Origin of the sequence: Bacillus sp. LBG-1-113 (assembly GCF_020708615.1) — a bacterium.
GTDB lineage: Bacteria > Bacillota > Bacilli > Bacillales > Bacillaceae > Bacillus > Bacillus mojavensis.
The window spans coordinates 1-57,671 of record NZ_JAJFDG010000003.1 but is presented as its reverse complement, the minus strand read 5'-3'; the positions used below and the strand labels follow the sequence as shown (position 1 = coordinate 57,671).

General features: G+C 38.3%; 59 protein-coding genes and 6 pseudogenes (1 of these 65 running past the window's edge). 36 read left to right on the top strand and 29 right to left on the bottom strand.

Annotation, left to right across the window (positions count from 1 at the left end; translation table 11 throughout):
- Positions 1-801, top strand: partial view of an ArnT family glycosyltransferase gene (locus LJF29_RS09930; protein WP_229148243.1) — the final stretch only. The gene continues 1,299 nt to the left of window position 1, outside the view; only the last 801 of its 2,100 coding nucleotides appear in the window; the start codon falls outside the window, past its left edge; it ends in the stop codon at positions 799-801.
- 37 nt (positions 802-838) lie between these two features.
- Here LJF29_RS09930 and rplI read toward each other — a convergent pair whose 3' ends face one another.
- The 4 genes from rplI to LJF29_RS09910 form a co-directional block, all read right to left on the bottom strand.
- Positions 839-1,288 carry a 50S ribosomal protein L9 gene (gene rplI, locus LJF29_RS09925; protein ID WP_010332608.1) on the bottom strand — a complete coding sequence of 150 codons (450 nt, stop codon included), beginning with the start codon at positions 1,286-1,288 and terminating at the stop codon, positions 839-841.
- Entirely contained in the window at positions 1,285-3,264 is a 1,980-nt protein-coding gene (gene gdpP / locus LJF29_RS09920; RefSeq protein WP_010332609.1) for a cyclic-di-AMP phosphodiesterase GdpP, read from the bottom strand. Before gdpP ends, rplI begins: the two co-directional genes overlap by 4 nt.
- A gap of 36 nt (positions 3,265-3,300) precedes the next feature.
- Entirely contained in the window at positions 3,301-4,230 is a 930-nt protein-coding gene (locus LJF29_RS09915) for a YybS family protein (RefSeq protein WP_010332610.1), read from the bottom strand.
- A 224-nt stretch (positions 4,231-4,454) separates the two neighbouring features.
- Positions 4,455-4,604: a hypothetical protein gene (locus LJF29_RS09910; RefSeq protein ID WP_010332611.1), complete on the bottom strand. Its 150-nt coding sequence runs from the start codon at positions 4,602-4,604 to the stop codon at positions 4,455-4,457.
- A 144-nt stretch (positions 4,605-4,748) separates the two neighbouring features.
- On the opposite strand from LJF29_RS09910, the gene LJF29_RS09905 reads away from it, so the two are divergent.
- Positions 4,749-5,234 (top strand): spore coat protein, encoded by a 486-nt coding sequence (locus LJF29_RS09905; protein WP_010332612.1) that lies wholly within the window; start codon positions 4,749-4,751, stop codon positions 5,232-5,234.
- A gap of 29 nt (positions 5,235-5,263) precedes the next feature.
- Here the strand turns inward: LJF29_RS09905 and LJF29_RS09900 are convergent, their stop codons facing one another.
- Positions 5,264-5,641 (bottom strand): winged helix-turn-helix transcriptional regulator, encoded by a 378-nt coding sequence (locus LJF29_RS09900; protein ID WP_010332613.1) that lies wholly within the window; start codon positions 5,639-5,641, stop codon positions 5,264-5,266.
- Positions 5,642-5,850: 209 nt separating this feature from the next.
- On the opposite strand from LJF29_RS09900, the gene LJF29_RS09895 reads away from it, so the two are divergent.
- The gene (locus LJF29_RS09895) at positions 5,851-6,780 is read left to right on the top strand and encodes a manganese-dependent inorganic pyrophosphatase (RefSeq protein ID WP_010332614.1); all 930 of its coding nucleotides are present in this window, start codon (positions 5,851-5,853) and stop codon (positions 6,778-6,780) included.
- Between the two features lie 33 nt (positions 6,781-6,813).
- Here the strand turns inward: LJF29_RS09895 and LJF29_RS09890 are convergent, their stop codons facing one another.
- Positions 6,814-7,263, bottom strand: coding sequence for a DUF6376 family protein (locus tag LJF29_RS09890; RefSeq protein WP_229148241.1), 450 nt, complete (start codon positions 7,261-7,263; stop codon positions 6,814-6,816).
- 436 nt (positions 7,264-7,699) lie between these two features.
- Between LJF29_RS09890 and LJF29_RS09885 the strand changes: the two genes are divergently transcribed.
- Both LJF29_RS09885 and LJF29_RS09880 read left to right on the top strand, forming a co-directional pair.
- A complete protein-coding gene (locus tag LJF29_RS09885; RefSeq protein ID WP_168749532.1) occupies positions 7,700-9,010 on the top strand; it encodes an MFS transporter in 1,311 nt (436 codons plus the stop codon).
- Positions 9,011-9,169: 159 nt separating this feature from the next.
- The gene (locus tag LJF29_RS09880) at positions 9,170-9,904 is read left to right on the top strand and encodes a MerR family transcriptional regulator (protein WP_229148240.1); all 735 of its coding nucleotides are present in this window, start codon (positions 9,170-9,172) and stop codon (positions 9,902-9,904) included.
- A gap of 33 nt (positions 9,905-9,937) precedes the next feature.
- Here the strand turns inward: LJF29_RS09880 and LJF29_RS09875 are convergent, their stop codons facing one another.
- Positions 9,938-10,711 carry a hypothetical protein gene (locus tag LJF29_RS09875; protein WP_420709698.1) on the bottom strand — a complete coding sequence of 258 codons (774 nt, stop codon included), beginning with the start codon at positions 10,709-10,711 and terminating at the stop codon, positions 9,938-9,940.
- A gap of 129 nt (positions 10,712-10,840) precedes the next feature.
- Entirely contained in the window at positions 10,841-11,224 is a 384-nt protein-coding gene (locus LJF29_RS09870; RefSeq protein ID WP_229148237.1) for a YybH family protein, read from the bottom strand.
- Between the two features lie 201 nt (positions 11,225-11,425).
- Between LJF29_RS09870 and LJF29_RS09865 the strand changes: the two are divergent.
- The 3 genes and pseudogenes from LJF29_RS09865 to LJF29_RS09855 all read left to right on the top strand — a co-directional run bounded on the left by LJF29_RS09865 (position 11,426) and on the right by LJF29_RS09855 (position 13,650).
- Positions 11,426-12,183, top strand: a pseudogene (locus LJF29_RS09865) (pentapeptide repeat-containing protein).
- Positions 12,184-12,297: 114 nt separating this feature from the next.
- Complete coding sequence (locus LJF29_RS09860) at positions 12,298-13,194, top strand: DMT family transporter (RefSeq protein ID WP_229148235.1); 897 nt, start codon at positions 12,298-12,300, stop codon at positions 13,192-13,194.
- Positions 13,195-13,254: 60 nt separating this feature from the next.
- Entirely contained in the window at positions 13,255-13,650 is a 396-nt protein-coding gene (locus tag LJF29_RS09855; RefSeq protein WP_229148234.1) for a MerR family transcriptional regulator, read from the top strand.
- On the opposite strand, the gene LJF29_RS09850 is transcribed toward LJF29_RS09855, so the two are convergent.
- Positions 13,645-14,844 carry an MFS transporter gene (locus tag LJF29_RS09850; RefSeq protein ID WP_229148232.1) on the bottom strand — a complete coding sequence of 400 codons (1,200 nt, stop codon included), beginning with the start codon at positions 14,842-14,844 and terminating at the stop codon, positions 13,645-13,647. The genes LJF29_RS09855 and LJF29_RS09850 overlap by 6 nt on opposite strands.
- Before the next feature lie 188 nt (positions 14,845-15,032).
- Between LJF29_RS09850 and LJF29_RS09845 the strand changes: the two genes are divergently transcribed.
- From LJF29_RS09845 to LJF29_RS09835, 3 genes are all read left to right on the top strand, one after another.
- The gene (locus LJF29_RS09845; protein ID WP_229148231.1) at positions 15,033-15,929 is read left to right on the top strand and encodes a LysR family transcriptional regulator; all 897 of its coding nucleotides are present in this window, start codon (positions 15,033-15,035) and stop codon (positions 15,927-15,929) included.
- Positions 15,926-16,369: a GNAT family N-acetyltransferase gene (locus tag LJF29_RS09840; RefSeq protein WP_229148230.1), complete on the top strand. Its 444-nt coding sequence runs from the start codon at positions 15,926-15,928 to the stop codon at positions 16,367-16,369. The genes LJF29_RS09845 and LJF29_RS09840 overlap by 4 nt, the downstream gene beginning before the upstream one ends.
- A gap of 82 nt (positions 16,370-16,451) precedes the next feature.
- On the top strand, positions 16,452-16,931 hold the full coding sequence (locus LJF29_RS09835; protein WP_229148228.1) for a DUF2798 domain-containing protein: 480 nt from the start codon (positions 16,452-16,454) through the stop codon (positions 16,929-16,931).
- Between the two features lie 202 nt (positions 16,932-17,133).
- Here the strand turns inward: LJF29_RS09835 and LJF29_RS09830 are convergent, their stop codons facing one another.
- The gene (locus LJF29_RS09830; RefSeq protein ID WP_229148224.1) at positions 17,134-17,814 is read right to left on the bottom strand and encodes an ArsR/SmtB family transcription factor; all 681 of its coding nucleotides are present in this window, start codon (positions 17,812-17,814) and stop codon (positions 17,134-17,136) included.
- Between the two features lie 89 nt (positions 17,815-17,903).
- Here LJF29_RS09830 and LJF29_RS09825 point away from each other — a divergent pair, with 89 nt between their 5' ends.
- A complete protein-coding gene (locus tag LJF29_RS09825) occupies positions 17,904-18,527 on the top strand; it encodes a flavin reductase family protein (RefSeq protein WP_044160235.1) in 624 nt (207 codons plus the stop codon).
- 132 nt (positions 18,528-18,659) lie between these two features.
- A complete protein-coding gene (locus LJF29_RS09820) occupies positions 18,660-19,007 on the top strand; it encodes a hypothetical protein (RefSeq protein ID WP_229148687.1) in 348 nt (115 codons plus the stop codon).
- Positions 19,008-19,543: 536 nt separating this feature from the next.
- Here LJF29_RS09820 and LJF29_RS09815 read toward each other — a convergent pair.
- Positions 19,544-20,098, bottom strand: a complete 555-nt coding sequence (locus tag LJF29_RS09815) for a hypothetical protein (RefSeq protein ID WP_010332631.1) — start codon at positions 20,096-20,098, stop codon at positions 19,544-19,546.
- Positions 20,099-20,463: 365 nt separating this feature from the next.
- Here LJF29_RS09815 and LJF29_RS09810 point away from each other — a divergent pair.
- Positions 20,464-20,598: pseudogene (locus LJF29_RS09810) on the top strand (DUF255 domain-containing protein); the annotation flags it as partial.
- Positions 20,599-20,817: 219 nt separating this feature from the next.
- Here the strand turns inward: LJF29_RS09810 and LJF29_RS09805 are convergent.
- The 3 genes from LJF29_RS09805 to LJF29_RS09795 form a co-directional block, all read right to left on the bottom strand.
- Complete coding sequence (locus LJF29_RS09805; protein WP_229148220.1) at positions 20,818-22,992, bottom strand: MMPL family transporter; 2,175 nt, start codon at positions 22,990-22,992, stop codon at positions 20,818-20,820.
- Between the two features lie 117 nt (positions 22,993-23,109).
- Entirely contained in the window at positions 23,110-23,751 is a 642-nt protein-coding gene (locus tag LJF29_RS09800) for a response regulator (RefSeq protein ID WP_229148218.1), read from the bottom strand.
- A complete protein-coding gene (locus tag LJF29_RS09795) occupies positions 23,744-24,964 on the bottom strand; it encodes a sensor histidine kinase (RefSeq protein WP_229148217.1) in 1,221 nt (406 codons plus the stop codon). The genes LJF29_RS09800 and LJF29_RS09795 overlap by 8 nt, the downstream gene beginning before the upstream one ends.
- Positions 24,965-25,432: 468 nt before the next feature.
- Here LJF29_RS09795 and LJF29_RS09790 point away from each other — a divergent pair, with 468 nt between their 5' ends.
- The 6 genes and pseudogenes from LJF29_RS09790 to LJF29_RS21300 form a co-directional block, all read left to right on the top strand.
- Positions 25,433-25,618, top strand: a complete 186-nt coding sequence (locus LJF29_RS09790) for a hypothetical protein (protein ID WP_229148216.1) — start codon at positions 25,433-25,435, stop codon at positions 25,616-25,618.
- Between the two features lie 189 nt (positions 25,619-25,807).
- Entirely contained in the window at positions 25,808-25,927 is a 120-nt protein-coding gene (locus LJF29_RS09785; protein ID WP_267496017.1) for a DUF255 domain-containing protein, read from the top strand.
- Positions 25,928-26,107: 180 nt separating this feature from the next.
- Entirely contained in the window at positions 26,108-26,920 is an 813-nt protein-coding gene (locus LJF29_RS09780) for a MerR family transcriptional regulator (protein WP_106019903.1), read from the top strand.
- Positions 26,921-27,010: 90 nt separating this feature from the next.
- On the top strand, positions 27,011-27,700 hold the full coding sequence (locus tag LJF29_RS09775; protein WP_229148214.1) for a DUF554 domain-containing protein: 690 nt from the start codon (positions 27,011-27,013) through the stop codon (positions 27,698-27,700).
- 95 nt (positions 27,701-27,795) lie between these two features.
- A pseudogene (locus LJF29_RS09770) lies at positions 27,796-28,296 on the top strand (AraC family transcriptional regulator); the annotation flags it as partial.
- A gap of 577 nt (positions 28,297-28,873) precedes the next feature.
- Positions 28,874-28,960 (top strand): annotated as a pseudogene (locus LJF29_RS21300) (thymidylate kinase); the annotation flags it as partial.
- 81 nt (positions 28,961-29,041) lie between these two features.
- Here LJF29_RS21300 and LJF29_RS09765 read toward each other — a convergent pair.
- Both LJF29_RS09765 and LJF29_RS09760 read right to left on the bottom strand, forming a co-directional pair.
- The gene (locus LJF29_RS09765; protein ID WP_229148213.1) at positions 29,042-29,842 is read right to left on the bottom strand and encodes a dihydrodipicolinate synthase family protein; all 801 of its coding nucleotides are present in this window, start codon (positions 29,840-29,842) and stop codon (positions 29,042-29,044) included.
- A gap of 27 nt (positions 29,843-29,869) precedes the next feature.
- Positions 29,870-30,484: an FMN-binding negative transcriptional regulator gene (locus tag LJF29_RS09760; protein ID WP_229148211.1), complete on the bottom strand. Its 615-nt coding sequence runs from the start codon at positions 30,482-30,484 to the stop codon at positions 29,870-29,872.
- Between the two features lie 116 nt (positions 30,485-30,600).
- On the opposite strand from LJF29_RS09760, the gene LJF29_RS09755 reads away from it, so the two are divergent.
- From LJF29_RS09755 to LJF29_RS09745, 3 genes and pseudogenes are all read left to right on the top strand, one after another.
- Entirely contained in the window at positions 30,601-31,983 is a 1,383-nt protein-coding gene (locus LJF29_RS09755; protein ID WP_229148210.1) for a PLP-dependent aminotransferase family protein, read from the top strand.
- Between the two features lie 133 nt (positions 31,984-32,116).
- Positions 32,117-32,297: pseudogene (locus LJF29_RS09750) on the top strand (DUF255 domain-containing protein); the annotation flags it as partial.
- Positions 32,298-32,415: 118 nt separating this feature from the next.
- Positions 32,416-32,778, top strand: coding sequence for an MmcQ/YjbR family DNA-binding protein (locus tag LJF29_RS09745; RefSeq protein WP_229148208.1), 363 nt, complete (start codon positions 32,416-32,418; stop codon positions 32,776-32,778).
- A gap of 436 nt (positions 32,779-33,214) precedes the next feature.
- Here LJF29_RS09745 and LJF29_RS09740 read toward each other — a convergent pair whose 3' ends face one another.
- A complete protein-coding gene (locus LJF29_RS09740) occupies positions 33,215-34,051 on the bottom strand; it encodes a helix-turn-helix transcriptional regulator (protein WP_106019906.1) in 837 nt (278 codons plus the stop codon).
- 103 nt (positions 34,052-34,154) lie between these two features.
- Here LJF29_RS09740 and fabF point away from each other — a divergent pair, with 103 nt between their 5' ends.
- On the top strand, positions 34,155-35,387 hold the full coding sequence (gene fabF / locus LJF29_RS09735; RefSeq protein WP_229148206.1) for a beta-ketoacyl-ACP synthase II: 1,233 nt from the start codon (positions 34,155-34,157) through the stop codon (positions 35,385-35,387).
- A 1,164-nt stretch (positions 35,388-36,551) separates the two neighbouring features.
- Here the strand turns inward: fabF and LJF29_RS09730 are convergent.
- The gene (locus LJF29_RS09730; protein WP_229148205.1) at positions 36,552-36,833 is read right to left on the bottom strand and encodes an LCI fold-containing protein; all 282 of its coding nucleotides are present in this window, start codon (positions 36,831-36,833) and stop codon (positions 36,552-36,554) included.
- A gap of 330 nt (positions 36,834-37,163) precedes the next feature.
- On the opposite strand from LJF29_RS09730, the gene LJF29_RS09725 reads away from it, so the two are divergent.
- Complete coding sequence (locus LJF29_RS09725) at positions 37,164-37,433, top strand: hypothetical protein (protein WP_229148204.1); 270 nt, start codon at positions 37,164-37,166, stop codon at positions 37,431-37,433.
- 281 nt (positions 37,434-37,714) lie between these two features.
- A complete protein-coding gene (locus LJF29_RS09720; protein WP_229148202.1) occupies positions 37,715-37,984 on the top strand; it encodes a DUF255 domain-containing protein in 270 nt (89 codons plus the stop codon).
- Here LJF29_RS09720 and LJF29_RS09715 read toward each other — a convergent pair.
- Complete coding sequence (locus LJF29_RS09715) at positions 37,950-38,903, bottom strand: DMT family transporter (RefSeq protein WP_229148200.1); 954 nt, start codon at positions 38,901-38,903, stop codon at positions 37,950-37,952. The genes LJF29_RS09720 and LJF29_RS09715 overlap by 35 nt on opposite strands.
- 126 nt (positions 38,904-39,029) lie before the next feature.
- Here LJF29_RS09715 and LJF29_RS09710 point away from each other — a divergent pair, with 126 nt between their 5' ends.
- Positions 39,030-39,899: an AraC family transcriptional regulator gene (locus LJF29_RS09710; RefSeq protein WP_229148686.1), complete on the top strand. Its 870-nt coding sequence runs from the start codon at positions 39,030-39,032 to the stop codon at positions 39,897-39,899.
- Between the two features lie 146 nt (positions 39,900-40,045).
- Here LJF29_RS09710 and LJF29_RS09705 read toward each other — a convergent pair whose 3' ends face one another.
- Positions 40,046-40,498: a MarR family winged helix-turn-helix transcriptional regulator gene (locus tag LJF29_RS09705; protein ID WP_229148199.1), complete on the bottom strand. Its 453-nt coding sequence runs from the start codon at positions 40,496-40,498 to the stop codon at positions 40,046-40,048.
- Positions 40,499-40,638: 140 nt separating this feature from the next.
- On the opposite strand from LJF29_RS09705, the gene LJF29_RS09700 reads away from it, so the two are divergent.
- The 3 genes and pseudogenes from LJF29_RS09700 to LJF29_RS09690 form a co-directional block, all read left to right on the top strand.
- Complete coding sequence (locus LJF29_RS09700) at positions 40,639-41,073, top strand: GNAT family N-acetyltransferase (protein WP_229148197.1); 435 nt, start codon at positions 40,639-40,641, stop codon at positions 41,071-41,073.
- 10 nt (positions 41,074-41,083) lie between these two features.
- The gene (locus LJF29_RS09695) at positions 41,084-41,686 is read left to right on the top strand and encodes a YczE/YyaS/YitT family protein (protein ID WP_229148195.1); all 603 of its coding nucleotides are present in this window, start codon (positions 41,084-41,086) and stop codon (positions 41,684-41,686) included.
- Between the two features lie 135 nt (positions 41,687-41,821).
- Positions 41,822-42,001, top strand: a pseudogene (locus tag LJF29_RS09690) (DUF255 domain-containing protein); the annotation flags it as partial.
- Between the two features lie 222 nt (positions 42,002-42,223).
- On the opposite strand, the gene LJF29_RS09685 reads toward LJF29_RS09690, so the two are convergent.
- Positions 42,224-42,382, bottom strand: coding sequence for a hypothetical protein (locus tag LJF29_RS09685; protein WP_229148191.1), 159 nt, complete (start codon positions 42,380-42,382; stop codon positions 42,224-42,226).
- Positions 42,383-42,914: 532 nt separating this feature from the next.
- On the bottom strand, positions 42,915-43,370 hold the full coding sequence (locus LJF29_RS09680; protein ID WP_229148190.1) for an ester cyclase: 456 nt from the start codon (positions 43,368-43,370) through the stop codon (positions 42,915-42,917).
- A 159-nt stretch (positions 43,371-43,529) separates the two neighbouring features.
- Here LJF29_RS09680 and LJF29_RS09675 point away from each other — a divergent pair, with 159 nt between their 5' ends.
- The 4 genes from LJF29_RS09675 (at position 43,530) to LJF29_RS09660 (ending at position 47,364) form a co-directional block, all read left to right on the top strand.
- On the top strand, positions 43,530-43,865 hold the full coding sequence (locus LJF29_RS09675; RefSeq protein WP_229148189.1) for a winged helix-turn-helix transcriptional regulator: 336 nt from the start codon (positions 43,530-43,532) through the stop codon (positions 43,863-43,865).
- 105 nt (positions 43,866-43,970) lie between these two features.
- Positions 43,971-44,909: an alpha/beta hydrolase gene (locus LJF29_RS09670; RefSeq protein ID WP_229148188.1), complete on the top strand. Its 939-nt coding sequence runs from the start codon at positions 43,971-43,973 to the stop codon at positions 44,907-44,909.
- A 329-nt stretch (positions 44,910-45,238) separates the two neighbouring features.
- Positions 45,239-45,811, top strand: coding sequence for a TetR/AcrR family transcriptional regulator (locus LJF29_RS09665; RefSeq protein ID WP_161476532.1), 573 nt, complete (start codon positions 45,239-45,241; stop codon positions 45,809-45,811).
- 419 nt (positions 45,812-46,230) lie between these two features.
- A complete protein-coding gene (locus LJF29_RS09660; protein WP_229148187.1) occupies positions 46,231-47,364 on the top strand; it encodes an NADH-dependent flavin oxidoreductase in 1,134 nt (377 codons plus the stop codon).
- Between the two features lie 312 nt (positions 47,365-47,676).
- Here the strand turns inward: LJF29_RS09660 and LJF29_RS09655 are convergent, their stop codons facing one another.
- The gene (locus LJF29_RS09655) at positions 47,677-48,408 is read right to left on the bottom strand and encodes a hypothetical protein (protein ID WP_229148186.1); all 732 of its coding nucleotides are present in this window, start codon (positions 48,406-48,408) and stop codon (positions 47,677-47,679) included.
- A 108-nt stretch (positions 48,409-48,516) separates the two neighbouring features.
- On the opposite strand from LJF29_RS09655, the gene LJF29_RS09650 reads away from it, so the two are divergent.
- Both LJF29_RS09650 and LJF29_RS09645 read left to right on the top strand, forming a co-directional pair.
- A complete protein-coding gene (locus LJF29_RS09650) occupies positions 48,517-50,025 on the top strand; it encodes a recombinase family protein (RefSeq protein ID WP_229148185.1) in 1,509 nt (502 codons plus the stop codon).
- A 213-nt stretch (positions 50,026-50,238) separates the two neighbouring features.
- Entirely contained in the window at positions 50,239-50,907 is a 669-nt protein-coding gene (locus LJF29_RS09645) for a hypothetical protein (RefSeq protein WP_229148184.1), read from the top strand.
- 304 nt (positions 50,908-51,211) lie between these two features.
- Here the strand turns inward: LJF29_RS09645 and LJF29_RS09640 are convergent, their stop codons facing one another.
- The 6 genes from LJF29_RS09640 to conE all read right to left on the bottom strand — a co-directional run.
- Positions 51,212-51,598 (bottom strand): cystatin-like fold lipoprotein, encoded by a 387-nt coding sequence (locus LJF29_RS09640; RefSeq protein WP_369888457.1) that lies wholly within the window; start codon positions 51,596-51,598, stop codon positions 51,212-51,214.
- A gap of 62 nt (positions 51,599-51,660) precedes the next feature.
- Complete coding sequence (locus tag LJF29_RS09635; RefSeq protein WP_229148183.1) at positions 51,661-52,167, bottom strand: hypothetical protein; 507 nt, start codon at positions 52,165-52,167, stop codon at positions 51,661-51,663.
- Positions 52,168-52,181: 14 nt separating this feature from the next.
- A complete protein-coding gene (locus tag LJF29_RS09630) occupies positions 52,182-53,171 on the bottom strand; it encodes a bifunctional lytic transglycosylase/C40 family peptidase (protein ID WP_229148182.1) in 990 nt (329 codons plus the stop codon).
- Entirely contained in the window at positions 53,168-55,612 is a 2,445-nt protein-coding gene (locus LJF29_RS09625) for a CD3337/EF1877 family mobilome membrane protein (protein WP_229148181.1), read from the bottom strand. Before LJF29_RS09625 ends, LJF29_RS09630 begins: the two co-directional genes overlap by 4 nt.
- Positions 55,613-55,615: 3 nt before the next feature.
- Positions 55,616-55,942, bottom strand: a complete 327-nt coding sequence (locus LJF29_RS09620) for a YddF family protein (RefSeq protein WP_014662881.1) — start codon at positions 55,940-55,942, stop codon at positions 55,616-55,618.
- Positions 55,943-55,959: 17 nt separating this feature from the next.
- The coding region (conE, locus tag LJF29_RS09615) for a VirB4-like ATPase ConE (RefSeq protein ID WP_229148180.1) at positions 55,960-57,671 on the bottom strand (1,712 nt) is incomplete at its 5' end.

Here is a 57,671-nt window from a genome sequence, read left to right as displayed (position 1 = left end):
CACCAGTATTACTTAATTATGCTGGCTCCGCCGATTGCCGCCCTTTCCGGTATCGGATGGTATACAATGTATCGCTTATACAAAAACAATAAAGATTGGGCCAGCTACCTGCTGCCGGCAGCCGTTCTGATCACAGCCGCGTTCCAGGTGTATATGCTGAGTGCTTATACAAGCCAAATCGGCAATGTATGGATGTACGTCCTGGGACTCTTGGGACTCGGCAGCACCCTTGTGCTTCTGATGCTTAAACGCAGTCATCCCTTCAGCAAGCAGCTGACCATCATCAGCTTGTGCGTTCTGTTGCTTACACCAATCTACTGGTCAGCAACGCCGCTTCTATACGGAGGCAACAGCGTGCTTCCTGAATCCGGGCCGCAGCTCAAAAGCTCAGCAAACGGCGGGAACATGTTCTCCTCAGAGGTTGATACCGGACTCTTGTCCTATCTGAGAAAGCATAATACCGGCGAAGAGTATCTATTTGCTGCTTTGACAACCGTAACGGCTGCGCCATATATCATCAATACAGATGAATCTGTCATGGCACTCGGCGGCTTCAACGGCACAGATCCGATCCTGACTGTCTCTGATCTGAAAAAACTAGTCAAAGAGGGAAAAGTAAAATACTTCCTTCTGCCAGAAAAGAACTCAGGCAACACTGAACTCGTTTCTTGGATCAAGAAAAACGGCCAAGAAATATCTTCTGACAAGTACAGCAGTTCCTCGAGCAGCACAAGCAGCCAGCAAAGCATGAAAGGTGGACCTGGCGGAGAAAGCCAGCAAACCCTTTATCTCGTAGAATAAAAAAAAGAGGCTTGGATCAACCCAAGCCTCTTTTCTATTAAGCTTCTTCTTTCACATGTACCTTTAACACAGCCTGCACCTCAGGATGCAATTTCACAGGAACGTTTGTATAACCTAACGCACGAATGCCGTCCGGCAGTTCCAGCTTCCGCTTATCCACTTTAATGTTATGGTCTTTTTGAAGCTGTTCAGTAATTTGCTTACTTGTGACAGAGCCGAATAAACGGCCGCCTTCACCTGATTTCGCGCTGAGCTCAACAGTCAGTTTTTCTAATGTCTCTTTTAAGCTCTTTGCCTGTTCAAGCTCTGCGATGGCTTCTTTTTTCTCTTTTTGCTTTTGACCGTTTAGTACACTGATGTTTGACGCGTTCGCTTCAACCGCGAGGCCTTTTTTAATCAGAAAGTTATGCGCATAACCATCTGCTACGTTTTTCACTTCGCCTTTTTTTCCTTTTCCTTTTACATCTTGTAAGAAAATAACCTTCATCTTTGTACGCCTCCCTCAAAATACTCATCTATGGCGCCCTTCAGCCGCTCCAGTGCTTCTGTTACTGAAATGCCGGATAACTGAGTCGCCGCATTTGTTAAATGTCCTCCGCCTTCCAGCGCCTCCATGATGATCTGAACATTCACATCGCCAAGAGACCGCGCACTGATACAAACAGTTTGTTCATCACGTCTTGCTACCGCAAATGAAGCCTCAACCTCGCTCATCGACAGCAGAGAATCCGCAGCCTGCGCAATCAGCACTTGATCGAAATATTCATCCTCATTCTCAGGCAGTGATGCAATCGCGATGTTCTCTTTATAGAGGGCCGTATGCTGGATTAGCTTCGCTCGTTTAATATAGGAATCAACGGTTTCTTTGAGGAACTTCTGCACAAGCACCGTATCGGCGCCTTTTGCTCTTAAATATGAAGCCGCATCAAAGGTCCGCGAGCCAGTGCGGAGTGAAAAGCTCTTTGTATCCACTATTATACCAGCTAATAGGGCCGTTGCTTCAATCATATTGATTTTTAAGCGCTTCGGCTGATACTCAAGCAGCTCTGTCACCAATTCCGCTGTTGATGAAGCGTACGGCTCCATATAGACGAGCAGCGGGTCTCTGATAAATTCTTCGCCTCTGCGGTGATGGTCGATGACCACAATATGCTCAATTTTGTTTACCAGCCGTTCTTCTATAACAAGCGACGGCTTATGTGTATCCACGATGACAAGCAGCGTGTCGTCATTGGCAATTTCCATTGCTTCTTCAGGCGTGATGAACCTTGACCACAGCTCTTCATATTTTTTAATTTCCTCAATCAAGCGCTGCACACTTGAACCGATTTGATTCGGATCAATCACAATAAATCCATCTTTGTTATTTGCCTGTGACACCTTTAATATCCCGATCGCCGCACCGATAGAATCCATGTCGGGAAATTTGTGTCCCATGATAATCACATTGCTGCTTTCAGAAACAATTTCCTTTAAAGCATGAGAAATCACGCGGGCGCGCACCCTTGTTCGCTTCTCCATCGGGTTCGTTTTACCGCCGTAAAACTTTACTTTTCCGTTTGGCAGCTTAATGGCTACCTGGTCTCCGCCGCGGCCCAGTGCTAAGTCCAGACTGGATTGCGCCAAATCGCCAAGCTCCTTCAGCGATGAGACCGAAGCTCCGACACCGACGCTTAAGGTCAGCGCAACGCCGTCAAATGAGGTTTTTTCCCGTACCTCATCCAGAATCGAAAACTTGGAATTTTCAAGTTCGGTTAAAATGTTCTCATTAAGCACAGCGATAAAACGTTCTGACGATGTCCTTTTTAGGAATATTCCATACTCCTGCGCCCAAGCGTTGAGCAACGAGGTCACTTGGCTGTTCATCGTGCTTCTCGTCTGGTCGTCTAATCCTTGCGTCACATCATCGTAGTTATCAAGGAAAATATAGGCCAGCACAGTTCTTTCATTTTCATATTGCTTTTCAATCTGTATCTGTTCCGTCACATCGAAGAAATAAAGCAGACGCTCATCCCGTTTGATGACAACTTTAAATTTTCGGTCATTCAATGTAACCGTTTCCGATTCTACCTCTTGTTTGATGAGCGGCACAACGGATTCACAAGTATCATAAAGTGATCTCCCCACTAATGTACTTTCATTAAAGCAAGAAGAGAGAAACGGATTTGCCCATTCTATATAGTATTGATCATTAAAAAGCATGATGCCGATCGGCATTTCCATCAATGCCTCTTCCCCGACTTTTTTCAACCTGTAGGATAACGTAGAAATATAAGCGTCAATCTCTTTTCGAATAAGAGAATCCGCGCGTTTTATAAAAAACAGTATAACTGCCAGCAGCAACACTTCAACGGTTCCTATGATCCAGTTAAAATAAAAGCTGATGAGGATTGTAATGATTGACAAAGCAATCAATGCATAGATGGGATACCGAAACAACGGTTTTTCATAAAAGCTTGGCATTTCTATCACTCCCCACCATGTGAGTAAAACTCATTTTCACTTCACCTTATTCCTTATGTTAAAGCCCATGTCTATAACGCCTAAAATGCGAATGGCTGCCATAAAAATCGGTTGCAGCAGACCAAGAATGACTGCAATGACGGCCACTGCCTTTGGATATTTTTTCTTATGGCAATAGAAAAAGATAAATGATAAACCTTGGATAAAAATAAGAAACCCGAGTATAAACTCCCCATTTAAAGCGATAGAGTACAGCATTTGGCCTTTTTCTAAAGGCAGAAATGAAAGCATGACAATCAACAAATACAGTACTACAACACTTTGCGGAAACTTCAACTCTCTAAAAGGCTTTAGACTAGGAATATCGGGGGAGAATCGCCTTAAGAGCGGCTTAGCGATAAGGTAACTGAGGAAAGAAAAAATGGCTCCTACCATCACGATAGCTGTTGGAAAAAGATATTGAACCGTACTCAATTGTTCTTCCATCAGTTTCATTTGTTTCTCAAGTTCTTCAGCATTACCCGATTGTTTCAAAACGGATTCAACGATATCGAGTGATTGCCGATATTGTGTCATTGCTTCATCAATGATATTGATACCCAAAAACTGAATGCTTATCACAAAATAGAACACGATACAAAGCATATAAATAAGGGCACCCGAAATAATAGCATGGCCGGGTTCTCTTTTTTTGAAAAAATGCCCCATGGCTATGCCCGCACAAGCTGACATAAAAGCTACAATCAGTCCGTTAAAGGACCCGACAATAAAGACAACAGGAAGACTGACAGCGCCCATCCATAATCCTAATTTCAATCCGTGTCTGATCGTATAAAGGATCATAGGCAGCGGCAGTGCAAATAACAGAATGGTTCCAATCAATGGAACATAAACGACCAGCAGTGTGATGATCGCAAACAAACTGATTAAAATAGCACCTTCCATTAATGCTCTTGTTTGTTTCACTTAGTCACCTCGTATCATACTGAACATACGAATAGAAAAGAGCAGCATAAACGACTGCTCTTTTTTTCATCGCCGCAACATGTTTTGCACCAATGTTTTCATATCATCTCTAAAATTACTTTTATATTTTAACATAAGTCCAAATCGCAAGTAAAATGACGCCAATGTTTCATGTGAAACATTGCAAACGAAAAGACATTCTTTAAAAGAATGCCCATCACTTCTTATTCTTTATCATCCATAAAACCAGAAGATTCTTTGTTTTTCTTCTTCGTTTTTCTGACATATACAAATATTAAAATCACAAGTAAAAGGGTTGTTGCTTGCAGAACGCCGCTGCTAAACAAGAAAAAGTTCTTTATCATGTCCCACATCGTGTTTCACCTCTTTTTGGATGTTCTCAACCCGTATCCTATATAAGGTGGATTCCCTTTTTAAAAACTTCAAAACATCATGAACAACATTGAACGTTGGGCATATGCTGATACAGAATCTGATTGATAAAGGAGATTTGTTACATGGATGAACGCAGAACGTTGGCTTGGCATGAAACATTAGAGATGCACGAGCTGGTTGCTTTTCAGTCAAACGGGCTCATTAAACTGAAGAAAATGATTAGAGAAGTTAGAGACCCTCAGCTCAGACAGCTTTATAGCGTTTCCATTCAGGCCGTTGAGCAGAATTTAAGAGAGCTTCTCCCATTCTTCCCTCAGGCGCCGATGCCTCGCGATGATGAAGAAGAAGAGCGTGCGGATAACCCATTTTTCAGCGGTGACCTGCTCGGCTTTGCCAAAACATCTGTCCGCAACTATGCCATCGCAATTACAGAAACAGCAACACCTCAATTAAGAACCGTACTTGTCAAACAGCTGAACGCTGCCATTAAGTTGCATGCGCAAGTTTATCAATACATGTATCAGCATGGATACTACCCATCTTACAACCTTTCTGACCTGTTAAAAAATGACGTCAGAAACGCCAATAAAGCCATTTCAATGAAATAAAAGAAGCAGCAAAGGCTCTCCCTTTGCTGCTACTTCTGCTGTTCTTTTAATAAACTGTTTGAACGACGCGCCTCCAGTGCTTCTCGGTTGGCGTCGCCCCATTCTTTCATTTGCAATACAATCGGCTCAAGCGTTCGCCCGAATTCTGTCAGAGAATATTCAACCTTGGGCGGCACCTGGTGATAAACTTCGCGATGAACAATGCCATCCGCTTCAAGCTCTCGAAGCTGCAGGGTCAGCATTCTTTGGGTAATACTCGGGCATATTTTGCGAAACTCATTAAACCGTTTCTTGCCATCTATCATGTGATAAAAAAGGATTCCTTTCCACTTTCCGCCAATGACATCTAGTGTAAATTCAACCGGACAGCCTTCTTTGTTCGGATAAATATTATTTTTCCGGCTCATGTTCGACCCTCCAATAGTACCTTTTTTGATACTACAGATCATTTTGCAACTGACCTACCCAGCATTTTACACACCTTTCCTCTTTCACTCAAAAAAAATGCTTTATATTCACATCAATTTTTAAGGGTTTGCATGATTACACCCGCAGCAAGACGTGTTAAACTATAAAAAGAATGTTTACACTACTTAAAAAAGGATAAGGAGTTATCATGGAAAAAATACTTATTTTCGGACACCAAAATCCAGACACAGATACGATCTGCTCTGCTATTGCTTACGCTGATTTAAAAAACAAACTCGGTTTCAACGCTGAGCCTGTCAGACTTGGACAAGTCAACGGCGAAACACAATATGCACTTGATTACTTCAAACAAGAAAGCCCTCGTCTTGTAGAAACAGCTGCAAACGAAGTGAACGGCGTTATCCTTGTTGACCACAACGAACGCCAGCAAAGCATCAAGGATATTGAAGACGTTCAGGTTCTGGAAGTCATCGACCACCACAGAATCGCAAACTTCGAAACAGCTGAGCCGCTTTACTATCGTGCTGAGCCTGTCGGCTGTACTGCTACAATCTTAAACAAAATGTACAAAGAAAATAACGTAACAATCGAGAAAGAAATTGCCGGCCTTATGCTGTCTGCTATCATTTCTGACTCTCTGTTATTCAAATCTCCAACTTGCACGGACCAAGACGTAGCGGCAGCAAAAGAACTTGCTGAAATCGCTGGCGTAGATGCTGAAGAATACGGCTTAAACATGCTGAAAGCAGGCGCTGACCTAAGCAAAAAAACAGTTGAAGAGCTGATTTCTCTTGATGCAAAAGAATTCACACTCGGCAGCAAAAAAGTCGAAATCGCACAAGTCAACACAGTGGATATCGAAGATGTGAGAAAACGCCAAGCTGAGTTAGAAGCAGTGATTTCTAAAGTTGTGGCTGAGAAGAACCTTGATCTGTTCCTTCTTGTCATCACAGACATCTTAGAAAACGATTCACTTGCACTTGCAATCGGTAACGAAGCGGACAAAGTGGAAAAAGCATTCAACGTCACATTAGAAAACAACACAGCCCTTCTTAAAGGCGTTGTTTCTCGTAAAAAACAAGTCGTTCCTGTGTTAACAGACGCGATTGCAGAATAATAAAAAAGCATCCCGCTCCCGGGATGCTTTTTCTTATTCGCCAAGCTTTTCAATTTGCCCCATCACATCAGTAATTTGCTTAGCGTTTTGGACCAATTCGGATTGCTCCAATTCCTCAAGCGATACCTTTCCTTCTTCCACTTGCTGCAAGACGTCTTCCGCACTTTTTTGCAATGTGTCGTTATGCTCCTGTAGGGTGCTGTGAAGCTCCGCTGCGGCATCAGGCGGTGTTAATTCATTAAAATCAGCTGCTGCCTTTTGAATAGACTCAAGCTGTGTCTCTAGTTTTTCTTTTGCCTCAGTGTCATTTACAGCTTCCTCAGCCAATGCAGGCGCTTCCTCTGCAAACGTCTTCACCTTTTCCGCATAAGCTGACGCTTCATTTGTATAATCCAGCCCGTCATTCACCTGATCCAGTATTCCGCATCCGCCTGCCCCTAAAAGACCCACGCCGGCCAAAACCGTCAGAACCATTTTCTTCATTGTTTGCCCCCTTATCGTTTCTTCTTCATTTTTTCTTTCAAGATCGGGATCAATTTCTCTTTCGCTAATGGCAGCCCCTTCTTCACCAATTCACGTTTCAGCCATTTCTTCAGCTTAGACATAGTGAATCTCCTCTCCCTTTTTTGATAAAAATGAAAAAACTCCACCGATTTGGTGAAGTTCAGAAACAAAAAGACCTTCACCAAATCAGATTTGGCAAAGGTCTCGCTAACAATCAAATTGCCAGCAAAGCCGAGGACACCTGGTCCCGTAATGACGACTTTACTGTGAAAGCTACTCCCCTTTGGAGTGTTCATTTTTATTACTTTCATTCTAAAGCAATAGGCTTTTCCAGTCAAATTCCTGCTGTTCGTTTACATAAAAGATAGGTGTGGTATTTAAAATTTGAATGGTATTTACATCCGGAGATCATGCTATAACAGAGGAGGTTTTCATCATGAGTCAAGAGCGCGTGAAACGGCCCGGGCATACCAGGTGGTACATATCTTCGTTACTGAGCGGCATTATCATTCTTAATTATTTTGATCGAGTGGCCATTTCTGTAGCTGCCCCGGCGATACAAGATTCGTTTCACCTCACAGCAACTGAACTCGGCATTGTGTTTTCGATTTACACCTATTCGTATACACTGATGCAGCTGCCCGTCGGAAGTTTATTGGACAGGTTTGGCGTGGCTTGGGTCACTAGAATCGGAATGACGGTTTGGAGCTTTTTAACGATCATTCTCGCTTTTTTACAAGGAAAACTGCTCTTATATGTGTTCCGATTTCTCATTGGGCTGACGAGCGCATCGGCGTTCCCCGCCGCTTCCAAAGCAACCGCTCTATGGTTTCCCCCAAGCGAACGGGGTCTGGCGAACTCGCTGTTTGATTCAGCCGCCAAATTTTCAAACGTGATCGGTGCGCCGCTGGTCGCCTTTCTCGTCACAACATTTGATTGGCGGGTCGCCTTTTTAACAATCGGATGCATCAATGTGCTGTTTACCATCTTTTTCTGGCAATACTATGAGCAGCCCGAACGGCACAAACGCATTTCCAAAAGCGAATTAAACTATATTCAGAAACACAATACAATCACAACAGAACAAATCCCTTACAAAACGGGTCCGCTTTTAAAAAAGCTTTTCACTAATCGTAAAGTATGGGGCTTAATGATCGGATTTACGGGGTACGGCTATACATTCAACCTGCTGCTTACATGGCTTCCGACTTTCTTTAAGCATACATACGGAATGGATCTCATGTCATCCGGTTTATTCACCGCCGTGCCGTGGCTGATCTCTACCATTTCCGGCATTGTGGTCGGCGGCTGGCTCGTCGATTATCTTATCAAGAAAGGCTATTCCAACACCAAGGTGTATCGAACCGTAATTATTGTAGGGATGAGCTTCGGCTTTTTCTTTTTAGGCTCCATTCTGACCAATAATATCACCGTTGCGATTATCTGCATTTCAATCGGCCTCGCCGGCGTTTCTGCAACGGCTCCGGTCGGCTGGTCCATTTCCGCAGAACTGGCCCCGATTGGCTCCGTTTCCATGCTGAGTTCCATGGTAAACCTGGCAAATAACCTATTCGGAGGCATAATTGCCGCTTCACTCACGGGGTATTTGTTTGATGTGACAGGTTCCTTTACGCTCAGCTTTCTGGTTGCCGGTTTTGTATTGCTGCTCGGACTGATTTTTTACGTGTTTGTGCTAGGGGATGTGAAAAGGATTAAGTTGGAGTAAAGAGTGCTTGTGTGAAAGCACTCTTTTTTTGATCAGAAAAAAGACGGCTATCTCAGGGGGCTATATCGCATTCTCTCCGGGTTAAAATAACATCATTTTTATCCATGACTCCAACCAAAGGTAAGGCCTCATAGTGATAGAGGAAGGAGGAATTGGATTATGAAATTAACAGTAAAAGAACTGTCCCACATTGCAAACGTGACAATCAAAACGCTTTATCACTACCATAAAATCGGCTTGCTGGTCCTTAAAGAAATAAGCGAAGCCGGGTATCGGTACTATGGTGCCGACGAATTAAAAAGAGTGCAGGAAATCCTTTTTTATAAAGAATTAGATGTTCCTTTGTCAGAAATAAAAAAGTTATTAGATGAGGATGCTGACAGAACTGGCACATTAGAAAAGCAAAAAAAGCTGTTTGAAAAGAAAATTAAAAAGTATCAGGGCTTCGTTCAAACGGTCAATACGTCTTTAAAATACACAAGAAAAGGTGAGAACATGGATCATAAGGTAATGTTTAAAGGATTTGAAACCGCTGATAAATGGAAACAATCTTTAGCGGAACAAAATGACCATTTAAAGGAGCATTACGATTTTGAAGTAGATACCCATGCAATCAATGTAGATGAAATGAACAAAATGGCGATAGAGGCAAAACACTTTCTTGATGGAATGGCTGATTTTTTAAGAAGCGGCGTGACGTATCATGACCCTGCCGTGCAAGAGCATGTCATGAATCATATTACGTTCCTGAATCAAAACGGACATCCCACAAGCAAAGAAGATTACGTAAAACAAACGCGATTTTTTATGCAGGATGATTTTCATCGAGGAATGTTAGAAGAGCAGCAAACCGGTTTATCTTATTATCTGACCGTCGTTGCAGAACACCTGTAGCGTGAGTCTTTGCCACTAACGCATTCTCTCTGCTCAAATTGCGGCACCGCCAACAATCGATACATTCTGCCGGTCAACGCCAAAATTCTGCCCGTTCCATTTCAATACGGTTTGAACATATCCCAATGAGTCGGCGTTATACCTTCCGGCGATCCGCTGATACGCCAGCAGTTCGTATGCGCCGTCTCTGTTGAAATCAACCGGATACAAGCCTGACAAAGGATTCACCCAGCCTTCTATCGGCGCTTTTAAAACACCCTGATTCGTATAAATTTCATTCAAATAGTCTCTGCCTTTGTAAGTAAGATCCAAAATATATTGTTCATGCTGGCGTTGACTGACCACGCTCGCTTTATATTGATTTTGATAGCTCACTCTGTACTTGAATTCATCATTAAAAGAATCCGAATTGAAAATCTGCCTGAACTGCCTGTTCATATAGGCAAACACATACGCATATATAGAGCCTCCGCTTCCCCCGGTATCGGTTACAACAGCCACATCTTCCGTTTTATTGCCTGTCACATCAGCCAGAAAAAGTGACGGATTGTATCCGATATTGTTATGAAGCTGGACTTGCCGTTCCTGATGTGTTTTGCCGTCACGTATCACCAAAGTGATATTTCTCCATAGCGGACTGCCTGACGTTTGATTGCCAGTAAGGAAGACTTCGTCAGCGACTCCATCTCCCGTCACATCCCCCCGCGCCGCAGTAATAACGGCGCGCGTGAAACCGGGCTGCCTATATACAAATGGATACTGGTAAAGCGTCGATTCTCCGCCATGATAAACCCAATAAGGTGCCATTCCGCTGTTGTATGGATTCAATTGAATTCACCCTTTCCTATTCACCTTCATGAATCATTATATGCAGGAAAAGTACACAGCAGATCACATGCAGCCCGTCTTTGTTTCAGAATGTCTAAGCACTATAAATTAAATTAAATCCGTACCATATGAATTATCAATTGCACAAAGCCACTCACCTTGCATATTCTTCTTAAACACATAGGTCGCCCTTCTTTCCATCGCATACTCGGAATTCTTCTTACCCGAATCAAGCAGCGTTTGAGAAAGGACCAGAGCAGTGTCGCCTGCTTCCAAGATGACCATTTCCCCTTGCGTTGGGACAAGATGATGATTGAAATAATTTGCGATCGCGATAAACGCTTTTTTGATTTCTTCTTTACCGCGTGCGATCATGCCAGGCTTCACAACTAAAATGGCATCCTCTGTATAGTAATTCATCAGTGTATCAAAATCTTCGTTCCGGATTGCCACATCACAAGCAGAAATGATCTCTTTTATTTGCTGTTCCAAAAGGCTCCCTCCCCATATCATGGTTGGATATATTATACATTGTTTGAGGGGTTGATAATGAAAAAACAAAATGAAAAGTATACCTGTTTGCTATATAATGCAAATAGCACGAACAAAACCTATATTTTACAAAGTTCCCGAGTGAAGGGGTGAACGATATTGTCTGTGGAATTCACATTTCATGACAATAGTTAGCATGAGATAAGCGCGGATTGCCAACATTGTTTTGGCCTGTGCTGTGTTGCCTTGCCTTATGGCCGATTTCGCTTTTGATAAAGATGGCGGAACGCCTTGCCGCAACTTACAATCAAACTACCAATGTGCCATACATGAAGCTCTTAGAGAAAAAGGATTTCGAGGCTGATCAGCTTATGAATGCTTTGGCGCCGGTCAAAAGGTATCCCAAATTACTTATGGGGGAAAGGATTTTTCCAATTATGCAGCAGCTGCATGAGATGCTTTGGTATTTACATGAAGCTCTTTCTATAGAGGCAGCCAAGCCGATACATCGTGAACTGCGTGCTTGTTTCGAAAAGACGGACAAACTCACCAGTCTCAGCGCGGAAGACCTGCTGAACTTACATGTGTCTGAGCATAGAGCTGAGGTTAATGAATGGCTGTTAAAAACGAGCGAGCTGGTGCGTGCCCAAGCCCGCAATCAAAAACTCCCGAAAAAAATTAGCCGTGGAAGCGCCCTGATCAGCGCGAAACTGAAAGGGCTTGATCTAAGAGGAGCAAACTTCAGAGGAGCACTGCTCATAGCTGCCGACCTGAGACATTCTGATCTGAGAAGGACAGATTTTATCGGCGCTGATCTCAGAGATGCTGATTTAAGCGGAGCTGATCTGACAGGAAGCATTTTTCTAACGCAGGCACAAGTGAACGCTGCAAAAGGCAATCCCCGCACAAAGCTTCCGCCTGCTTTAAAGATCCCGGCCCATTGGAACAACAGCCAATAAGAAAAGGACCCGCCAGAGGTCCTTTTTTGTTGCTATCATTTCAATCCTTTATCCCCTATTGACATGGAGTTAACTCCATGGTTTAGGCTGTAGAAGCAGAAAGGATTGAATGACATGGTAAAAATGATTAGTGCTATTCTTTTAGTTACGTTTATATGGGGATACTTATGGGTGCCTACTAAAATCGGGCTTCACTATATTTCACCATTCTATTTCACAGCTTTGCGTCTTTTTGTAGGAACCATTCCTTTATTTATCTTTCAAATTGTACGCAAAAAAGACTGGCTGCCTGCCAAGGGAGATTGGAAGAAGCTTATCATCATGAGCTTGTTTATGTGTTTGGGTTATTACGGGTTATCGACTTATGGTATGCAGTATGTGAATTCCGGCTTATCATCTGTACTCGTCTATACAATGCCCATCATCATCAGTGTTTTGGCCCATTTCTTTCTAAATGAGAGACTGACCCTAAACAAAAGTATTGGATTGTGCGTCGGATTCATTGGATTGCTGCTGATCATCGGGCCTCAAATCTTGAATTTAAAGTGGGACAGTACGATGTTTGGAGAAATCGTGATTATTTTAGCCGCCTTTTTCTGGGCATGCGCAAACCTTTACAGCAAAAAAACATTTTCTAACTATGACACAATAAAGATGACCTCCTGGCAAATGCTAATAGGCGGTATCTTTCTTTTGATTATCTCTCTAAGTAATGAACCCATCGCCAGTACACATTGGACAGCGCCTTTAATATGGGCATTGCTGTACAACGGAATCATGGGCTCTGCCATCGCTTTTGTCCTTTGGTTTTGGATTTTAAGCAAAATTGATGCTTCCATTGCTTCCATTGCCCTTATGGCCGTACCGATATTAGGCCTGTTCTTCGGCTGGGCCCAGTTACACGAGCAATTGACAGCGAATGTTTTCTATGGCGCTGTATTTGTTTGTTTAGGTATTTTCTTCGCTTCAGTTAAAATCAAATTAAGAACACAAAAACAAAGAAACGTTTAAATCAAAAAACTTCCACCTTGTCATCCATGAAAAGGTGGAAGTTTTGGAAATGAGGCTGTTATGTATACGATTGGACAAGTATCCAAATTAACTGGTTTTACAATAGATACCCTAAGATATTATGAAAAAATCGGTTTGCTGCCTGCACCAAGCAGAAACGAAAAAGGAATACGCGTTTATTTTCAAAAAGATATCGAAACGATCACGCTTATTAAATGCTTAAGAAAAACTGGACTATCAATAGAGGAAATGACAGAATTTATGCAAGCCAGAGGTTTGGCCCTTGCCCATAAAACGCCTATAAGTGAAGAATACCTATCTTCAGTTCGGAAAAAGATAGGCATTCTTTCAAAGCATGTCATCGAACTAGAAAACAAACGCCGGGAAATTGAGCAAGTCATATCTTTAACGAAAAATAAAATCAATTCATATCAGGACATGTTAAATCAGTCATAGCGAGCTGCCCGATACCTTTTCACTCCTTGCCAGAAATACCGACAGCACGAAAGCAAACAGCATCATGAACGTTATCATTCCGACGACACCCAGCCATTGAAAAGCAGACCAAAACACGCCGCCGACTGTTCCGCAGATACTTGAACCTGCGTAATAAAAGAACAAATAAAGCGATGAGGCCTGCGCTTTGTTGTGCAGGGCCCTCCGTCCAACCCAGCTGCTGGCGACTGAATGCCCTCCAAAGAATCCAAAGGTAAAAAGGGCAATCCCGAAAATTTTTACTGCTAATACGCTGTTTAACGTTAATAATGCACCTGCAGTAACGATAAAAATATTCATCATCAGTATTTTATGATACCCGTATTGATCGACCATTCTTCCAATAAAAGACGAACTGAAAATTCCGACAATCATCACAATAAATATCCAGCTGACAATCGTTCTGTTAAAGGAATACGGCGGTGCTAACAGCACATACGCAATGTAGTTGAACAATGCAACATTGCTTCCGAGGAGCAAAAAACCAATGAGGAACAAACTTAACAGTTTCCGGTCCTTCAAATGGCTGATTAAAGACATTCCCAACTGCCCGATCTCAAGTTTTCTTGGCGTAAAATGGGTCGATTGAGGCAATTTCATAAAAAATATCATACTTGCTATCAAACTAATCACACCAATTGACCCGATCGCTATATGCCAAGTAAAGTACTCACTCAAGAGCCCTGAAACAATCCTTCCAAAAACGGCGCCAATCGCATTTCCGCTGATATACAGCCCCATCGCCGACCCAAGGCTTCCAGGTTCAATTTCTTCTCCAAGATAAGCCATCGCAATCGATGGGAGACCAGCGAGCGCAATCCCTTGAATGGTTCTCAATACGAGCAGCGTATGAAAATTCGGGCTGAAGGCCGATGCCAGACAGAGAACGGATGCGGCCAGCATGGATACAGCCATAATCGGCTTACGTCCCCATACCTCTGACAACGAACCGAAAACAAGCATGCTGACAGCTAAGAGCATCGTTGTAACAGATAAAGAGAGACTCGCTGTTGTAGGTGTCACATGAAATTCCCGCGTGAACTCCTCCATGAGCGGCTGTACACAATACAGAATGGCAAATGTATTAAAACCTGCGGCAAAGAAAGCAAACGTAATTTTCCGAAAAACCGGTGTGCCTTTTTGAATGTATGTCATGGGGACTTCATTTGCCCCTCACCATTTTGTTGAATACTGCACTCCATAAACATCCATCCTTTATTTTTTGCGATTTCAAACATCCTCGAGTCTGTTTATACATTTATCTTAGCACTGTGGATATATGTTGTATAATGCATAATAAATATCCATTTCATGCTTATATGTAATATGCGAGGTGATGACGATTGGAATGGGAACAACTTGAATATTTTCAAACACTGGCCCGGATGCAGCACGTCACGAAGGCGGCACATAGCCTGTCGATCACACAGCCTGCGCTTTCACGCTCAATCGCCAGACTCGAAAACCATGTAGGCGTCCCGCTATTCGACAGGCAAGGACGTTCGATTAAACTAAACAAATACGGAGAAATATTTTTAAGACGCGTCCATGCCATGATGAAGGAATATACCGAAGGGAAAGAAGAAATCCAGGCTTTGTTGCAGCCTGACCAAGGTGAAGTGTCTCTCGGTTTTTTACATACATTAGGAACTACGCTGGTTCCCGATTTAATCGGCAGCTTTCAGCAGAAATATCCCGACATTACCTTCCAGCTGAAGCAAAACCATTCATATTGGCTGCTTGAACGATTAAAATCCGGAGATCTGGATCTCTGTCTCCTTGCCTCCATCAAACCTGAAAAGCTGATCCGATGGATACAATTATGGAGCGAAGAACTGTTTGTATTTGTGCCAAACAACCATCCGTTATCTCATCGCAAAAGCATTTCACTGACTGAAGTTGCGGATGAGCGTTTCATTTTATTGAAAAAAGGATATGCGCTGCGCATAACGGTTGATGACTTGTTTGAGAAAGCGGACATTCAACCGAACATTATGTTTGAGGGTGAAGAAGCAGCCACCGCAGCAGGTTTTGTGGCAGCCGGTCTTGGCATATCCATTCTGCCCGATCTGAAAGGGTTAGACCAAAGCAAAATCACAAAAATTCGTGTCAGCTGGCCGGAATGTCAGCGCGTCATAGGAATCGCCTGGATAGAAGGCAGATTTTTATCCCCGGTGGCAGAGACCTTTAAACAGTATGTCATCAGCCATTTTTCTGATAAAGAGGAGGATCAATCATGAATGTGAAGAGAATAACGACAGAACATGATTTACATACAGCGTTTGCCATCAGAAAGACAGTATTTGTTGAGGAACAAGGCTGTCCAGTTTCCGACGAGTTCGATGAGTTCGATACACTCCATGGAGATTGCCAGCATATTCTGGTTTACCATGAACATCAGCCGGTTGGCACAGCGCGTGTGCGTATCGTTGATCACGCGGGGAAACTGGAAAGAATCTGTATTCTGAAGCCCTATCGCAAATTCGGATTGGGGAAAGTGATTGTCGATGAGTTAGAGCGTATTGTGAAAGAAAAAAGTATTGATACATGTAAACTTTACGGTCAGACACAGGCAGCAGGCTTTTATGAAAAACTCGGCTATCAGACAGCATCAGAGGAATTTATATTGGATGGCATTCCGCATGTGCTGATGACAAAAGAAGACGATTCCGGCCAATAAATTGTTCACAAATTTGTCAATTATGAGCATGTGTGATTCATTGGTATACTTATCACCGATTATGGAGAGAAGGATTGATTGTATGCCAGCAAATAAAAAAGAAGGCCTTATCTTCGGCGTGATGATGTGCTTTGGGATGGTCTGCGTCATGTCGATTTACAATGCAGTGATCAACGGAGCCATTCGTGATTTTTCATGGGTTACAGCTTTTGAGATGATCATTGGATTTATTGTAGCGTTACTGTTAGATTTACTGTTAGTCGGACCGCTCGCAAGAAAAATGACATTCAAAATGCCATTCGACAAGTCTAAGAAATTATATGTCGTCCTTGCCATGTCGACTTGTATGGTGGTTGGTATGGTATTTTGTATGTCTGTTTTCGGATTAATCACGGCAGCTTTATCGAATGGACTTAACGAGAACAGCCTATTCAGCGCTTACCTTATGATCGTTCTGAAAAACTTTATCTTAGCCTACCCTTTGCAATTATTAATAATGGGTCCTTTAGTCCGGGGCATTTTCGTAAAGTTTGTAAAACCCAAGGTTTCAGCCGCAGTTTGATGGATGACTAATATGAAAAGGAGTGAGCGTACCAACTCCTCCTTTTCCAACATGCTGTCTATTCACCGGACATACCAGCGAGAGACTTCTGTTCAGATTCACGAAACGAATGTAAAACAAGTTCAGCAAAAGCCTCTGCCGCCGGCAATGGCCATTTTTTTATTGTTTGAGCCCTTCACCGATAAAATTTTCTATTCAAATCTTAGATACTCAATTTAAAGTATTTCTCAAATGCAGCTTTTCCGCTTTGTGTAACCTTAATAGCTCTAGTTTTAGGCATACGCACAATCCATTGCTGTTCTAGCATCCTGTCTAATAATGCATGTCCCAAAGCGCCTGCTAAATGATGCTGCCGCTCGCTCCAATCTAAACAGCAAAGCGCAAAAGCTCTCCTCTTATTTCTTTGTTTTTCTTCGTCGACTCCAAAATCCTTTAAAAACAAAGAGCCTTCTGAAGTCACCTCATATTGTAAATCCGCTTTTCGTAAGAAGCCTTGCTCGACTAATGAATGTGTCACTTGCACACCGATATAACCGGCCAGATGATCATAACAGGTACGGGCAAAGTGTAAATCACTTTTTTCTTTTGAATCATTTAAAGACTTCACTTTTGAATCAGGCGAAATACTAAGCAATTGTTCGATCACTTTTGCGGCATCGGCGCTAGCCAATTTATAATACCTATGTCTTCCATGCTTCTCTACACTGATGAGCTGTGCTTCAAGTAATTTATGCAGGTGAAAGCTGGCAGTTTGAGGCTTGATTTTAGCGAAATATGCAAGCTCTCCAGCAGGGTGTATTCTTCCATCCATAAGGCTCAAAAGAATAGAAGAACGCGTGGGGTCAGATAGTAACGAAGCAACCTTTGCAATATTAGGATTCATCATTCTCCTCCTTACATTCATATTTCGATGATAGTTGAAATGTTAAACCTTTACAATATAAATAAATAATGATTAGGGGGCATTAAGTGTTGAACAGTGAAAAACAAGACACTCTTCATTTTAAAGAAATCAAACCAAACATTATGTACTATGGCACGTCAACATTCCTTCTTTCCACTTTGAATGAAGATGGAACCACCAATATTAGTCCGATGTCTTCCTCATGGGCGCTTGGAAACTATATTGTTCTGGGAGTAGGACTAGGAGGAAAAGCTATTGAAAATATAAAGAGACACAAGGAATGTGTCATTAACTTGCCCAGCCCCGATTTATGGAAAAACGTTGAAAGAATTTCGTCTTTTAGCGGGAAAAAGAATATCCCGCCTTTGAAAAAACAGCTCGGGTTTACTTACAAAAAAGAGAAATACGAAGCGGCAGGGTTAACACCTTTACCATCAATGACAGTAGCACCAACAAGAATTAAAGAATGCCCTATCCAAATAGAAGCAGAAGTGAAACATATTCGGATACCAGATTACGAACCATCATTTGCGATTGTGGAAACACAAGCATTACATTTCCATGCCGAGGAAAAGATCATATTGAACGACAATCACATTGACCCTTCAAAATGGAGTCCGCTTATTTATAATTTCAGACACTATTTTGGTTTAGGAAAAGAAATAGGAAAAACCTTTCGTTCGGAAACATGACTCAAAATAAACCTTGTTTCAATGGAAACCGTTAGTAACAGCTTAAAAATAAAAACGGAGATATTGAAAATGAGAACTATAAATACAAGATTTAAACGTTTATTGAGATTAAGAGATTTAGAATTCTTTCAAATAGAATTAAACGATGATGAGAGATGTGCTTTTTTATTATACGTTGATGAAAGATTGCCAGATTCTGAAGAAGGTAACAATATTAATGTTTATTTGATTTCTCACTTTGAGCTACCTGATTCATCATATCAAGATGTGCTTAGTCTTAATGATGATCTATTGGGTATGAAACATAATTGTTCATATGCAATGGACACTTTAACTGTTACAGAGGAATTTGATTTCGATTTCCCATTTGATATGCTCGCTATACGTGAATATGTTCAAGAGTTATTGTTCACCTTAAAAATTGACAAAGAACTCCCTGAATGTAAAGAAACGGATTTCAATTATTTATCTCAAGAATAGTAAAGGTTACGTTAAATGAGAAATACCGTGTAAGTTTGGTTTTGATTTGTCTTTTTCTGGATAGTTGTTTGTCGGGTGATAGTTTCAAATTTTAATGGTTCTGAGCCTAATAACAACTTTTCTCATTGTTGCAATTTAGATAAGATCTACCACTTATTCGAATACTAGATAACATTTTCAGTGAAAGACTATCTTGATATCGTACATTTAGCATGTGCTTACCATTAAATTTGGATATATTGTAGAAAGTGTTGATTGATTTGAACAGAGAAACATTAAAATTTATACTGATTTTATTTACAGTTTATGCTACCATCCAGGTTACAAATGAAATTGACTTTACTAACTATTGGTTTCTAAATAGACTTATTCAGTTTTTAATTTGTATAGTTGTTTTTTTGGTCATTACTTTAATGGTTCCCGAAAAAAAGAAAAAGTGAATTTCGTTTTAAAAAAGAGCTCTCATTGAGCTCTTTTTTAAAAATAACACGCTAACCTTTCCACATGCAGTCAATTTACTTTACTACATCCCATAGTTAAGTGAGATAAGCTATTATTGTTTCTATAGTTTCATTAAAATTTAAAGAGCTTTCGAAGTATTGAAGATTATATTTTTGGCATTCCTCTTTTATTCGAATACTATCTGTTTTTATCCTCTCTAATTCTGATTTGATCTGAAAATGATCTAGATTTCTCAATCCGTCATTTTCTGTCATACTGGAGTGAAATTTCATTTTATCTATGTTATTTTCTATGTTTATTTCTGCTATTCCTATAAAACAGGTCTTAACATTCCCTAAATAGTATTGCTCAAACTGTGAAACGTGACTAGGGATTAATTGTACACCTTCTATTATGTAATCTATTTTGTTCTCAACCATAGCCGTCATCAAAGGATTAATTATTTTCCAGAGTCGTTGTCCATTTTTAAAATCACCATCAGTCGGATTAATGTCCATTTCTGGTACTCCATTCGCAATTCCCATCATTAAGTAGTCTAACGAGAAATAAGGAATTTTTGTTTCTGCTAACATTCTCTTTGCTGTAGTTGTCTTCCCACTCCTCGAAGAACCACCAATTAGATATAACATACTTCATCTCTCCTAATGAAAATAACTTCAAAAAGCGACCTCTGAGATAACCTGTATTTAATGCCAAGTTCGTATAGCTACACATTTATCCTTACGCTCATATCGTACTACATTACATTTAAAGAAGAATAGGGTAATTGGCTGTGGAGTTAAAAAACAAGACCAAGCAAGTAGCAGATTTATATAAGAAAAATCAAGACAATAAAGCTTAAAAAGCCGACGAGTTTTTTCAGATTCAGTTCTTTAAACCTCAGATAAATAGATTAAAGAGACAAATTCATTTCACTTCACGTGTTGCATTAATGAATTAGAAACTTAGAAAGAAGGTGATCCCATATCCACTAACAATAAATCCAACATATTAGTCTCCATACTTACTTCAGCACGCCCACAACCCCGTAGACTGGTACCCCTGATGAGAAGAAGCCTTCAAAAAAGCAAAACGTGAAAACAAGCCCGTTCTGGTCAGTATCGGTTATTCGACTTGTCATTGTTGGCATTCTATTTGAATAACCATTTCTTCATTCAGATGACGGAATGAAAAAAGAGTAGACCTTTCAGTCCACTCTTAAATAAATTTTATTTCTCTCGTTCTATATATTCTTCTTTTGTTGTTTATTGCCCATAAAATTTAACCTCTAATACTTTGCCATTAGTTGTATTCCCTTTAAAAAAAGAGGAGCTACATCCTTACATGTTATTAGAACGAGCCTATATTGCTACATACTGATTCGGTGTTTTTGTTCAGTATCTATCTCGGGCTGTATCTCCTTTGTTAGATGATGACCCTCTATATCTACATTCGGAATGATTTTGTCTAACCATTTTGGTAAATACCAAGCTGCATTCCCCATCAACTTCATAATACTTGGAATGAGTGTCATTCTTACAATAAATGCGTCAAACAATACACCAAAGGAAAGAGCTAATCCATTTGCTTTGATAGAAGCTTCACCAGCAAAGATAAACCCTGCAAAAACAAATATCATGATTAGCCCGGCTGCGGTGACAACAGGTCCACTGTGTTTTAATCCAGCTTGAATCGCTTGTACTGGATTCTTTGTTTTTACATATTCTTCACGCATTCTGCTTACAAGGAATACTTGATAATCCATCGCTAAGCCAAAAAGAATACCAATCGTTAAAATAGGCAAAAACGCGAGTATCGGCCCTTTTTCAGGTATATTGAACAAGTCAATTAAGTTTCCATCCTGTAACACAAATACACAAATCCCAAGAGTTGCTGTCATTGTTAATATGAAACCTGCTACAGCAACAAGAGGTACTAGCAGCGAACGGAATAGGATTGTCAGCAATATAAACGCAAAACCAACAATGAGTAAAGCAAATACTGGTATTGCATCATTAAGGCGATCTGAAATATCTATATTCACTGCCGTCGATCCAGTTACGAGCAAATCTACCCCGTTTTGATCTGCTAAGCTGCGCACATCTTGTACCAAATCCTTAGTAGCTTTATCGTTTGGACCTGTTGTAGGAACAACCGTAATAATAGCAAAATTGCCTTTTGCATTAGGCATTGCAGGAGTAACACTTGCTACATGGTCTAAATCCTTAATTTCTTTTACTGCATCTGCGAATGCTTTAGCTTTATTTTCTGTAACACTTGTGGCATCCGCCACTATCGTTAATTGGCCATTAAATCCTTCTCCAAAACCTTCGGCAAGCAAGTCATAAGCCCGGCGCTCGGGATTATCCTTAGCTTTCATTCCTGCATCCGGTAAACCTAGCTCCAAATGCATAGATGGAATACTAATGACTAGCAAGATGAGAATACTAAATACACTTAGAAGAATAGGGTTCTTTGTGACAAAGCGTCCCCAGAAATTTGTTTCAGCGCTTTGTATTTCTTTTTTCTTGCTTGCTTTCGGAATCATGCGTTTCCCTGCTATTGATAAAACGGCAGGCACTAATGTAATTGAAGCTAATACAGCCATGAGCACACTGAGCCCTGCTGTTAGCCCCATTGCAGACATAAAAGGAATATTAACTACAGTCAATCCGCAAAGTGCGACAATAACTGTAAGTCCGGCAAAAACGACAGCACTCCCAGCTGTTCCCGTAGCTCTCGCAATTGATTCATTTTTTTGTATACCTTCACCTAAAAACTGGCGGTGTTTTGAAAAAATAAACAAAGCATAATCAATACCAACTGCAAGGCCAATCATTCCGGCTAATGAAAGACTGACGGAGGCAATATCAAACACTTGTGTTCCAATCAAAGTCAGCCCAATGCTTACACCTAAACCAATAAGTGCAGTTAAAATCGGTAAGCCTGCTATTAATAAAGAGCCAAATGTAATAGCTAGAACAACAAAAGCCAAGACAATACCGACAATTTCTGATACACCGCCTATCTCCATCTCGGCTCCTGGTATATCTCCGCTTAACTCCGTTTGTAATCCTTCATCATCAGCAATGGACAAACTATCTTTCACGTGTTTTATAGAGTAATCTTTTATATCATCTGCTGATGATTTGTATTTGATATCAGCATAAGCTACTGTCCCATCTTTCGCGATCGTTCCCGCATGAAAAGGACTTGCAATCGAATCAATGGAATCGTCTTTATTCATTTCCTTTAATGTATTCTCTATAGCTTTTTTTGCTGATTTTGCAGTAAGTTTCTCCCCATCTTTAGCACCGAATATGACCCGTATGCTCCCTTTATCAGGACCATGAGGAAATTCTTTATTGATCACCTTCATTGCTTTTTCCGAAGGCGTGTCTGGTATTGACATATCCTCAGAAAAACTGGGTTTTAATATGCCGGCTGCCCCTATCGCTGCAATCAACACAACGATCCACATACATAGTACTTTAATGCGATGGCGAGCGACCCACCCGCCTAATTTATATAACATTCTTGACATCATAATCTCCTTTCAACACATTGCTTAATAACATTCCCCCTAATTGTAGTTCATAAGGAAATGAAAAAAACGTACATTCGGGCATGTACGTTTGGGCAACTTTTAAATAGCCTTGTGTTATATATCTAAAGTTAAAATACCTCTCTGCATGGCAATCGTGACTGCTTCTGTTCTAGAATCCGCTCCCAATTTATTATAAATGGACGTCAGTCTTGACTTTACGGTTCTCTCCGAGATTCCTAAATCAAAGGCTATCGCTTTGCTTTTAAGACCTTTTGCAATCGCCTTTAGAACAACTATTTCTTTTTCCGTTAACTGAGTATCGCTGCTTGGCTTCTTCATTCTTTCCAATTGAATTTCTTGAAAACGTTTAAGAATATCAGGCTGCAGCAGCACTTCTCCTCTTAATGCTGCATCCATTGTATGAAATAGGGTTTCTGAGCTCGTATCCTTCAACAGATATCCTTTCGCTCCTAATTCAATCCCCTCAATCATCAAGTGATCTTCATTATAAGTAGTCAAAATAATAATGGGTAAGTTGTGTTTTTCTTTTATTTGTTTAATCGCTTCTAACCCACTCATTTCTGGCATGTATAAATCCATAAGAATGATATCTGGCTTTAATTCACCTGTAAGATAAACCGCTTTTTTGCCATTTTCCGCCTCTCCAATTATTGTGTAGTTATCATTCGTCTCAATTAACAGCTTGAGACCTTCTCTCACAACCAGATGGTCATCAACGATTAAAACCCTATTCATCTTCAATCTCTCCCTGATTTGACAAGATTATCTCGATTTGTGTGCCTATTGATTTTGTACTCTCTATATTGAATTGACCTTTCATTGCTCTGACACGTTCTTGTATACCAAGAAGTCCATAATGTCCTTTCTTTTTCCTGCCTTTTTCAACATCAAAGCCTTTTCCATTGTCTCTGACGGTTATATGGAGGTTTCCTTTCTCATTCCAAACTGAGACCCATATCGTTTCTGCTTCAGCATGTTTTGCTGCATTTGTAAGGCATTCTCCTATGATGTAATAACAATTTTCAGCAGTACGAACATCAGGCAATTGAGTTAATCTGTAGTCTAAAAAACAAGACAGACCTGTTGCATCTTTAAAATAATCCATTTGCAAGGTAATTCTTTCTTTTAAAGAACCGATTTCTTCTGATTTGCTGCGAAGATTGTCAATAGCTGAACGTGCATCAGCTAATGTGCTTTTTACTCTATTCATAGATTGTTGAATGATTTCTTTTGCTCTATCTGTGTTACCTTTCGATATATGAACATTAATAGCATCCAACTGCATATTTAAACTAACCAATCCTTGTGCAAGGGTATCATGTAAATCCCGAGCCATACGCTGTCTTTCGTTTTGCAATGTCAGCTGTTCTACTTGTTGATGAGCAAGCTCCAGCCTTTCAAGAGTCAGCTGCGCTTTTATTTTTTCATCAACTTGGGTAAAAAATGTTGCAGCATACGTGATAATGACAACCATGATAGGTACAGCGATAACAAGAAAATGCAAAATCTCGCCTTTGTGAATCTGATATATCGTATTGGCTAATATCAGAAGTAATAGATATAAAATGAGGAACGTTCTTCTTCTATCTGCCATTCCTATAATCTGCCCAATCAAAAATGCATAAAGGCCAATGATGACCAGCATTAAGAAGCCCGTCATGACATTAGCAAGTGCATAAGTGATCAAACCTTGCAGTACAAAATATAGAATGACCTTATTCTTAACCCATCGATATGAGTGCCAATGCAGCAAAGTAAAAATAACGATCAATATTGTAAACACATGAAGCAATAAAATGGACCAGCTCCCAGAAACAAACTGCAGCACGATAGAGGCGATATATATCATGAGAATAAAAGCTAAGCCTGGTACTCTGAGAGCAAGCATATTTAATGCCCGCCTATCTCGTGAAAAGTAGTTTTTATCAAAAGGTTTTCTTCGAAACATATTGCTTCACTTCCTTTCCTTAGACAGTATAATCACAAAGGATCCACAATAAAAATAGGGACACTCCAGTCACATTTGTCATCTTATCATAAGAGCCGTCAGGCATTTCATTTATAGGCCAGCAAGGAAAGAAGAAAATGCAAGATGTGGACTTAATCAATCCGCAAGATGAACAAAAGTTTAGAATTGCCCCAACGTACATAAGGATATGCCCTTATGTACGTTTTCTATATTCCATTTTAAAATTAAAATATATTATGGAGAGTTACTTTCATATGGGAGGATTGAAATTTGAAACCAATTGATCTCATCATAATAAACTTACAAAGAAAAGGAATCAGGGCTGAAAAAACGTTTAAAAATCGGCCCCGCCATACATTAAAATCCTCAAAGAAGTAAAGCAGAAGGGATCTACAAAATGCCCCATGAAAGAATAAAGAAAAACTATAGGGAAAAGAGGAACAAGGTATGTATTGGTTTTTTGGTTTTTTATTGTACCTTCTCATCGGTACTTGTATATTCATAGGAGTCATCAAAGACACTCACTCAGGTTCTTGGTTACTACTTGCATTAGCAGCTCCACTCATCATCTTTGGCTATCCTTACTTCTGTTCAAAGCAGCTTCTTTCCAAAAGATCAAGATATATGCATTGATTACGGAGTGATTGAGAACGAGTAGAAGGTGTGAAATTCATGATAAAATAACATTTCAAACTCAAACCTTCAAGACATATCATGTTGCGAACCATTGTTCCTGAAACTATATAAATAGCGAAGTCCTGACATGTACCGGTGCCATGTTCGCTAGAATAACCAAATCCAGTAATTTGCAGTCCGCACTTTATGAACTATTTTGATGGGTTTCCTTGGGAAGAGAAAGCATTTGAAAAAGCGAAACGTGAAAACAAGCCGGTTCTCGTCAGCATCGGCTATTCGACTTGTCATCAGTGCCGCGTTCGCTAAAGTAACCATCTGTATCCACCACAAATTAAATAAAGAATAGATATAATATTTATCAACTCAATCTTGATTATAGCCGTCTATATAAGGGAAAACTTTACCTTTAGGATTACTGCATCATATATAATGTGGATGTACATAAACAGTCACTAAACACGCTTTAATAACAGAGAGGTTGTTAGGATGAAGGAATTTTTCTCTATTGGAGAAGTATCTAAGTTATTCAATGTAAACATACCTACTCTTAGGTATTATGATGAAATTGGTCTCTTGAAACCAGAATTTACAGACGAACATAATAACTACAGATATTATTCTACACAACAATTTGAACGATTGAGTACAATCAAGTACCTGAGGACATTAGGTTTGCCAATAAATAAACTGCTTGATTTTTATGATTCTCTTGAGGTAGATACTCTGATTCACTTGCTGAAAGACCAGCAAACTGAAATTGATCGAAAAAAGAGGGAATTGGCACGCATTGAGAGAAAGATCTCTCGTCGCATTAAACAAATGGAAGACGCAGTTAATATGCCGCTAGAAGAAATGTCAAAAATCAAACTTCCTGAACTGCGTGTGGCGTATTTACAACATGAATATATTCTTGGTCAAGATATTGAGTATCCGGTAACAGAATTGAGAACTAAGTTTAAAGTCCACAAAGATATATTTTTAGGGAAAGTAGGATTATCCATTTCAGCAACAAATATAAAATCAAATCAGTTTGACCGATATTCCAGTATATTTATGGTTCTGGAAGATGAAGATGAAATCACTTCACCTGAAATCACTTTCCCCTCAAGAGAATATCTGCAAATTAGATTTAAAGGGTCACATTCAGAAGCGGCAAAATACTACGAAATGTTACTTACATATATGAAAAAGCATCATTATGAATTGGCTGGCGACTCAATCGAAATAACGCTGATTGATTACGGGGTAACTAATAATCCAGACAATTATGTGACTGAGATACTTTTGCCAATCAAATAAACTTAATTAATAGCTGTCACATACACTTGACCCTCAAGTAACTTGAGGGTTTATTTTTTTGAAAGGAACTATTATTGGAGGAGATAGCCTATGTTTGGAACAATTTTCAATACAGTTATGATCATTGCGGGAAGTTTAATTGGAGGTATATTCAAAAAAGGAATGAAAGATGAATACCAAGAAATACTTATGCAGGCAATGGGATTCGCCGCAGTTGGACTAGGGATTAACGCCTTTACACAGCATTTGCCTTCTAGTAAATACCCAATTCTATTTATTGTCAGTTTAGCTATTGGGGGATTGATTGGTCAGAGCATTAATCTAGAACTAAGATTTAACAATTTAGTCAACAAGTTCTCTAAAAGCAATTTAGCCGAAGGTTTATCAACTGCCATCTTATTATTTTGTATAGGTTCGTTATCAATATTAGGCCCTGTTAACGCTGCTCTGCATGATGATTATACTTATCTTCTAACAAACGGTATGTTAGATGGGATCACTTCCATTGTTCTCGCTTCCACATTTGGTTTTGGGATAGCAGCATCTGCGGTTGTATTATTTACCTGGCAAGGCTCGATATACTTATTTGCAAAATTAATGGAAAGCGCATTAAATACAGACCTTATTAATGAAATCACAATTGTCGGCGGCGTACTAATTCTTAGTTCAGGGTTAAGTATTCTGGGAATTAAAAAATTTAAAACCCTGAACCTCCTGCCATCACTGTTGATTCCGCCAATTGTAATTTTAATTATTCATGTATTTGGATTACAATTTTAAATTCTTAATCTAAAATTAACCTGCAAAACTGTGCACGGAAGGTCGGGTAGAAACATTTCACCCCTGTTATTCTTTTGTTAAAGGAGGTCAAATAAATGGATTTGCTTAAAAGTATGAATAGAGCATTAACGTATATTGAAGAAAACCTCACTAATGATATTGATTTTAAGGAAGCAGCAAAGCTTGCATTCTGCTCTGAATATCATTTTAAAAGGATGTTTTCCTTCCTTTCTGGTATTTCATTATCCGAATATATTCGTCGCAGACGTCTTACTCTTGCAGCTTTTGAACTTAAAGACAGCAATGTAAAAGTGATTGACATTGCAATAAAGTACGGGTATAACTCACCAGATTCTTTTGCACGGGCATTTCAAAATTTGCATGGCATAAAACCATCAAAAGCTAGAATTAATGGCCATTCACTTAAAGCTTATCCACGCATGACCTTCCAGTTATCAATCAAAGGAGGAAGTGAAATGAACTATCGTATTGAAGAAAAAAAGGCATTTCGCATCGTTGGCATTAAAAAAAGAGTTCCTATTATTTTCAAAGGGGTTAATCCAGAAATTGCATCCATGCGGGAAAGTTTAACAGAAAATAAAAAACATACTAACTTCTTTTATTTGGTATGTTTTTTTTAATGCAGGCTCTCAATATTGTAAATCCATATCATAATTATGAAAGTTTACTTCCTCTTTCCCATTTCTAGATGTATCAAAGTAAAAAGTATACCATTCAACAAATTACCAAAGAGACGGTTATACTGGGTTAATACATATTGTCCATCACATCTTCTGCATCTCTTCTAACAATTTTCCCAGTCTGCCTGCTTCATTAGAGATTTTGAACAAGTATGCTTAAGCTAACTAGCAGTTTAGTTTAACTGGCCAAAATCCTCTTACAGTAATAAAAAAATGCCTAACGAAATCAAATGTGACTTCATAAGCCATTTTAATAGTTTCTTTGTGTTTTGGACTTAACAACGGAACCTGATAGTTTATCCCTCACTCTTTTTAGTATTGTTAATCCGTTTATGTTTCTCCCCCCACAGTTTTCCAACACACATAATATTCAAATGTCTGGTGTTCCTTAAACGAATAGATAACATCTAATCTAGATAATTTAATAAGGTATAAACTAAACTCAAATAGCAACCAATCGCTAAATAGGAAGGTGGTCCCATGCCCACTAACAATAAAACCCAATAGATTTATCACTGAGAAGTCTCCATACTTACTCCAGCATGCCCACAACCCTGTATACTAGTACATCTTGCCATTGGTGACATGTTTCTCTGTTAGGAAAGTTTCACAGCAACCTCTTTTAATGTCAAACCTCCTTTTAAAGTGATATAAGTGGTGATCGGCAATTACCTACTTTTATACCAACCTTATTATAGTGCGCTTTTATATTAACAATAGGATGATTGTTTGTAACCTCATTTATTAGGTCGTTTAATTTATTTAGCTTAACCGGTTTATTCTCTAGCAAGTTATTGAAAGTTTCTTTGACTTCTTGAGGATAAACATTCCCTACCATACTCGACAAACCGTTACATCCATTATTGATTAACTCTAGGAAGTTTACATCTCCTGCTGCAAACATAATAAAGTCTTTAGGAAGATTTGTTTGTTGATGACGATGAACGTCGCCTCCTTCTTTCAGTCCAATAATATTAGGATGCCGGCTGACCAAGTCTTTAAGTGCTCTCTGGCTTAAATCAAAGCCGGTTCGGGCAGGGTTATTATAAAGCACAACCTCTTTAGACGTATGGCTAAGCAGTTCATCAACATAATAAATAGTTTGCTGTTGTGTTGGTTTTATATAAGGTGGAAAGCCAAGTAATATAACATCTATATTGGTTTTTTCGATTTTTTCAATAAGCTTTCTAGCATCCCTTGTTCTTATAGATGACACACCAAACATCAGTTCAATATCCTCAAATTTTTGCTGATTGAAATGTTCAATGATTTGTATACGTTCATTAATGCTGAGTGAATGTTGTTCACCAGTAGTGCCGCATATAAGCAAGGAATCGATCCCGTTATTTTGTAAATATTCAACAATAGGATCAAATCCTTCTAAACATAAACTCTCATCTTCATAAAAAGGAGTAGGAATAGCAACATTTAAATTTTTCATAATAAAGCAATCCTCCGACTTATAAACTTATTGCATTCTTTTGTTTATATTTTCTTTCATTAAACTAGAGATTATTTGTTCGTGTGTATGGGGTATTCGACTGAGTTGGTTAACGACTAATTCTTGCCGTAAAATTGAATGATTTTGACTTAGCTTCGCTTTCCCCTCTATTTTGTTGATTTTGATTTTAAAACCTTTTACTCCTTTGTTCATGCCCGCTAACAATTTAGATTCGACATCCCCTAGTTTGTATGGACTGTCAGGGCTTTCGTATTTCAATACCAGATCACTCATTGAATTTAATGTTTCTTCCTCATCCAAAAGTTCAACTTCCCCATAAACATGAGCAGATACGTAATTCCATGTAGGTACAGCCTGATTCGTCTCATACCACTTGGGCGATATATAACAATGAGGCCCTTGAAAAACTGCTAAAACGGATTGACTTACAATATCTTTCCATTGAGGATTCGGTAGAGCAAAATGACCGTATAAGTCATTTTTATCGTTGCTTATCATCAAGGGCAAATGGGTTGCATATGGCATACCATCGTGCATTGAAAACAATGTTGCAAAACCATGCTCTTTTATAACATCGTAAGCTTCGTCTTCACTAAGCTGAAATGAGGCAGGGATATACATAAAAACTCTCCTCTCTCAAAATGGATTGATAAAGCGCTTTTAGAGTATAATATGATACTAACTGACATTTAAAAAGGTACAATTCCAAATAAATATACATGTCAGGGGAGAAGACGATGAAAAACATTATTTTTGCTTTTAAAAGTAATACTCCTAAATACAAACAAATTTATGAACAATTCAAAATATTAATCGAGCAAGGAAATATCCAAGCAAATGAACAATTACCATCCATTCGTGAACTGGCAAATTCCCTGCAGGTAAGTCGCAATACGACGCTAATGGCCTACGATCTACTTTTAGCGGAGGGATACATTCGGGGCGAAAAAAGAAAAGGATATTTTGTAAATGAAGTAGAACCCTTTTTGTTTCAACAAAAAAATGACTCTTTTCAAAGTAAGCAAACAATAACGTTAGAAGAAAGGGTTCTGATTGATTTTCGTGCAGGTGCCGTAGATCAAAAACATTTCCCTCTGAAAACATGGAGGAAATTGTATAATCAAGTTTTGACATTAGAGAAAAGCTACCTATACGGTGAAGCATTCGGAGAAAAACAGCTACGTGAACAAGTAGCTGCTTATCTGTTAGAATCCCGCGGGGTGAAAACTGATGCAAATTCCATTATCATTGGCAGCAGTACCCAGCAAATGTTGGTTTATCTTGGTCATATTCTGAAAGATGAATTTTCCGGGATCATAGTTGAGGATCCAGGTTTCGACGGGGCTAGAGAAGCATTTCAATTTCATGGGTTTTCTCTAGAAACATTACCTGTCTTTGAAAGTGGGGCTGATTTTTCGAAGTTACATTCAATGAAAGAAAAATTAATTTATGTGACACCTTCTCATCATAGCCCTTACGGAGTAAGTATGCCCATTCAGCAACGTCAAACACTTATCAATTGGATTAATAAAAAAGAGGGATATATCCTTGAAGATGATTATGATAGTGAATTCCGTTATACGCAGCAGCCATTTCCTGCCCTTGCCTCCATTCATTCAGAAAGAGTCATCTATTTAGGAAATTTCTCAAAATCCTTTCTTCCAGGCGTTCGCCTAAGCTATATGGTTTTGCCCCAGCTTATATTACATCGATACAAAAACCGTTTTCTTCATTTCGAAAGCACTGCTTCTTTGCTTAACCAACTAACCATGGCCGAATTTATGAAAGAAGGTGAATGGGCCCGCCATATTAAACGCATGCGCACCATATATAGACGCAAAATGCAGCACTTTACTTCAAATTTAAAGAAGCAGTTCGGAGATCATTTAACGATTATTGGTGAGCAGTCTGGATTATATATATTAGTGAAAGTTCATCTGAACTATTCAGAAGAAAGATTAATCCAACGTGCTTTAAAATATGGAGTAAAAGTATATCCTACTAACATTTATTTCGTTAATAGAAATCCTAATAGACCAATCATAAAGTTAGGTTTCGCTCATCTCGACTTTGATGAAATCACACAGGGTGTAAAACTTTTGAAAAGGGCCTGGTTGTAATACACATATCTTCGTTTTCTCTAGTTAAAAAATACTCCCATGCCAGCGAACCAGCAATAAACCCATAATGAGAATTAAATAAAGAAAAATGTGGTATGTTATCTTTAGTTAAATTCAGAAAGAAGGTGATCCCATGCCAAACAAAAGTAAACCCAATCGATTAATCGCTGAGAAGTCTCCTTATTTGCTTCAACACGCCCACAACCCCCTAGATGGTACCCCTGGGGAGAAGAAGCCTTCGAAAAAACAAAACGCGAAAACAAGCCGGTTCTGGTCAGCATCGGTTATTTTCGATATGTCATTGGTGCCATGTCTATTAAAGTAGCCAAGTAGACAACCAAGGATCGTTGAGTAGAGATCCCTGTGATTTTTTTCAAGGATGGAATAAGAGAGAAGAAATTGACCGTAAGTAGTTGGAGGAGTGATTGAAGTATGTTAACAAGAGAAGATATCTTTAAACACGTCAAAGAAAAATACGGTACATCGCCTGATTATCCGTGGAGTAAATTCCCTAGATATGCTTCTTTGAGACATGAATCAAACGGAAAATGGTACGGTCTTATAATGAATGTTCTCCCGGAAAAATTGGGATTTGATAGAAGTGATGAAATAGATATTCTGAATCTAAAATGTCCTCCTGAAATAAGTGATAGTTTAAGAAATGGGGAAAGTATCCTTCCTGGATATCATATGGATAAGGAACATTGGATTTCACTTGTTTTGGATCGTACAGATCCAGAAGGAGAAATTTTTTATTTCATCGAGCAGAGCTTTAATTTAACTAAATCAAGCTAGATTAATGGGCCCTTTCATTTTAGGACATTGTTCTTCTCTCTATGCCCCCAACGCTACTTAAAACTATCTTTTTGAAGAAGAAAGTGCTGTTAACCGCCCATCATAATATATTATGAGTACTGATTCTCAAGTAAAACATTTCAAGAAAACCTGAATTATTCTTGTAAAGCAACGTTATGACAACATGTCGAACGTAACTACATTCGGCTATTCGACATGTCTTTGGTGGCATAGGATCTTTTTTATATTAGTTGCACACAACAACTTCATCCAAATACAAAAAACGAATGGGAACTATATGCTAGTTGTTTTTTTATTTACAATCTAAACAAAGTAAAGAAAGTATTACTTGAATAACTTCTACTCTCCAAACGATAGCTAACCTTGGCTATTCAAAAGAACATTGTCATTTATGCACATCAATAATTTATCATAGCTAGCCTTCAATTAAACGTTTTAACTTAAGCTCAGTTTCAGTATTCTCAACTGGAGTATAGACGCTGCATCTTAAATCAGTATCCCCATGCACTTGTAATGAAGTAAGATTAAACAACATTTTACCTACCTTAGCATGACGAAACTCAATTAATACTTCAGGAGCAGAGCTTATCTCATTTTCATTCCAAATTTTACGAAACTCAGGATATGCCTGTTCCATTTCTTGTATAAATTGCTCATACCAGTCATCAGCCACATACTGGCCATAATACGTTCTAAATATTGCGATATATCCTCTAACAAAATGCTCCCAATTCACAGCTAAACTTTTAAATTCCTTTCTTGCGAATAGTAAGCGTATTATATTCCTTTCTGCCGGGTTGATTTGTTCAAAATCCAAAAATACATTAGCTGCTGCTTGATTCCACCCAACAATCTGACTTCTTCTATCTGATATAATCGTTGGGCAATAACGAAGTTCCTGCAACATTTTTACTAAAGCCGGACTGATTTCCTTCTCCTTCTCATTTATAAAGGGTTGTTTCACTCCTTCCTCTAACGCTAGAGCATACAAATATCTCCTTTCATCGTTATTTAATTGTAATGCTCGAGAAATAGCATCTAATACCGAAGTAGATACTTTTATATCTCTGCCTTGCTCTAACCATGTATACCAAGTAAGACTTACACCGGCTAGTTGAGCCACTTCTTCTCTTCTTAGTCCTGGTGTTCTTCTGCGGGTTCCTACAGGTAAACCAACCATTTGGGGAGTGATTTTCGAACGTTGGTTCTTTAGAAATTCTGATAAAGCTTGAAGTCTTGTTTCAGGTTTCATTAAGATCTCCCTTTAAAATAGTATTAATTATACTAGGATAAACAACAACTTGTAATAGGATAACACAATAGCTAAAGTTAATAAAAACGAGGAGGGAATGATCATGAAAAGAGTTGTCATTACTGGAATGGGAGTTATTTCTCCACTAGGAAATGATGTAAACAGCTTTTGGAATCAACTAGTTAAAGGACACTCGGGAATATCTCTCATTGATTCTTTTGATACTGCTGATTATAAAACAAAGATAGCCGGAATCGTTCGTGATTTCGATGCAGATGAAATATTGGGGAGAAAAGAAGCAAAACGATTAGATCGTTTTAGTCAGTTTGCCTTAGCAGCAGCCGAACAAGCATTAGAACATTCACAATTACAGTTAGATCATGTTGATCTTGAACGGTTAGGGGTATATGTTGGTTCAGGAATCGGAGGCATACAATCCCTTGTTGATAATGTGAATGTATTAAATAAACGAGGTCCCGCGAGAGTAAGCCCCAGCCTTGTACCAATGATGATTTCTAATGCAGCTGCGGCCCAAATAAGCATAAGATTAGGAGCACAAGGACCATCATTATCACCAGTCACAGCCTGTTCAATCGGGAATACCTCTATTGGTGAAGCTTTCAATGCTATCCGAAATGATGAAGCAGATATTATATTTGCCGGTGGAGCAGAAGCTGCAATCACACAGATATCTTTGGCTAGTTTTGGAAACGCCCATGCACTATCTACAAGAAACCAAGATCCAAGTCGAGCCAGCCGTCCGTTCGATACAGATAGAGATGGCTTTGTTATGAGTGAAGGCGCAGGTATCTTAGTATTAGAATCATTAGAAAACGCTATTCTTAGAGATGCGCCGATATTATGTGAAGTAGTGGGGTACGGAGCTAGTTCAGATGCTCATCATATGGTAGCATCACACCCAGAAGGTAAGGGTGCCTACTTAGCCATGAAAAAAGCATTGAGAAGTGCAAATATATCAACAGGTGAAATTGATGTTATTAGTGCTCATGCAACAAGTACACAAGTAGGTGATCGTTCAGAAGTTCTAGCTATTAAGAAATTATTTGGGGAACATTCACGTGAAATTCCAACAACTGCAAACAAGTCAATGACTGGGCACATGCTTGGTGCTGCTGGCGGAGTAGAAGCAATTGCTTTAGTGGAAAGTTTGAGACAAGGAATGATTCCGCCAACTATTAATGTAGAGAATCAAGATCCAGATTGCGACTTAGATGTTGTATCAGAAGCGAGACATCTTCCATTGAAATATGGGCTATCAAATTCTTTTGGTTTCGGCGGACATAATTCAGCAATCGTGTTAAAGCATTACGATTGAAGACCCATCTAGTTCAAAGGTGAAATAATAAATCTATCAAGGGTTTATAGCCCTTGATTTTCATTATGGAATACCATACAGACACATTATGCCGAGCCTTAACTTCTGGTATATTAAATAGAGGAAAGAGAATACTTAAAAAAACGATATCATTGGGAGTTGTAGCACCTTTTTCCAGCGCTTTAACTACAGACAAACTAGAGCTAAATAATCAAAGTTTTGAAGTTAAAGGGACTGTTTTTTCTCAAATGAAAATGACGCAGGTACAGGCTTAGAGGAAAATGGGTCCATTAGATGAAGTACATGATACAGTAACAGACTATCTTGATAAGTATGTTTGGCATGCAGTTGCTAGTTCTTGTGGATATATTGCACAAGGTGTTGTATATGCAATTCTCTAAAGAAAGTGTTGATTAATTTGAACAAAGAGTCATTTAAATTCATACTAATTTTATTTGCAGTTTTTGCTGTCATTCAGGTGACAAATGAAATTAACTTTACTAACTATTGGTTTATAGACAGAGTTATTCAATTTATAATTTGTATTATTGTTTTTTTAGTTTTGACTTATATATTTCCAGTTTAAAAAAACAAGTGAACTTAGGATAGAGCTCTATTTTTTATTTTGTAATACTTGTATTTAAAGTGAGATTATAGGCTATTCAACTCGGCATTGGTGGCAGGTTTATTAAAATAACCAATACATCATTCAGAGATCCAACTTATTTACTTTCACAAACCAATTCTATAAAATGGGTTTTTAGGGATATTATCTAAGCAAAATAAGACAACGTATCGTTGTCTTTACTCATTATAATTATTTTTTTATAATATTATCTATATTACCAGTCTAGGTTATCCTTTGATAATATACCTTGTAGTCTAAATATGAGATTGATCGCTAAATCTATATCTAAATTGTCGTCTTTAAATTATATGAGAGTCTATTTATATAAGTTACTGTATTTATGTCTAGTATGTTAATTTCACCAAATCCCCTAACTTGTGAGTCTTTTTCATGTTCTGACATGCAGATGGGAGAAGAACTTGCCACTTACGTCTTGTTTTCCCCTCAATCGGCCGTAGCGAATCCCATGCTGCAAAGCTGCACTTTTGTCGAGATGTTCTCTCAGCCTGAGGGGCTAAAAGCCCCCGTTGTCTTATCTACCTTGTGCTTTCATAATATGCATAATTTCCAGCTTTGCCTTTAAAGAAAAATGTAGTACCAAACCGATCAAAACTATTTGCAAAAACGCCATTATCTGAATACATACATAATCTATTACTTGCGCCTTTAAATGGAGTTATAGAACAATCTACAATTGAAGTAGCCTTCGTACGCATATCCCCATCCGTTGAATCATTTGAAGCAAGAGCTTGTCCAGAAACAGGTAAAAGCAATCCTAAAGATAAAGCAACTCCAGTAATTGTCCTTCTCAATTTCATGTGAATCATCTCCATTCCTAAATTTTGTAATACACCTTAATTATAAGAGGAATAACTCTCCATTGAAAGGGTCTTGGATACTGTATTTGTAATAAAAAGGAATTTAAGTAAATCAATACTCACCGTTTCACTTATTGATTCTATCATTTATAAAATAATTTACAGGATTTAGTTTGGTTTGAACGTAAACTCAAATTGTCTCGATTCTGAAATGAAGTGATACGAAGGAGTCAGAAGTGTTTTCTCTCATAGTATATATGTTTCTAACAAGCTAATTTAGTTTTGAAGAATCTCAATTATTATGACATAAAAAAAGGGAGAGTGAGAAGGATGAAAAAGCTTTTTTCTAGCTTAATTGTATTGTTGGTCTTTTCTGTAGTGGTAACCTCGGCAACCACAAGTGTATATGCTGTATCAGCTAATAATGTTAGAAAAAATGCGCTAGGTGATAACGTATCGGGAAGCCGAAAAGTCAACGGACATATTTATGGTGACAAATTTTATACAGTCTCCGGTAAAAGCAAGACATTTAAAGGTGCACAGTTAAGATTTACGCCTCATGGAAGTGCTACTTATTCAGGAAACGGCGGGTTAGATTAGTAAAAGAATTATTTAAAAGGCTCAATCATAGAGAGAGCCTCAGGCTGCCGAGAAAATCTCGGCAGCTTTTATTCCTTAAAATATCTATTCTCCTGTAATAAAATAAAAAAAAGACTTAACAGGACGGCGTCTCCATCCATTAACATAATTAAACACTATACTATATTTCTATCTCACTCCTTTAAGTAAATCGGCTAATCTTTGTATTTATTCATAATTATTGTGGTAACCTAAAGGCAAATAAATAAATAAATAAATAAAAAAAGAAAGAAGGTGATCCCATGCCCACTAACAATAAACCCAATAGATTAATCGCTGAGAAATCACCATACTTACTTCAACACGCCCACAACCCAGTTGACTGGTACCCCTGGGGAGAAGAAGCCTTCGAAAAAGCAAAACGCGAAAACAAGCCGGTTCTTATGTCTGCTAAAGTGACCTTAAAGTTTTACAAAAAAAGCCCTTTTAAGGGCGGCAAAATAGTTAATTCTACAGGTTCTTTTTTCCTTTTAACTTTTAGTGTTTGCAAGATTCCCCAATCTTCAAATTAGATTTCTCACTCCGCTTAGAAGGCCCTTTATGCAAAGCCAATATCAGAGTGATTCCTATAATACATACAGCACCAATCCACTGAAAATACCCAAATGGTTCCTTTAACCAAACAACAGTTGTGACAACTGCAGATAGAGGCTCTAAGCTTCCTAACAAGCTTGTTTCTTTAGGTGAGAGGCTTTGCAGACTTTTTATGAAGAACCAGAACGCAATCATTGTCCCAAACACTATTACAAATATAATATATACATACACCTCAGCAGTTAAACTTTTAAAATCCATTTGCCATGGCGGATGAATAAAACTTAATGCAAAACTGCCAATAATCATAGCCCAGCCTACAACAACAAGAGAATTAAATTTATTTAATAAGCCAACGGCATATAAAGTATAGAAAGCTGCCGCGAATCCTGATAAAACTCCCCATACGACCGCAGCTACCGGTACTGAAAGTTGAGAAAGTGAACCATTTGTTAGTAGAAAAAAGCACCCCGCCAGAGCAAGTGATACTGTTATGATATCTTGTTTGGTAAGAACCGTTCGTTTTCGCAAAAGCGAGTAGATAATAACGATTACTGGGGATAAATATTGTAATAACGTAGCAACCGCTGCATTCCCATGTTGAATGGATGCCATATATGTGTACTGCACAGCTAGCATTCCGAATAAGCCAAAAATAAGAAGCTGACAAGCTGTGGCTTTATTTTTCCAAATCTCGATAATCTGAATCCGATTCTTTCTGAACAATTGAAGCATCAAGAGTAAAATGCCAGCCGTAAGTAAGCGTATCGTTACAAGCCAATTGACATCAATTTGATCACCTTGAAAAAGTTTTTTGGCTACTGTACCCCCAATTCCCCAACATGTCGCCCCTGTTATAACATAGAACAATCCCATTCTTCTATTTGAATTATTCATGCAAGATCCCTCGCTAATAAATATAATAATAGTGTTATCATAAATTCAAAATCTCATAAAAAATACTTAAATCGAACAAAAAAATATAAATATATTGAGGTGGAAAGGGTGCAAGTAAAAAATTTTATGGTTGATCAAAACTTAAAGGAATTAACAGAACACCGAACGGTTGCATTACCAGTTGCATGTTACGAGACAAGGATCAATCAAAATATAAATGGCTATATACCGCTTCATTGGCATGACGAAATTCAATTTGTTTTGATACTAAAAGGGATAGCTGTCTTTCAAATAAATGAAGAAAAAATAGAGGTTCAAGAAGGTGATGGATTATTTATTAATAGTGGCTGCTTGCACATGGCAGAGGAAAAGGATCACTCGGGTTGTACTTACATTTGTTTAAATGTTTCACCCCATTTCGTTTTAGCTCAAGAGCTGTATTCAAGCTATGTTCAGCCCTATATTCTTTCAACTAATTTATCCCATTTATTTTTGGGTGGAAATCAACATTGGGCAAATAACATTCTACAAGCTGTAAAAAAAATAAATCAATTGGTTCAACAAAAGACATCGCTCTATGAAATTGACATTACCATGCAATTAACTTTAATATGGAAAAACTTAGTCGTTAATGGTTTTCAATTAAAGTACGATCAATCTGAAATGATAAAAAGTCATCGAATGAAACAAATGTTAAACTGGATACATCTCCATTATGCTGAGAAAATGACATTAGAAGACATTGCAAAAGCTGGCCAATTAAGCCGTTCTGAGTGCTGCCGTTATTTTAAACGAATGCTGAATAAGACGCCGTTACGTTACGTACTGGATTATAGAATCCAAAAAAGCTTACTATTACTGCAACACCCGGAAACCACTGTGACAGAAGTGTCTTATCAAGTTGGATTTAACAGTACCAGTTATTTCATAAGTAAATTTCAACAAGCTATGAATATGACACCATTCTCATACAAAAAGATTCATATGAGGCATTAATTCTAAGGATGCTTCTACAATTTATAAATAAAGGGAGTTTATTTATAGGCTGTTAAACTAGCCATTGATGCCATTACACATATTTTTATTGAAGGGACTATACCACATAATGTGCTCTAAAACTTTTAAAGTTGAAATTTTGTACTTTAGTAGTCCCTTTTGTTTCCCTTCTTCACATTTTCCCAATCCCGTTCTACATTTTTCCTGACTCTGTGAAGAAGTTTAAAAATGGTTTCCTTTTCCTCAGGTGAAAAATCAGACCAGGCCACTTTCATAGAATGTTCTTCTTCTTTTTTTAAAAAAGGATAAACTTTTTTCCCTTTCTCAGTCGTGAACAGCTTTTTTATTTTTTTATTCTGTCTGTCCGGCTGTTTTTCAATCAATCCTTGTATTTCCAATTTCTTAATTGCCCGCGCAGCCGTTGTTCGGTCAACTTTTATCATTTCAGCCAATTTATCTTGAATAACACCGGGGTTTTCGTATATACGTACAAGATAGAGATACTGCCCTCTCGTTAAGTCCAAATCTTTAAATTCAATATTGCTTATGGAATCTAAAGCTCTGGCTATCATGCCGATCTCTCGTAAAATGTCGTTCATACCCAAAACTCCTCACATATTTTTGTTGTAATTACATCTATTTTTGTTGCAATTACAACAAAAATAATTTAACCTTACTTTTATAAGACCACACGCATGCTGTACAGTCCAGACTAATATCAGAAAAGGATTGATAAATAATGAATATAAAAAGAATAACAACTGAAAATGATTTACATGTTGCTCAAGATATTAGAAAATCGGTATTCATTGAAGAACAGCAAGTACCTGAATCCGATGAGTTCGATCAATTCGATACACTCAATGAACAATGCCAGCATGTCTTGGTATATCATGAGAATCAGCCTGTCGGCACAGGCCGTGTGCGCATCGTTGATCATACAGGTAAGCTGGAAAGAATCTGTATCCTAAAACCTTATCGTAAGTACGGTTTGGGCAAAATCATCATTGGAGAGCTGGAAAAAATCATGCAAGAAAAAGGCATTACTAAGATTAAGCTGCATGGGCAAACACATGCAGAAGGCTTTTATAAAAAACTGGGCTATCAAACTGCTTCAGATGAATTTATGGAAGACGGAATTCCACACGTCTTGATGAAAAAAGAAATATCTTGAAATACAAATCATGTCTAATAAAAAGAAGTATGTTTATTACGGACTAGGTATACTCGTATTAAGTTTAGGCATTTCTTTAACAATACAATCAGGACTAGGTACTTCCCCATTCGATGCCCTTTTGGTTGGCCTTTCCAAAGAAGTCGGTCTTACCGTAGGAAGCTGGGAGGTCCTTATTTCTGTCATCACCTTAATCTGTAACTCTATATTAACAAGAAAGAAACCTGTTTTTTTAGGTTTGATTACAGCATTCGTGACTGGAATAGGCATTGATCTGTGGTTGTTCCTCATAAAACATGTCATCTACACAAGCATGTGGTTTAGCAAACTGACGTGTTTCGGAGTTGGTTTGGTATTCATTGGTCTTGGAACAGCCATCTATCTTCAAACAAAATTTGCATCAACGCCTATCGATCATTTAACACTCATTATTCGAGATATTTCAAAAAGAACCATCCTATTTTCAAGAACAGTATTGTATGCTTTTTTCTTATTGTTGGCTTATATATGTAAAGGCCCTGTCGGTATCGGAACCATTTTAACTGTGTGTTTAGGAGGCATGATCCTTCACTTTTTTATGTCTATTGTTGAACGTCGCCTTTTATCCAATTGAGGTCTGGAATCACCTTATAAAAAGAAAAGAAAAGAAGAGGCTAACCCTAAAAGACCTCTTCTTTTTTGATATTTGGTATATTAGATATTGGAAAGACCATACTGATAAGAAACTGTATCGAAAGAAGGTGATCCCATGCTCACTAACAATAAGCCCAATAGATTAATCGCTGAAAAGTCTCCTTATTTACTTCAACATGCCCACAACCCCGTAGACTGGTTCCCTTGGGGAGAAGAAGCCTTCGAAAAAGCAAAACGGGAAAACAAGCCGGTTCTGGTCAGCATCGGTTATTCGACTTGCCATTGGTGTCAAGTTCGTATAGCTACACATTGTACAAGAAAAAAGTTATTTCTCAAGACGAGAAATAACTTTGCCACTTCCTATTAGTTTTAAAAAAACAGGAAGTGTTTCGTTCAATAATTTCAATGGTAGTAGGCATCCTCTAGATTTTTTCTTCCTACTTTTATTTCGGTTTAATGTGAATAATTAGGTCAAGTTCTACTTTGAAGGTTCTTTTCGTGAATTAGCTATTACCGTTTACTCAGTGACGGGTGCGAAAAATCTTTGCTGAATAGCTTGTTTCACCCACTCTGCGAATGGGGTGCCGGGTACAGCAGCTCGCATTTCGTTAATGACTTGATCAGGTTTGGGCAGTAATTCAGTATTTAATCCCACCCATTTGTACGAGTCGGCCAAGCCTCCTGCTGTTTCCTTTCCTAATACTAGAGCTAATGATTCTTCGAACGCTTCCACTGGGAGAGAGTAAAACTGTATCTCCTTTCAATGCAGTACTTAATTGCTCAGCCAGTTGATTTCCTGTCAGTGCATCAGGTCCTACGATAGGCAATGTCTGTCCTGCCAACTCTGGATGATTAAGCGTATATACTCCATAAGCAGCCGCATCTTCCATGCTAATCCCAAGCGATTGCAGAATCAGCTGGTACAGGATAAGCCAGTGTTTGATTGCCTACAACACCAGGAATAAGGAAATTTCCCATATAAAATGTAGGTTGAAGGCTGATAGACGGAATGCCACTTTGCGTCACATAAGCAATCAATTCTCTCTTAATCTCAAAGCCAGCGACACTTCGCCTTATCAATACGCACGGCCATTAAGTAATCGGAAATAAGCAAATTCATATCTTTGACATCTGTCGTCAAGCGTCGATGCAAGCGACGCTTGACGATTAGGACCCTGCATCTTGCTTAATTCTTGTAGATCACGGTCTTAGCCAATCTGTGCGCCGAGTTGCTGGACCAGCTTGAGATTTTCTTCGACGTGATACAACTCGGCGACCTTGCCGTCAACGATGCGGAAGATGTCCATACCCTTCAGAGCTACCGGCTTACCGGTAGCGGGGATACCCAAGAATTCTCCTGTGTGGGTTGCGGTCATCTCCCAATGAACGAACACCGTGCCGTCGGGAAGCTCATGGTAAAAAAGGATCCTGTGCACAATATCCGTGAATCCGGCGCGCACATTCTCAACCAATGCTCGCATGCCATCGATACCCGGTTCTTCGGGGTTAGAGGGGGTATGGTCGATAAAATCAGGAGAAAACACTTCCTCCACCTTTGCAACGTCGCCGACGTCGAACAACTCTATTTCGCGGAAAGCGACCTGTAACGGTGAGGGAGGTGTCGAGCGGACCAACTCGCTCACGGTTTTTGCTGTTGTTTCCATTGTTCATCATCCTTTCGTTTACTAAAAGTAATTTAATCGTTTACTAAGATTAATGTAACGATTATAGTTACATTGTAGATGTATAATACCAGATTTGTAAGTACGCACATTGGAGATATATACTATCCTAAAAGATACCTTAAAAAGGAGGGAAATATAGTGGATAAACAACACTCCCAATGCTCACCATGCCCGGTTGAACTTACGGTCAATATGATTGGAGGCAAATATAAGCTAGTCATTTTGTACCAGCTTGCGATTCATGAGGTTAGGCGATTCAATGAATTAAGAAGGGAATTACCCAATATTACACCGCGTACACTTACTCGCCAGCTACGTGAACTCGAAAGCGATGGGCTAATTAATCGACAAGTGTATCCTGAAATTCCACCCAAGGTAGAGTATTCGCTATCAGAGACCGGGAAGAGCCTTAATTCTATACTTCTTCAAATAGAGAATTGGGGTTTGAAGCATATCACAAATAACCCAAAGTAATGATAGGCAGTAACAAGTAGGAGTAGGTGTCTTAAAGGCTAATGAGCTATGTCCGAAAATAGCAGTTCTTTTAAAAAACATTTTTATAGATAGGTGGAGATAACAATGGCACTTGATCTTCAAACAAAATTAATATTAGACCAATTAGCAGCAATGAAAATGCCGCCCCCACTTGAGACTTTGACACCTGAACAAATAAGAATGGCTATACTAACATCAAATTCTGGTGAGCAAGAGGCAGTTGGAAAAATTGAAAATCGTACTATTCCAGGTCCCGGTGAAGAAATTCCTGTACGAGTTTATTATCCCAAAGAAAGCCAAACTAGTTATTCTGGACTTGTTTTTTTTCACGGAGGCGGCTGGGTAACGGGCAATATTGATTCCCATGATGATGTATGCCGGTCTCTTACTAATCTTTCCAACTGCGTAACCATATCTGTTGATTACAGGCTTGCTCCAGAAAATAAGTTTCCAGCAGGAGTTGAAGATGCATACGCATCTGCACAATATGTTTATGAACATGCTAAAGAATTTCAAGTTGATCCTTCCCGCATTGCAGTTGGGGGCGATAGCGCAGGTGGGAATCTCGCAGCTGTTGTATCAAACCTTGCAAAAGAAAGAGGTACAATTGAAATTTGTTGTCAATTGTTAATGTATCCAAGCACTGGAGCCGGCGTCACACCTCCGTTTAAATCAATGCACGAAAATGCTGAAGGTTATTTACTCACCTCAGCGCTTATAAACTGGTTTTTGGGGCATTACTTAAATAACGAAGAAGAAAAACAAAGCCCTTTAGTTTCACCAATGTTTTATGAAGATTTCAAAGGTTTGCCTCCCACCCTGGTCATCACTGCTGAATTCGATCCGCTACGTGATGAAGGGGAGGCCTATGCTAAGAAATTAGCTGAAGTTGGTGTAGAGGTAGAGTGTATCCGTTATGACGGAACAATTCACGGCTTTGTATCAATGTCCAAAATGATTGACAAAGGTAAAGAAGCATTGGTGAAATCAGGAGAATGGTTAGTGGAATATTTTAATAAATAATTGGGCCCGCCAAGATTTTGTAGTAAAGATAACATGATTTATGAGTTGTTCAAAGTAGCTCCAACTGGTAGAACCTTGGAATTAATGCATGTTGAGTTCGACGACCAAGGAGATACCTGGCATCGATTTGTCAATTTCGAGCGTGGCTCTACTTTCGCTTGTCCGGCTTGTGGCAGCGAGAGCAAAGCTTATGATTATGTAGAACAAATTTAGAGTCAGCATGTGCAGAACAATCCTAAATAGTGAAGGAAGTAGTAGAACAAACTTAACAATTTTTTCCATGCACTCTTCGAGTTGACTTTAATCGAACGAACGTTTATTATTGGCGCATGAGATATAAAGACGAAAACAAAAACGAGAATATTTTTAATGCGACTATCCAACTTATAAATGAAATTGGTCTTGCTGAGACTTCTATGTCGAAGATTGCCAAGAAGGCTAAAGTGTCTGCTTCAACAATTTATGTTTATTTCGAAAATAAGGAGGATCTACTTAACAAATTATATTTACATGTTAAGAATATGATGACTGAGGCAATTTTTAATACTTTTGATGCTTCGCTACCACTACAAGAGGCATTTGAAGACTCTTTAAGAAAATTTGTTGATTTTACTTTGGCTAATAAGGATTACTTTTTATTTATAGAGCAGTTTCAAAATTCACCACTGCTCAACAAAATATCTCGTGATGAAATCACGGACATGTGTGAGCCTCTCTATAGTTTATTTGAGAAAGGAAAAAAACAATGTGTGTTCAAACAAGTTGATACAAACCTGTTGAGTATTTTTACTCTCCAACCAGTGATGCAATTTGTTAAGGAACATTTTAATGGGACATGTACTATAAATGAGGCTAATTTAAACAAAGTTATTCAAATGAGTTGGGATGCAATAAAAGCTTAAGAGCCAATCCGACTTTTAAATAGAGGGAGAAAGCAGTAATAACAAAGGTTATTAAAAAAATACTCCCTCTGAATATGAATGAGTTGACGATAATCGAACGATCGTTTATTATAGGGGTTATCAAGTTTAGTCAGATGTTCAAGATTGTTTTTTTAAAACATAAATGAACGAACGTTCTTTTATTTTAAAATTAATAAATTATAACGAATATCTAAGGAAGAGGAACTTTAGGTGTAATGAATCTTTAGTTTAAAGAAGGTTAAGACAGGCAAGGAATCATTTTTTTTGCAGAATAAATGAACGAACGATCGATTAATTTGAAAGGGGTGATGAAGAAAAAAGAAAAACTGGCTATGCTTTTATAAAATAAAACAAACTACAACATAAGATAAATAATTACTTAAGAAAGAGGTTAAAACATGAACGAAAAATATAACAATTTATTTGAAACATTCACATTTAAAAATGGAGTTACTCTTAAAAATAGAGTCGTTATGGCACCGATGACAACTTGGTCAAGTAATGATGATTACACAGTTTCAGATGAAGAATTAACCTATTACCAAAAAAGAGTCAACGGAGTAGGACTCGTTATAACTGGTTGTACTCATGTTCAGCCAAACGGAATTGGTTTTACGAATGAATTTGCAGCTTATGACGATAAATTTATTCCAAGTTTACGAAAATTAGCTGAAGCTGCGAAAAGTGGTGGAGCTCCGGCGATTCTTCAAATTTTCCATGGAGGGAACAAAGCACTACCGGATTTAACCCCAGATGGAGAAGTGGTTAGTTCCAGTGCCTTGGCAACTGAAGCTTCTGACTTTGCTCCTTCGGTATTACCTAGAGAGCTTTCACATGATGAAATACTTGAAGTGATTCATGCCTTTGGAGAAACAACAAGAAGAGCCATTGAAGCAGGTTTCAACGGTGTTGAGCTTCATGGGGCTCATGGATTTTTAATGCAAAACTTCTTCTCACCTTTCTTCAATAGACGAGAAGACCAATGGGGAGGATCATTAGAAAACCGCATGAAATTCCCACTGGCCATTGTTCAAGAAGTGAAAAAGGTGATAGATAAGCATGCAACTAAACCGTTTATTTTAGGATACAGAATCTCTCCTGACGAACCTCAAGAAGGCGGTTTGAGAATGAAGGATACCTATGCACTGATTGAACGTCTGATTGAAGAGGATATTGATTATATACATGCTTCATTGAAGGATGCTCTTTCTTCAAAGCCAATCGACAGTCAAGATGACAAAACATATCTTGAGTTAATTGTTGACCATGTAAACGGCCGAGTTCCTGTACTGGCTGCTGGTTCTATGGTAACTCCGGATGATGTTAAAACTGCATTAGATAAGGGGCTAACCTTAGCAGCGATTGGGCACGCGTTAATTATGAATCCAGACTGGATAGAAAAAGTTCAGAATGGAAACGAAGCTGAAATTAAGACAGCAATTAGGAAGTCAAAAGTAAGCGAGCTTGAGCTTCCGGAAAAACTTTGGACTGCCATTCAAGCTTCAGGTTCATGGTTTAAGATTGAAGAATAATTTTACCCACAATTAATGATGAAGAACAAAAGATGTTGACTGGGCAGATGTTTTAGTGAGCAACGTCTTTTGTTCTTCCTTTTCATACCATCAATAAATCTTATCGAAAATTTGCCATATAAAAAAAGCCCTCAGATCTAGGACTTTACGACTCTGCCCCTAGTTATACGCGCTGGTACTGGGCCGAAATGGAAGTACGCATTCATCTTGTTTTTTTATGACTTGTATGTGGTGTCACGTTCGTGTAGCTACCCATATAAATAGACAAGACAATCTTCAAATTTGATTGTCTTGTCTCGATATTAATTGTAGTTATTTTTTATTTTTGCTTATAAACTCATATACCAATGAAGTCTGTAACTTATAAAAACTAGATATCTCTATTTTACTAATTACATCAACTTTAATAATAAATTTTGTTTCCCAGGTTTTAAAGTTAGTATCGTTGTACGTTATTTTTAATTCTAACTCAGGAAAACAGTCATCCTTCTCAAGGCGACTTAAATAATTGATCATAATCAAGAAATAACTTGGTAATTTAATGCCTATACTTTCGCCAGGCAAAATTAAATCACTTCGCCTTATATATGGTGTCGTTCGAAAAAAACCCATGTAGGATTTACCGTCATTTACATCTAACAGATCATAAGTAATTCCTTTATCTTTATCTAAATGATTATCAGTTAATCTAAGGTAAATTTCACTCTGCTCATCTATTAACTCTTCTAGCCTTTCTCTAACTTTTTCATTATCAATAAGTTTATAACTATACATTATATTGATTGCTGATGTACTTCCATAGTTGAAAATAGGTAAAGTCGTATCTGCAAATTTGTCATCTAGTCTCTTGTCATCTACCCAATCATAAGTAATTCTAGGTAATTTTAAGTCAAGGGGTTTAATTCCAGGTGCAATTACTGGTTCTCGTTGTTTTTTAAATTGATGAATTTGAATCCAAATTGATGCGATTGCAACAATTACCGCTAATAAAGATATTAAAGATGCTACCCAATCAAAGTTTTCTTTTCCACAATAACCAATCAATCGTATACCTCCTGTTATGAACTTGTGCCAAGTTCGTGTAGCTACACAGTTTATCATTACGCTATTATAGTATTATATTACATTATAGGAATAATAGGGTGATGTGCTGTGGAACTAAAAAACAAAATTAAGCGAGTAGCCATTTATCTAAGAAAGTCACGAAATAAAGAGGGCGAAGAAACAGAAGAAACCTTGGCAAAACATCGAAAAAGACTTCTTGATATTGCTCATAAAAACAATTGGCAGTATGAAATATTCCAAGAAGTTGGAAGTTCAATGGATGAAATGCGACCTGAATACCAAAGAATGATTAACAAAATCACAGATGGCATATTTGACGCTGTTTTGTCAGTTAACTTAGCACGGGTTACAAGGGATGATGCAGAGACACCTAAATTCATGAACCTTTTACGCCAAGATGACATACTCTTTGTCACTGATAGTGAAAGAGTATATGATCTTGAAGTACAAGAGGACTGGCAAGCATTAAAGTTTACTGGGTTCGTTAACAATTGGGAGTACGAGAATATAAAAGCCCAACTAAGAAAAGGAAAAAAGGACAGTGCAAAAATGGGTCGCTGGTCAAATGGCAAACCCAACTACGGATATATATATAACCGTTTGGAAAGAAAATTGGAAATTGATGAAGAAAAAGCAAAAGCTGTAAAGCTTGCATTTCAAATGACTATTGACGGCATAGGTGCTGATAATATCGCAGTAAAATTAAATAAATTGGGATACAGAACAAACAATGGGAAGTTTTTTCACGGTCAAAGCATTGTCAGAATGATTCGATCCGAGATATATAAAGGATGGATTGTTGCTAATCGGTTGAAAGGAAGAAACAAAACGAAGGGAAAAATAAGACCACAAGATCAGTGGATTGTTGTTAAAGACGCAGTTAAACCCTGCATTATAGACGAAGATACATGGGACAAAGCAAACAAAGCTTTAGATAAACGAAAATTACTTAACCCTAGAGCCAAAATGAGAAAACACGGGTTATCCTCTTTAATTGTATGCGGTTTATGCGGAAAAACTCATTCAGTTACTATACGTTCGGATAGAAATAACATGAGGGTAATTCAATCATGTAGAAAAAGAAACCCACTTGGCGAAAAATGCATCAATGGCGGAATACAATATAATACAATGATGGAATTAATCATTAACAATATAAGAATGAAAAAGAATCAAATACAGTTAGAGCTTGAAAAACTAAAAGATGAAAATGAAACCATTAATACGACCGCTATTGAGATACAAAGCATTGAACAACAAATCAAAAAAGTTGAAAAAGCATTACAAATGCTCCAACTTCAATTAGAGGAAGACTTAATAAGTCTCAGTGACTTTAAGGAGAGAAGGACTATCCGATCAATTGAATTGGATAATCTTCAAAAAGAATTAACCAAATTAAAGGAAACATCAAAAGAAGATAAAATAAAATATAAGGAATCATTCATCGAATACTTAGATCACTTTCTCAATAATTGGTCAGAATTAGATGAGTCGCAGCTTAATAATGAATTGATGTCTTTTATTAAAAAGATAATATGGTACCATCCTATTGGAAATAGAGAATATCGTGAAATCAAAATTGTTTGGGCTGAATAAAAAAGAAGTGAACTTTATAACCGTTCACTTCTCTTTTTTATTATGTCTCAACTCTATCAGCTTTGGTTTTTCATTTTTCTGTTAGCAAAAATTGTTTATTTAATTTTGATATTTTGCGGGTTTTATGCGGTATTCTTTCGGTGTAATTTCGGTTACAGGTTAGTTATTTTATGTTTGAATTGGTAATTGCAGGATATTAAAGGAGGTTGTCAAATGAGAAAGTTAATTGTCTCTGTGGTCGTTCTTTGTTTATTGGTGTCTTTAACTCCAAGTATTTTGGCCTCTGAACCGCATCATACATCTAAAGTTGAACAGAATGAGTTAGTTCCTTCAAAAAAATACAGCGAAGAGCAGTATGACAAAGAAGAGATTTTCACTTTGCAAAAATATATCACTGTAAAAAATGGATTATTTGTATTAGATTATGAAAAAGCTGAAGCAGCTGGAATCAAACAAGATCTACTGAATGGGCAAAAATCATATTTTGATGTCTTAAATTCTGAGATTGCAGCCGGCAATTTAAAAGCTAATCCAGATCTAAGTATAATTGAGAAAACTGAAACTACCCCATTTTCCGACGCTGCGCCTTTAGCTTGTAAAGGAAAGACAACAAAAGTAAAACATTATTGGTGGGGATATAACAGAAAATTAAACAGCTGTGCTACCGATAAAATGTCAGCTGACCTTTCTAGTGTAAGTGCAATAGCTACCGGTATTTCAGTTGTTACAGCCTATTTTGGCTTTTTTCCTGCCGCTATACCAGGATTAAGCGCAGCATATTTTGCATTAATGGGGGCACGAGCTGATGCCAATAATAAAGGGAAGGGCATCAATGCAGACGTAACTTGGGCGTTAGCTTATGATTTTGAACCTCAAAAATAAACATCTTTGGAGTGATGCAACATGTGGGACATTTTCTTAAAGTATTATGCTTTCCCTATTTTGATTCTATGTTTTCTTGCCGTAACAGGAGTAAGAGTCATAAGGCAGAACAAAAAAAACGGAAAACTTATAAACAAAGCAAAGTTTATCAAACAGGCATCAATCACCTTACTCGTTACATTTCTATTAATCTCTATAATTACGTACATCATCTTTAACATAGCATAAGATCAGGCTAAAAAAAGCCTGGTCTTTTTTTGAAATTTTGGCTCTGTTAAAGTTAGTTGAGGAGCAAACACATGGTTTACTCCTCTAACTTTGTCTCTTCACCTTTTGCTTCTTCATAGTCTGGTGTTTTCTTTGACAAACCCAATCTATCATTCTCTCCGTTTCCAGGCATGCTATCCATTTCTTCATATTTATCACCTAGTTTTTCAAAGTAATCATATGGTGAAAGTTCACGGGAATGATCTTCTGGAAGATAAAAAGCAACTTGAATATACTTTCCCCCATCATACACACGTATTAAAGCATTTTCTCTTGTATATATGCTGGTATCAGCGCCCGATTCTTTTGCGCTTTTTTTGTCTAGATCAATAACTTCATTAATCGCATCATCATACTTATTGCCACCACATGCAGTTAAAACGAACATCATCATCAAACTAAGGAAAATAAAAAGGTTTTTCAAAATAAACATTCCCTCCTTTTTCAATTTTTAGTATAAACAAACAATTTAATCTTTTCCACCTTTTATCCATTTCCCTTGACCTGTACATTATCGACTAACCAACCCTCTTTATCTTTTTTCATAGTCGTTTGAACAATCAACACTTGATTCGTAGTAACTGAATTCGCAGTTATGGCGATTTCAACAACGTTTAAAAACAATTCATGGGATTCATCTAATGGTTTTGAATAACTCTCTAGTGAAAGTAATTCACTTTGCACGCTGACTGTGTGCTTTTGATCTGAACGTGAAGGGAATGCATAATCAAACCCTTTTTCGGTTGTATACTTCTTAACTGTTTCATATCGCTTATCTATGTCCAAGTAATTAAAAAATGCTTCAAAAAATGCTTTATTTTCCGAAGCGCTGCTTGTTGATTCTATATGGTTCAATTCTTTGATTTTTTCTGTCAGAACTTCATTTTTATCCTTTAACTTTTCAATCTTATACGTTTGCTGTCCATTCGTAAAAAATCCAGTCAACATGACTAATAATAAACAAGCCGAAATCCATGCAATATGTGTTTTCATGTGCTCACTCCTAGTTATTTAATGCGCCCAAAAGATACAAGGTGCTTTCTCCAGTAACCTGATTTCAGATCAGAATATTCGATTCCACTGTCATTTGAATTAAACATTCTGCCATTGCCTACGTAGATGCCGACGTGAGTAATGGCTTTTCCTTCATATGTGCCGCCAAAGAACACTAAATCACCCGCAGTCGCTTCTTTTTCACTTATTTTCTTTGTTGCCCCATGTTGTTCTTGTGCTGTTCTAGGAAGAGTGATTCCAGCTTTCGCAAAAGACCACTGAACAAGGCCCGAACAATCAAATCCAGTTTTCGGGTTTGAACCTCCCCAGGCATACGGTTGCCCTTCATATTTCAAAGCTTCTTTCATGACCGTTTCATAGAAATCCATAGAACCATTCACAGGCTTCACATTTTTATCAGAGCCTTTCACATACCTCATGACATGGTCAACATAACTTGGGTCACCGTAGCTTTTCCAGCCCATTTTTAAAGCTTGCAATCGGCTGAAATCAAGTGCCAATTTCTTTGTGTATTTCCCACCATTCTTTTTGACATAGTCTATAAATCCAGAACCAAAGTTGTATGCCTGTAAGGTTAAACGAACATCACTGCCAGCCTGGTTAAAAACCTTCTTAAAATGTTTAATGCCTACTTCAATCGAACGTTCTGGGTCAGTTATGGAGTTGGGAGGTAAGCCGATACTTTCGGAACTTTGCATTATATCTAAAGAACGCCCACCACTTTCTTGCATGGTGAGCGCCATAATAATATTCACTTGATCAAAAACACCTTCCTGACGGGCGTACTTCTCAAATACAGCCCTAAATCGTTCGACTTCCGGCGCAATACCAACTGTTTCATATTCGCCATCCCCACCGCCTATAAAATCGTCACCCAATTGATTTTCTCTTGAAATTGTCATAACCACTACGATACATAAAGCAAAAAAGAAGATAAAAGGAGCCGAGAACACCAAAGGAAGAACTACCTTTTTACTTATCATCTTTTTCTTTCATCCCTTCTCAGTCGATCTTCAACTTTTGACGAGGTCCACCTTCCAATATCATTTAAAGACACTTGCTCAAATGTATTAACGCTTTGTTCAGTCCGTTTAATGGTGTGTGATGAAGGCTGTTTTTCTCTTGATACAGCTTTACTTTCACCAGCAGGAGCAACAGCCTGTTTTTCCTCAACACGAATACCATCTGAATGAACTTTTGCGGGTTCAGATGGTCTGATTTTACGTTCGTTATTGGCAATAGGCTGATTTTCTACTTTTGTAGATTGAGGACTTTCAAAGCCAAACTGCGGTTCAGGTTGATTCGTCATGACTTTTTGGTCTGATCGTTTGATGTCTGCTGTTTTCTCTTGTGCTACAGGCTCACTCTTTGAAACAGAATCATCTTTCTGGACTTCAAAATCTTGTTGCTGATCTGTTTCAGGATACTGATTTTGTTCTTCATAAACATACGCTTTCTGATCAGTGCGTTCTGTATCTTTTTCATTCTCTTGTAAGACTGGTGCTCTATTAGAAGTAGTTTCATCTTCAAGTTGTAATGATGTATCGTCAGTTTGTTGCTGATTATCTGGCTGTTTAAGAAGCTGTTCAACATATTCTTTTTGATCTGTTCTAGCTGATTCATCCTTTTTATCCTGCAAGATAGGTGCTCGTTTGGATAAATCCTCATTTCCTTCATTCAAAACATCTTTCAGCATAGGAGAGTTTATTCCGTCTTTTCTCAATCTGTTTAAATGGGATTGCTGTTTATTTTCTTTTGCATTTGCAAAGGCTTCTTTTTGTTTTTGTTGTTCTTTCAATAGAGTTTGAGGATTTCGCTTTAAGTTACGGTTGTTATGGCTAGCTATTCCGTTAGTAGTCTCTTTTTGCGGAGTTCTGGAAATAGCATGAGTATTATCATATCCCATAGTAGCCCCACTCGGAGAATTACCGCCGCCACTTGGAGCACCAGTTACGCCATCAGTATTTGAACCATCTTTTCTCCCCCTAAAATTCTTAGCAAAGTCAGTAAATACGCCCCCTCCGTTACCCAAAGTGCTTCCTATTTTCTTCGCATTTTCCCAAGCTGGTTGAACAACATTTTGTCTCATGTTTTCCATCATATTATTATCAACTGAAACAACTTTTCCAGCAGTCACAAACTTGATAATGGCATCCCTCTTGTGAAAACCAATCCACAAAATTGAGGCAAGGACAGCGACATTTAAAAGATACATTCCGAAACCGTTTGGAGGAATTAACTTATCAACGATAAAGCAAGTTACGTACACAAACAGAACGATAATACCTAACATTGCTTTCAGTAGATAAACACTCCCTAACCGTCCAAGCGTAACGAATCCCGAATAAGCTAATTGGGGAACATACGCCAATATGAAAGCAAATGGCACAAAAAATACAATCACTAAAGCGATAATTTGAAGCAAGAAATTAAAGAACGCTAATGCTAAAAAAGGTATCCCAATGACAATAGAAGCGACCACAGCGATAAAAGATTCTCCAAGTTGATTAAAGACATTCCCAGAGGTCATAGACTCATTATCGTATTTTTCAATTTCAGTGTCCTTTATATATTTCTGTTTTGCTTTTTCTCCGTCGTTTGACAGTTTGTATGAAAGCAATTTATCGACCCTTGATAATTTATCTTTCGAATCACCTTTCTCATTAATTTTTGCTTCGCTTGTTTCTCCAAAGTTCACAATTAAAAATGGTTTCATTAAAGCAATATCAAAGTAAAGGTTACGCATAACCGCAACTGTGCCTTCCATTTCCTTTCCTTTTTCAATCGTTGAACTGTCTGCAAAATTCCCTTCATCTTGAACAATGCCCACCAATCCATTTCCCGCAGTTAAAAGCTTTCCTTGTGCTTCTACAGACAAGGCATTCAACGCTTTCATGTAATAACCAGCGTTTGACATCCAAAGCCCGCCGATCACCATGACACAAATAAATAGAATACTCCGTCGCATTGCTTCTTTTACGCTACCTCTCACACAGAACAGGTAGACAACATAGGCGCACGTGAAGATGAATAAGGCTTCACCGAAATTCTTTTTCAGGGTTTTATAAACTGTTTTAGAGACGTTTGTAATGGAGTTTGCGAACTCGTCAATTGGTTGCAAGTTATACAAAATATCCATCCCCGCATCAACCACACGAACAATGTTTCCTGCAAAAGAAAAAGTGACGTTTGTCAGCCCAACAAACGCCCCCTTGATTAAATCGTCAGATGCTTCATTATTCGCTTGATAGCGTGAGATAGGAAACCTTTTCACCTTCAATTCCACGCCGCCAGCTTTTTCGACTTTTGGCTGCGTCGTTGTATCTCCATCAGCCGAAAATACTGTAACAGCTGATGCGACAGTTAAGAACAGCAACACAATAGCCGATACAATCAGAATCCTTTTTTTCTTCATCACAGCCACCTCCTAATCTAATCGAGTTAATAAATAAAATTGGTATCTAGCTTTCTCTAAATCTTTTTTCGATAGCACAACATTTTCAGGATAACGTTCATTCAGAGAAAAACAGATTGCCTTCTGATACTTCATATGTCTAAAAATCTTTCGATTCTGTTCAACTTTAATGCCTAATAATTCTTGAAGAAACTGTGCCGTTGATTTATGACCTATAAAGCTTTTGTATCGTCCTTCATAATACTTAAGCCACTGCTGTGCATCTTCTAATGTGATTTTCTCAGCTTTATAAAATCCTGGAACTGTTACGACAAGAGAATTTAATAAAGCAATTTCCATGTACGTCTTAACCCCTTTTACAAATATTTTTCTTCCGCATATGCGACAGCTTTTTTCTCAACCGTTTTCAGAGCACCTTGCCATTCTTCGAATAGACATTCAATCGAAATTTTGGAGGTGCGGCCATAGTAATCTTTAAATAAGCACTGACCTTGGAACATGGATTCCATCATTTTTTTGTTTTCTTTTGTGACCTCCATGTTCATCCATTTCAACACTTCTTCTCGCTCATTCGGTTCATCAAAGGCAAAGGCAACACCGAAGTTTCCAGAATCCTCTTCTTTTAAAGCGTCTTTTGTGGATTGGGAAATGAAGTATTCCGCATTGTTGTATGATCGACCGATCCGGCGCATTTGTCTTTCTACTTTTTTTCCTTGTTGAGACGTGGTAAATATCCAAGCTTCATCTATAAATTCAACAGTCTGTTCATCTTGATTCATGCCGAATAGTTCGCAGAACTTACCTAGTGCAAACATGACCGCACTAGACTTTAGTTGTGATATGGTGTAGTTTTCAAGTCGCTCAGCATGATCCGGCAAATCCATATTTTCAACTTCTAAAATGGTGATTCGCTTTTCTAGTGACAATGCAGGATTTGAACCATCATGAATACAAAGTTTCAAAATGGAATCTGATACGACCTCATTTAAATAGTCACCAGCTTTTTGTACAGCTTCTTCGGGATGGCTCTGCATCTTTCGAATAATATCAAGTGAGCCGACCTGTTCACCTTTTTGTTTCGCCTCAATCACTTCTGATGTAGCACGGAGGAAAGCAGTGTTTATGTCGTCCTTACCTTTAAAGTCATATACTTGTTCGAAAATGACTTGCACTAGTTCTTTTGCTTTCATAGGAGGGAGGAAGGAGATAGGGTCAAGCGCCCCCCAGTTGTGCGTATTTTCGTGATCTAACGTGATATAGTTGTATTTCTCTAAATGTGCAATATATAAGGGAAAACTCTCTCGAATGTCCTCATCATTCAGTACTCTTTGAATCCACTTTCTCATTTCCTTTTTAGGGTCTATATACAGAGATTTGATATTTAACATGCTGATATAGTTAAAAATCAATTTCGCCAAATACGACTTGCCGTTTCCTGTATCTCCTGTTATTAAGCAGTGGGGAGAACGTGTCTTTGAACCCTTTAACTGCTGATTCGCTAAGAAAGGATGGAATAAGACAAAATCACGGCTAGACATAATGGCATTTTCTAAATCGGTGTGCTCTTGGAAACGATCAACCCAGCCGAGAAAGAACCCGATTTTCGAACCAATATCAGAGTTAACAGCGAAAAGACCTTCTGCCACGCCGTCTTGCGTTGTTTTTTGAATCCAGTTCTTATCGGTTATGTCTAACTTTTCACCGGGAAGCATTTTATAAAAAAGGTTCAATTGATCGGCCACTGGAAGTCGACAAGTAATGCCAGCGCCTTTTAGGTGTCTTTTGACAATCGTTGCTTTCCCCACACATTCTTTTTTTGTCTTCCCATGAACAACTATCACAGAAAGCCAGTTCATCACGTGCACATCTTCTTTCTTTATTTCATCTTGTAAATGCCTTATCATTGTGGCACTTGTGACAGTAGAAACATCACTTCGATCACCTGTGCTTTGTTGTTCTTTTTGTTCTTCTTTCAATTGCTGTCTTTTGAGGTTGAGGGCAGGCTTGGTAATGGACTTTGATTCCGTTTGAATTTTCATCTGTACTTCAACAGGGAAGGGAAGAGACT

Coding starts and splice junctions, on each gene's coding strand:
- LJF29_RS09635 (WP_229148183.1), bottom strand. CDS start 52,167: ATGAAAACACATATTGCATGGATTTCGGCTTGTTTATTATTAGTCATG.
- fabF (WP_229148206.1), top strand. CDS start 34,155: ATGAAAAGAGTTGTCATTACTGGAATGGGAGTTATTTCTCCACTAGGA.
- LJF29_RS09630 (WP_229148182.1), bottom strand. CDS start 53,171: ATGATAAGTAAAAAGGTAGTTCTTCCTTTGGTGTTCTCGGCTCCTTTT.
- LJF29_RS09700 (WP_229148197.1), top strand. CDS start 40,639: ATGAATATAAAAAGAATAACAACTGAAAATGATTTACATGTTGCTCAA.
- LJF29_RS09785 (WP_267496017.1), top strand. CDS start 25,808: ATGAACTATTTTGATGGGTTTCCTTGGGAAGAGAAAGCATTTGAAAAA.
- LJF29_RS09620 (WP_014662881.1), bottom strand. CDS start 55,942: ATGGAAATTGCTTTATTAAATTCTCTTGTCGTAACAGTTCCAGGATTT.
- LJF29_RS09680 (WP_229148190.1), bottom strand. CDS start 43,370: ATGGAAACAACAGCAAAAACCGTGAGCGAGTTGGTCCGCTCGACACCT.
- LJF29_RS09860 (WP_229148235.1), top strand. CDS start 12,298: ATGGTAAAAATGATTAGTGCTATTCTTTTAGTTACGTTTATATGGGGA.
- LJF29_RS09795 (WP_229148217.1), bottom strand. CDS start 24,964: ATGTTTCGAAGAAAACCTTTTGATAAAAACTACTTTTCACGAGATAGG.
- LJF29_RS09800 (WP_229148218.1), bottom strand. CDS start 23,751: ATGAATAGGGTTTTAATCGTTGATGACCATCTGGTTGTGAGAGAAGGT.
- LJF29_RS09805 (WP_229148220.1), bottom strand. CDS start 22,992: ATGTCAAGAATGTTATATAAATTAGGCGGGTGGGTCGCTCGCCATCGC.
- LJF29_RS09705 (WP_229148199.1), bottom strand. CDS start 40,498: ATGAACGACATTTTACGAGAGATCGGCATGATAGCCAGAGCTTTAGAT.
- LJF29_RS09835 (WP_229148228.1), top strand. CDS start 16,452: ATGCCAGCAAATAAAAAAGAAGGCCTTATCTTCGGCGTGATGATGTGC.
- LJF29_RS09695 (WP_229148195.1), top strand. CDS start 41,084: ATGTCTAATAAAAAGAAGTATGTTTATTACGGACTAGGTATACTCGTA.
- LJF29_RS09740 (WP_106019906.1), bottom strand. CDS start 34,051: ATGAAACCTGAAACAAGACTTCAAGCTTTATCAGAATTTCTAAAGAAC.
- LJF29_RS09895 (WP_010332614.1), top strand. CDS start 5,851: ATGGAAAAAATACTTATTTTCGGACACCAAAATCCAGACACAGATACG.
- LJF29_RS09830 (WP_229148224.1), bottom strand. CDS start 17,814: ATGAATCCTAATATTGCAAAGGTTGCTTCGTTACTATCTGACCCCACG.
- LJF29_RS09660 (WP_229148187.1), top strand. CDS start 46,231: ATGAACGAAAAATATAACAATTTATTTGAAACATTCACATTTAAAAAT.
- LJF29_RS09840 (WP_229148230.1), top strand. CDS start 15,926: ATGAATGTGAAGAGAATAACGACAGAACATGATTTACATACAGCGTTT.
- LJF29_RS09850 (WP_229148232.1), bottom strand. CDS start 14,844: ATGACATACATTCAAAAAGGCACACCGGTTTTTCGGAAAATTACGTTT.
- LJF29_RS09665 (WP_161476532.1), top strand. CDS start 45,239: ATGAGATATAAAGACGAAAACAAAAACGAGAATATTTTTAATGCGACT.
- LJF29_RS09905 (WP_010332612.1), top strand. CDS start 4,749: ATGGATGAACGCAGAACGTTGGCTTGGCATGAAACATTAGAGATGCAC.
- LJF29_RS09755 (WP_229148210.1), top strand. CDS start 30,601: ATGAAAAACATTATTTTTGCTTTTAAAAGTAATACTCCTAAATACAAA.
- LJF29_RS09910 (WP_010332611.1), bottom strand. CDS start 4,604: ATGTGGGACATGATAAAGAACTTTTTCTTGTTTAGCAGCGGCGTTCTG.
- LJF29_RS09790 (WP_229148216.1), top strand. CDS start 25,433: ATGTATTGGTTTTTTGGTTTTTTATTGTACCTTCTCATCGGTACTTGT.
- LJF29_RS09645 (WP_229148184.1), top strand. CDS start 50,239: ATGAGAAAGTTAATTGTCTCTGTGGTCGTTCTTTGTTTATTGGTGTCT.
- LJF29_RS09730 (WP_229148205.1), bottom strand. CDS start 36,833: ATGAAATTGAGAAGGACAATTACTGGAGTTGCTTTATCTTTAGGATTG.
- LJF29_RS09745 (WP_229148208.1), top strand. CDS start 32,416: ATGTTAACAAGAGAAGATATCTTTAAACACGTCAAAGAAAAATACGGT.
- LJF29_RS09890 (WP_229148241.1), bottom strand. CDS start 7,263: ATGAAGAAAATGGTTCTGACGGTTTTGGCCGGCGTGGGTCTTTTAGGG.
- LJF29_RS09875 (WP_420709698.1), bottom strand. CDS start 10,711: ATGGCACCTTATTGGGTTTATCATGGCGGAGAATCGACGCTTTACCAG.
- LJF29_RS09725 (WP_229148204.1), top strand. CDS start 37,164: ATGAAAAAGCTTTTTTCTAGCTTAATTGTATTGTTGGTCTTTTCTGTA.
- LJF29_RS09720 (WP_229148202.1), top strand. CDS start 37,715: ATGCCCACTAACAATAAACCCAATAGATTAATCGCTGAGAAATCACCA.
- LJF29_RS09780 (WP_106019903.1), top strand. CDS start 26,108: ATGAAGGAATTTTTCTCTATTGGAGAAGTATCTAAGTTATTCAATGTA.
- LJF29_RS09710 (WP_229148686.1), top strand. CDS start 39,030: ATGGTTGATCAAAACTTAAAGGAATTAACAGAACACCGAACGGTTGCA.
- LJF29_RS09670 (WP_229148188.1), top strand. CDS start 43,971: ATGGCACTTGATCTTCAAACAAAATTAATATTAGACCAATTAGCAGCA.
- LJF29_RS09900 (WP_010332613.1), bottom strand. CDS start 5,641: ATGAGCCGGAAAAATAATATTTATCCGAACAAAGAAGGCTGTCCGGTT.
- LJF29_RS09760 (WP_229148211.1), bottom strand. CDS start 30,484: ATGTATATCCCTGCCTCATTTCAGCTTAGTGAAGACGAAGCTTACGAT.
- LJF29_RS09815 (WP_010332631.1), bottom strand. CDS start 20,098: ATGTTATATCTAATTGGTGGTTCTTCGAGGAGTGGGAAGACAACTACA.
- gdpP (WP_010332609.1), bottom strand. CDS start 3,264: ATGCCAAGCTTTTATGAAAAACCGTTGTTTCGGTATCCCATCTATGCA.
- LJF29_RS09765 (WP_229148213.1), bottom strand. CDS start 29,842: ATGAAAAATTTAAATGTTGCTATTCCTACTCCTTTTTATGAAGATGAG.
- LJF29_RS09880 (WP_229148240.1), top strand. CDS start 9,170: ATGAAATTAACAGTAAAAGAACTGTCCCACATTGCAAACGTGACAATC.
- LJF29_RS09855 (WP_229148234.1), top strand. CDS start 13,255: ATGTATACGATTGGACAAGTATCCAAATTAACTGGTTTTACAATAGAT.
- LJF29_RS09715 (WP_229148200.1), bottom strand. CDS start 38,903: ATGAATAATTCAAATAGAAGAATGGGATTGTTCTATGTTATAACAGGG.
- rplI (WP_010332608.1), bottom strand. CDS start 1,288: ATGAAGGTTATTTTCTTACAAGATGTAAAAGGAAAAGGAAAAAAAGGC.
- LJF29_RS09775 (WP_229148214.1), top strand. CDS start 27,011: ATGTTTGGAACAATTTTCAATACAGTTATGATCATTGCGGGAAGTTTA.